The organism is Stappia indica (assembly GCF_020177335.1).
Taxonomy (GTDB): domain Bacteria; phylum Pseudomonadota; class Alphaproteobacteria; order Rhizobiales; family Stappiaceae; genus Stappia; species Stappia indica_B.
In genome coordinates this window covers 1-55,322 of the sequence record NZ_JAIVMG010000013.1, presented here as the reverse complement: position 1 = coordinate 55,322, position 55,322 = coordinate 1, and the positions used below count along the sequence as shown (strand labels likewise).

At 65.8% G+C, this 55,322-nt stretch carries 58 protein-coding genes (1 of these 58 running past the window's edge); 34 read left to right on the top strand and 24 right to left on the bottom strand.

All coding sequences use genetic code 11. The features are described 5' to 3' along the window. Positions 1–3,458 carry the 5' portion of an indolepyruvate ferredoxin oxidoreductase family protein gene (locus LC062_RS16760; protein ID WP_224912176.1) on the bottom strand. The gene continues 40 nt to the left of window position 1, outside the view, so 3,458 of the gene's 3,498 nt are visible here — the first part of the coding sequence; its start codon is at positions 3,456–3,458; the stop codon falls past the left edge of the window. Positions 3,459–3,614: 156 nt separating this feature from the next. Here LC062_RS16760 and LC062_RS16755 point away from each other — a divergent pair, with 156 nt between their 5' ends. Continuing rightward, positions 3,615–4,094, top strand: a complete 480-nt coding sequence (locus LC062_RS16755; RefSeq protein ID WP_181758716.1) for an Lrp/AsnC family transcriptional regulator — start codon at positions 3,615–3,617, stop codon at positions 4,092–4,094. Here LC062_RS16755 and LC062_RS16750 read toward each other — a convergent pair. Continuing rightward, positions 4,080–5,348: an NAD(P)/FAD-dependent oxidoreductase gene (locus tag LC062_RS16750; protein ID WP_224912175.1), complete on the bottom strand. Its 1,269-nt coding sequence runs from the start codon at positions 5,346–5,348 to the stop codon at positions 4,080–4,082. The genes LC062_RS16755 and LC062_RS16750 overlap by 15 nt on opposite strands. A gap of 136 nt (positions 5,349–5,484) precedes the next feature. Between LC062_RS16750 and LC062_RS16745 the strand changes: the two genes are divergently transcribed. The 6 genes from LC062_RS16745 to LC062_RS16720 all read left to right on the top strand — a co-directional run bounded on the left by LC062_RS16745 (position 5,485) and on the right by LC062_RS16720 (position 10,604). Continuing rightward, positions 5,485–6,441: a sodium:proton symporter gene (locus LC062_RS16745; RefSeq protein ID WP_224912174.1), complete on the top strand. Its 957-nt coding sequence runs from the start codon at positions 5,485–5,487 to the stop codon at positions 6,439–6,441. Positions 6,442–6,520: 79 nt separating this feature from the next. Further along, positions 6,521–7,264, top strand: coding sequence for a DUF2259 domain-containing protein (locus LC062_RS16740; protein WP_224912173.1), 744 nt, complete (start codon positions 6,521–6,523; stop codon positions 7,262–7,264). A 116-nt stretch (positions 7,265–7,380) separates the two neighbouring features. Next, positions 7,381–8,055 carry a ribulose-phosphate 3-epimerase gene (gene rpe / locus LC062_RS16735; protein WP_224912172.1) on the top strand — a complete coding sequence of 225 codons (675 nt, stop codon included), beginning with the start codon at positions 7,381–7,383 and terminating at the stop codon, positions 8,053–8,055. Between the two features lie 128 nt (positions 8,056–8,183). Then, positions 8,184–8,678 carry a hypothetical protein gene (locus LC062_RS16730; RefSeq protein WP_224912171.1) on the top strand — a complete coding sequence of 165 codons (495 nt, stop codon included), beginning with the start codon at positions 8,184–8,186 and terminating at the stop codon, positions 8,676–8,678. A gap of 38 nt (positions 8,679–8,716) precedes the next feature. After that, positions 8,717–10,045, top strand: a complete 1,329-nt coding sequence (purB, locus tag LC062_RS16725) for an adenylosuccinate lyase (RefSeq protein ID WP_224912170.1) — start codon at positions 8,717–8,719, stop codon at positions 10,043–10,045. Positions 10,046–10,049: 4 nt separating this feature from the next. After that, the gene (locus LC062_RS16720; protein ID WP_224912169.1) at positions 10,050–10,604 is read left to right on the top strand and encodes an RBBP9/YdeN family alpha/beta hydrolase; all 555 of its coding nucleotides are present in this window, start codon (positions 10,050–10,052) and stop codon (positions 10,602–10,604) included. Positions 10,605–10,692: 88 nt separating this feature from the next. Here the strand turns inward: LC062_RS16720 and LC062_RS16715 are convergent, their stop codons facing one another. From LC062_RS16715 to LC062_RS16705, 3 genes are all read right to left on the bottom strand, one after another. After that, entirely contained in the window at positions 10,693–10,908 is a 216-nt protein-coding gene (locus LC062_RS16715) for a hypothetical protein (RefSeq protein WP_224912168.1), read from the bottom strand. 170 nt (positions 10,909–11,078) lie between these two features. Further along, the gene (locus tag LC062_RS16710) at positions 11,079–11,855 is read right to left on the bottom strand and encodes an HpcH/HpaI aldolase family protein (RefSeq protein WP_224912167.1); all 777 of its coding nucleotides are present in this window, start codon (positions 11,853–11,855) and stop codon (positions 11,079–11,081) included. 208 nt (positions 11,856–12,063) lie between these two features. Next, positions 12,064–12,387 carry a DUF1476 domain-containing protein gene (locus LC062_RS16705; protein ID WP_224912166.1) on the bottom strand — a complete coding sequence of 108 codons (324 nt, stop codon included), beginning with the start codon at positions 12,385–12,387 and terminating at the stop codon, positions 12,064–12,066. Positions 12,388–12,716: 329 nt separating this feature from the next. Here LC062_RS16705 and purC point away from each other — a divergent pair, with 329 nt between their 5' ends. From purC to LC062_RS16670, 7 genes are all read left to right on the top strand, one after another. Next, complete coding sequence (purC, locus tag LC062_RS16700; RefSeq protein WP_224912165.1) at positions 12,717–13,514, top strand: phosphoribosylaminoimidazolesuccinocarboxamide synthase; 798 nt, start codon at positions 12,717–12,719, stop codon at positions 13,512–13,514. Positions 13,515–13,766: 252 nt separating this feature from the next. Further along, the gene (locus tag LC062_RS16695; protein ID WP_224912164.1) at positions 13,767–14,174 is read left to right on the top strand and encodes a GFA family protein; all 408 of its coding nucleotides are present in this window, start codon (positions 13,767–13,769) and stop codon (positions 14,172–14,174) included. A 163-nt stretch (positions 14,175–14,337) separates the two neighbouring features. Then, positions 14,338–14,907, top strand: coding sequence for a hypothetical protein (locus tag LC062_RS16690; protein ID WP_224912163.1), 570 nt, complete (start codon positions 14,338–14,340; stop codon positions 14,905–14,907). A gap of 163 nt (positions 14,908–15,070) precedes the next feature. Further along, positions 15,071–15,310 (top strand): phosphoribosylformylglycinamidine synthase subunit PurS, encoded by a 240-nt coding sequence (gene purS, locus LC062_RS16685; protein ID WP_224912162.1) that lies wholly within the window; start codon positions 15,071–15,073, stop codon positions 15,308–15,310. Positions 15,311–15,329: 19 nt separating this feature from the next. Beyond that, positions 15,330–15,437 (top strand): phosphoribosylformylglycinamidine synthase-associated small membrane protein, encoded by a 108-nt coding sequence (locus LC062_RS16680; protein WP_188478585.1) that lies wholly within the window; start codon positions 15,330–15,332, stop codon positions 15,435–15,437. 18 nt (positions 15,438–15,455) lie between these two features. Next, on the top strand, positions 15,456–16,130 hold the full coding sequence (purQ, locus tag LC062_RS16675; RefSeq protein WP_224912161.1) for a phosphoribosylformylglycinamidine synthase subunit PurQ: 675 nt from the start codon (positions 15,456–15,458) through the stop codon (positions 16,128–16,130). A 46-nt stretch (positions 16,131–16,176) separates the two neighbouring features. Next, positions 16,177–16,437, top strand: a complete 261-nt coding sequence (locus LC062_RS16670) for a DUF2164 domain-containing protein (RefSeq protein WP_224912160.1) — start codon at positions 16,177–16,179, stop codon at positions 16,435–16,437. An 18-nt stretch (positions 16,438–16,455) separates the two neighbouring features. Here LC062_RS16670 and yegS read toward each other — a convergent pair whose 3' ends face one another. Then, positions 16,456–17,379 carry a lipid kinase YegS gene (gene yegS / locus LC062_RS16665; protein ID WP_224912159.1) on the bottom strand — a complete coding sequence of 308 codons (924 nt, stop codon included), beginning with the start codon at positions 17,377–17,379 and terminating at the stop codon, positions 16,456–16,458. A gap of 123 nt (positions 17,380–17,502) precedes the next feature. Between yegS and purL the strand changes: the two genes are divergently transcribed. The 4 genes from purL (at position 17,503) to LC062_RS16645 (ending at position 20,859) form a co-directional block, all read left to right on the top strand. Then, complete coding sequence (purL, locus tag LC062_RS16660; protein ID WP_224912158.1) at positions 17,503–19,701, top strand: phosphoribosylformylglycinamidine synthase subunit PurL; 2,199 nt, start codon at positions 17,503–17,505, stop codon at positions 19,699–19,701. A gap of 56 nt (positions 19,702–19,757) precedes the next feature. Beyond that, positions 19,758–19,991, top strand: coding sequence for a BolA family protein (locus LC062_RS16655; RefSeq protein WP_181758698.1), 234 nt, complete (start codon positions 19,758–19,760; stop codon positions 19,989–19,991). Between the two features lie 56 nt (positions 19,992–20,047). Further along, positions 20,048–20,380: a Grx4 family monothiol glutaredoxin gene (gene grxD, locus LC062_RS16650; protein ID WP_224912157.1), complete on the top strand. Its 333-nt coding sequence runs from the start codon at positions 20,048–20,050 to the stop codon at positions 20,378–20,380. A 200-nt stretch (positions 20,381–20,580) separates the two neighbouring features. Continuing rightward, positions 20,581–20,859, top strand: coding sequence for an antitermination protein (locus LC062_RS16645; RefSeq protein WP_224912156.1), 279 nt, complete (start codon positions 20,581–20,583; stop codon positions 20,857–20,859). Between the two features lie 5 nt (positions 20,860–20,864). Here LC062_RS16645 and LC062_RS16640 read toward each other — a convergent pair whose 3' ends face one another. Beyond that, positions 20,865–22,133 carry an Hsp70 family protein gene (locus LC062_RS16640; RefSeq protein ID WP_224912155.1) on the bottom strand — a complete coding sequence of 423 codons (1,269 nt, stop codon included), beginning with the start codon at positions 22,131–22,133 and terminating at the stop codon, positions 20,865–20,867. A 111-nt stretch (positions 22,134–22,244) separates the two neighbouring features. Beyond that, a complete protein-coding gene (gene ttcA / locus LC062_RS16635) occupies positions 22,245–23,201 on the bottom strand; it encodes a tRNA 2-thiocytidine(32) synthetase TtcA (protein ID WP_224912154.1) in 957 nt (318 codons plus the stop codon). 239 nt (positions 23,202–23,440) lie between these two features. On the opposite strand from ttcA, the gene LC062_RS16630 reads away from it, so the two are divergent. Further along, positions 23,441–23,644 (top strand): hypothetical protein, encoded by a 204-nt coding sequence (locus LC062_RS16630; protein ID WP_224912153.1) that lies wholly within the window; start codon positions 23,441–23,443, stop codon positions 23,642–23,644. Between the two features lie 26 nt (positions 23,645–23,670). Here LC062_RS16630 and LC062_RS16625 read toward each other — a convergent pair whose 3' ends face one another. The 4 genes from LC062_RS16625 to LC062_RS16610 all read right to left on the bottom strand — a co-directional run bounded on the left by LC062_RS16625 (position 23,671) and on the right by LC062_RS16610 (position 27,313). Further along, on the bottom strand, positions 23,671–24,639 hold the full coding sequence (locus LC062_RS16625) for an MBL fold metallo-hydrolase (RefSeq protein ID WP_224912152.1): 969 nt from the start codon (positions 24,637–24,639) through the stop codon (positions 23,671–23,673). Positions 24,640–24,834: 195 nt separating this feature from the next. Then, positions 24,835–25,452 (bottom strand): 30S ribosomal protein S4, encoded by a 618-nt coding sequence (gene rpsD / locus LC062_RS16620; protein ID WP_224912151.1) that lies wholly within the window; start codon positions 25,450–25,452, stop codon positions 24,835–24,837. Between the two features lie 233 nt (positions 25,453–25,685). After that, on the bottom strand, positions 25,686–26,471 hold the full coding sequence (gene murI, locus LC062_RS16615; RefSeq protein WP_224912150.1) for a glutamate racemase: 786 nt from the start codon (positions 26,469–26,471) through the stop codon (positions 25,686–25,688). 8 nt (positions 26,472–26,479) lie between these two features. Beyond that, positions 26,480–27,313, bottom strand: a complete 834-nt coding sequence (locus LC062_RS16610) for an RNA methyltransferase (RefSeq protein ID WP_224912149.1) — start codon at positions 27,311–27,313, stop codon at positions 26,480–26,482. Positions 27,314–27,519: 206 nt separating this feature from the next. On the opposite strand from LC062_RS16610, the gene LC062_RS16605 reads away from it, so the two are divergent. After that, entirely contained in the window at positions 27,520–28,089 is a 570-nt protein-coding gene (locus LC062_RS16605) for an HdeD family acid-resistance protein (protein ID WP_224912148.1), read from the top strand. A 3-nt stretch (positions 28,090–28,092) separates the two neighbouring features. Here the strand turns inward: LC062_RS16605 and LC062_RS21505 are convergent, their stop codons facing one another. Both LC062_RS21505 and LC062_RS16595 read right to left on the bottom strand, forming a co-directional pair. Then, a complete protein-coding gene (locus LC062_RS21505) occupies positions 28,093–29,535 on the bottom strand; it encodes a sensor histidine kinase (RefSeq protein WP_224912147.1) in 1,443 nt (480 codons plus the stop codon). A gap of 184 nt (positions 29,536–29,719) precedes the next feature. Next, on the bottom strand, positions 29,720–30,211 hold the full coding sequence (locus tag LC062_RS16595) for a molybdopterin-dependent oxidoreductase (protein WP_224912146.1): 492 nt from the start codon (positions 30,209–30,211) through the stop codon (positions 29,720–29,722). Between the two features lie 384 nt (positions 30,212–30,595). Here LC062_RS16595 and LC062_RS16590 point away from each other — a divergent pair, with 384 nt between their 5' ends. Together LC062_RS16590 and LC062_RS16585 are read left to right on the top strand one after the other, a co-directional pair. Next, positions 30,596–31,810 carry an NADP-dependent isocitrate dehydrogenase gene (locus LC062_RS16590; protein WP_224912145.1) on the top strand — a complete coding sequence of 405 codons (1,215 nt, stop codon included), beginning with the start codon at positions 30,596–30,598 and terminating at the stop codon, positions 31,808–31,810. Positions 31,811–32,038: 228 nt separating this feature from the next. Further along, positions 32,039–32,491, top strand: coding sequence for a hypothetical protein (locus LC062_RS16585; RefSeq protein ID WP_224912144.1), 453 nt, complete (start codon positions 32,039–32,041; stop codon positions 32,489–32,491). 33 nt (positions 32,492–32,524) lie between these two features. Here LC062_RS16585 and LC062_RS16580 read toward each other — a convergent pair whose 3' ends face one another. The 3 genes from LC062_RS16580 to recA all read right to left on the bottom strand — a co-directional run bounded on the left by LC062_RS16580 (position 32,525) and on the right by recA (position 37,989). Beyond that, positions 32,525–34,003: a cyclic nucleotide-gated ion channel gene (locus tag LC062_RS16580; protein WP_224912143.1), complete on the bottom strand. Its 1,479-nt coding sequence runs from the start codon at positions 34,001–34,003 to the stop codon at positions 32,525–32,527. Positions 34,004–34,007: 4 nt separating this feature from the next. Continuing rightward, positions 34,008–36,662 (bottom strand): alanine--tRNA ligase, encoded by a 2,655-nt coding sequence (gene alaS, locus LC062_RS16575; RefSeq protein ID WP_224912142.1) that lies wholly within the window; start codon positions 36,660–36,662, stop codon positions 34,008–34,010. A 259-nt stretch (positions 36,663–36,921) separates the two neighbouring features. Next, on the bottom strand, positions 36,922–37,989 hold the full coding sequence (gene recA, locus LC062_RS16570) for a recombinase RecA (RefSeq protein ID WP_224912141.1): 1,068 nt from the start codon (positions 37,987–37,989) through the stop codon (positions 36,922–36,924). A gap of 326 nt (positions 37,990–38,315) precedes the next feature. Here recA and LC062_RS16565 point away from each other — a divergent pair, with 326 nt between their 5' ends. The 11 genes from LC062_RS16565 (at position 38,316) to LC062_RS16515 (ending at position 48,238) form a co-directional block, all read left to right on the top strand. Next, complete coding sequence (locus LC062_RS16565) at positions 38,316–39,254, top strand: PfkB family carbohydrate kinase (protein ID WP_224912140.1); 939 nt, start codon at positions 38,316–38,318, stop codon at positions 39,252–39,254. 81 nt (positions 39,255–39,335) lie between these two features. Continuing rightward, a complete protein-coding gene (locus tag LC062_RS16560; protein WP_224912139.1) occupies positions 39,336–40,280 on the top strand; it encodes a pseudouridine-5'-phosphate glycosidase in 945 nt (314 codons plus the stop codon). Positions 40,281–40,530: 250 nt separating this feature from the next. Then, complete coding sequence (locus LC062_RS16555) at positions 40,531–41,700, top strand: cell surface protein (protein WP_224912138.1); 1,170 nt, start codon at positions 40,531–40,533, stop codon at positions 41,698–41,700. Between the two features lie 72 nt (positions 41,701–41,772). After that, positions 41,773–42,711 carry a DUF6384 family protein gene (locus LC062_RS16550; protein WP_224912137.1) on the top strand — a complete coding sequence of 313 codons (939 nt, stop codon included), beginning with the start codon at positions 41,773–41,775 and terminating at the stop codon, positions 42,709–42,711. A 22-nt stretch (positions 42,712–42,733) separates the two neighbouring features. Further along, positions 42,734–44,191 carry a coiled-coil domain-containing protein gene (locus LC062_RS16545; RefSeq protein WP_224912136.1) on the top strand — a complete coding sequence of 486 codons (1,458 nt, stop codon included), beginning with the start codon at positions 42,734–42,736 and terminating at the stop codon, positions 44,189–44,191. A gap of 16 nt (positions 44,192–44,207) precedes the next feature. Next, positions 44,208–44,735: a DinB family protein gene (locus LC062_RS16540; RefSeq protein ID WP_224912135.1), complete on the top strand. Its 528-nt coding sequence runs from the start codon at positions 44,208–44,210 to the stop codon at positions 44,733–44,735. Between the two features lie 161 nt (positions 44,736–44,896). Then, a complete protein-coding gene (locus LC062_RS16535) occupies positions 44,897–45,385 on the top strand; it encodes a hypothetical protein (RefSeq protein ID WP_224912134.1) in 489 nt (162 codons plus the stop codon). Positions 45,386–45,493: 108 nt separating this feature from the next. Then, a complete protein-coding gene (locus tag LC062_RS16530) occupies positions 45,494–46,105 on the top strand; it encodes a CDP-alcohol phosphatidyltransferase family protein (protein WP_224912133.1) in 612 nt (203 codons plus the stop codon). Then, the gene (locus LC062_RS16525) at positions 46,102–47,052 is read left to right on the top strand and encodes a phosphatidate cytidylyltransferase (RefSeq protein WP_224912132.1); all 951 of its coding nucleotides are present in this window, start codon (positions 46,102–46,104) and stop codon (positions 47,050–47,052) included. Before LC062_RS16530 ends, LC062_RS16525 begins: the two co-directional genes overlap by 4 nt. A 12-nt stretch (positions 47,053–47,064) precedes the next feature. Then, on the top strand, positions 47,065–47,703 hold the full coding sequence (locus LC062_RS16520) for a lysophospholipid acyltransferase family protein (RefSeq protein ID WP_224912131.1): 639 nt from the start codon (positions 47,065–47,067) through the stop codon (positions 47,701–47,703). After that, complete coding sequence (locus LC062_RS16515; RefSeq protein WP_224912130.1) at positions 47,675–48,238, top strand: hypothetical protein; 564 nt, start codon at positions 47,675–47,677, stop codon at positions 48,236–48,238. Before LC062_RS16520 ends, LC062_RS16515 begins: the two co-directional genes overlap by 29 nt. An 18-nt stretch (positions 48,239–48,256) precedes the next feature. On the opposite strand, the gene cckA is transcribed toward LC062_RS16515, so the two are convergent. From cckA to flgB, 7 genes are all read right to left on the bottom strand, one after another. Next, a complete protein-coding gene (cckA, locus tag LC062_RS16510; RefSeq protein WP_224912129.1) occupies positions 48,257–50,824 on the bottom strand; it encodes a cell cycle histidine kinase CckA in 2,568 nt (855 codons plus the stop codon). 131 nt (positions 50,825–50,955) lie between these two features. Continuing rightward, the gene (gene flhB, locus LC062_RS16505) at positions 50,956–52,032 is read right to left on the bottom strand and encodes a flagellar biosynthesis protein FlhB (RefSeq protein WP_224912128.1); all 1,077 of its coding nucleotides are present in this window, start codon (positions 52,030–52,032) and stop codon (positions 50,956–50,958) included. Positions 52,033–52,038: 6 nt separating this feature from the next. Next, positions 52,039–52,815, bottom strand: coding sequence for a flagellar biosynthetic protein FliR (gene fliR, locus LC062_RS16500; RefSeq protein WP_224912127.1), 777 nt, complete (start codon positions 52,813–52,815; stop codon positions 52,039–52,041). 1 nt (position 52,816) lies between these two features. Next, complete coding sequence (gene fliQ, locus LC062_RS16495; RefSeq protein WP_181758669.1) at positions 52,817–53,083, bottom strand: flagellar biosynthesis protein FliQ; 267 nt, start codon at positions 53,081–53,083, stop codon at positions 52,817–52,819. Positions 53,084–53,129: 46 nt separating this feature from the next. After that, positions 53,130–53,444, bottom strand: a complete 315-nt coding sequence (gene fliE / locus LC062_RS16490) for a flagellar hook-basal body complex protein FliE (protein WP_224912126.1) — start codon at positions 53,442–53,444, stop codon at positions 53,130–53,132. 58 nt (positions 53,445–53,502) lie between these two features. Then, a complete protein-coding gene (flgC, locus tag LC062_RS16485) occupies positions 53,503–53,913 on the bottom strand; it encodes a flagellar basal body rod protein FlgC (protein WP_181758667.1) in 411 nt (136 codons plus the stop codon). Positions 53,914–53,944: 31 nt separating this feature from the next. Next, positions 53,945–54,352 (bottom strand): flagellar basal body rod protein FlgB, encoded by a 408-nt coding sequence (flgB, locus tag LC062_RS16480; RefSeq protein ID WP_224912125.1) that lies wholly within the window; start codon positions 54,350–54,352, stop codon positions 53,945–53,947. 446 nt (positions 54,353–54,798) lie between these two features. Between flgB and LC062_RS16475 the strand changes: the two genes are divergently transcribed. Next, a partial coding sequence (locus LC062_RS16475) for a flagellar biosynthetic protein FliO (RefSeq protein WP_224912124.1) occupies positions 54,799–55,322 on the top strand: 524 nt, incomplete at its 3' end.

Genomic DNA, 55,322 nt, shown 5'->3' with positions numbered 1-55,322 from the left:
TTTTCCAGCCGATCGAACAGCTGGGCGCGCCGCGCCTCAGCCCGTGCCAGATTGCCCTCCTTGACCGGACCGAAGCCGCGCACCAGATCCGGCACCCGGGCAATTTCCACCAGAAGCCCGTAATTGGCGGTGCCGACGAGCCCGGTGACGGTCTCCAGATCCGCCAGATAGGCCTCGATCAGCGCCCGTTCGGCCTTGCGCTCCTCGGTACGACCGAAGGGATCGGCCCAGCTTCCGCGCAAACCCTTCATCTTCGTCAGCAGGCGGAAGGCGGTGAAGATCCAGGGACCGAAGGCCAGCTTGCGCGGCCGACCGGTCTTCGGATCGAGGCCACGCGAGATCAGCGGCGGCGCCAGCATCACCCGCACCTTGCGCGGGTCGGTGAACTGCGCGGCCAGCCCTTCCCGGAACGCCGGATCGGAGTAAAGCCGCGCCACCTCGTACTCGTCCTTGTAGGCCATCACCTTGTGCAGCATGTCGGCGGCGATGCGGGTCAGGCGCATGGTGCCGGGGCCGAGCTCCGCATCCCGCGCCCGCAAGCGCTCGATCGCCGCGTCGAACCGGCGCGCATAGGCCGCGTCCTGATAGGCGGCAAGCTCTCGCGACAGGAAGGCGATGCGGGTCTCGAGATCCATCTCGGCCTCCGCCTCCTTCTGGCTCCCGCCCTGCGGCAGCAGCGACAGCAGCGTGTCCGGGGCCGCCGCCAGCACCCGGCCGGCGCGGAACGCCCGCAAATTGGCTTCCACCGCCGCCCCGTTCAACCGGATCGCCGCCTCAAGACCGGCGGTGGAAAGCGGAAGCCGCCCGGCCTGACAGGCCATGCCGATCAACAGCATGTTGGCGAAGATCGCATCGCCCAACAGCGCCTCGGCAAGCCCGGCCGCGTCAAGGCCATGGAACAGCGGACAGGCCTCCTCCAGCGTCTTGCGCATCCTGAGCTCATCGAAGGAGAGGGTCTGCTTCATGACAAATTCGGCCGTCGGCGCAACCCGGGTGTTGGCGAAACCGGCGGTGCGGGACCGGTCGATCAGCGCCAGTTGCTCCGCATTGGTGGCGACCACCATGTCGGAAGCGATCAACACATCAAGGCTTGCGGTGGGAACGCGCGGCCCCTCAATCGCCCGGTCGAGGGTGGAAAAGCGCACATGCGAGGTCACCGGCCCGCCTTTTTGCGCCAGCCCGGTCATGTCCAGCGTCGAGGCCTGAAGCCCGTCCACATGAGCGGCCATGGCCAGCACCGCCGCCGTGGTCGTCACCCCGGCCCCGCCGATGCCGGCGATCAGAAGGTTCAGCGTCGTCTCCAGCGGGGCGCGCTCCGCCTCGCCGATCCCGGCCAGCAGCGCATCCACATCCACCGTGGCGCTGTCGGCCTTGCGCAGCTCCGCCCCCTCGATCCAGGCGAAGGAGGGACAGAAGCCCTTCACGCAGGAGTAATCCTTGTTGCAGGAGGATTGGTTGATCCGCCGCTTCTCGCCGAACTCGGTCGCCACCGGTTCTACCGACAGGCAGTTGGACTGCACCGAACAATCGCCGCAGCCTTCACACACGCGCTCGTTGATGTAGAGCCGGCGGTCCGGATCGGGATAGGTGCCGCGCTTGCGCCGGCGCCGCTTTTCCGCCGCGCAGGTCTGGTCATGAATGATGACCGACACACCCTTGAAGTCCTGCAGTTCCTTCTGCACCGCCATCAATTCGTCGCGGTGCACCACCGGTGTGCCCGGCGCCAGATCGTGCCGGCCGAGATAGGCATCCGGATCCTCGGCGGTGACGACGATCCGCTCCACACCCTCCGCCTCGAGTTGCCGAGTGAGCTGCGGCACGGTCAGGGTGCCGTCGATCGGCTGGCCGCCCGTCATCGCCACCGCATCGTTGTAAAGGATCTTGTAGGTGATCGGCACCTTCGCCGCGACCGCCTGGCGGATGGCGAGAATGGCGGAATGGAAATAGGTGCCATCGCCCACATTGGCGAACACATGGGTATCCCTGGAGAAGGGCACCTGCCCGACCCACAGAACGCCCTCGCCGCCCATGGCGATCTGGCCATCGGTGGTCCGCCCCGCCACTTCGGTCATGGCATGGCAGCCGATGCCCGGCAGCGCCCGCGCGCCTTCCGGGATCACCGTGGAGGTGCTGTGCGGACAGCCGGAGCAGAAATACGGCACCCGCGCGGCCCGCTCCGCATGGCCTTGCGACCACATCACCTGGCGGTTCATCCGCTCCACCACCGCGCGCATCTCGGCGGAGATGAAGTCCTGCGGCAGAAAGGCGATCAGCGCCGGGATGATCTCCGCCACCGCCAGTTCCAGCACATCCGACAGGAAGGGCGCTCCCTCCGGCGTCTTCTTGCCCCAGATGCGCGGCCGGGCATGGTCCGGCCAGTCATAGGCCAGTTCCTTGATCTGCGGCTCCAGAAAGGCGCGCTTGTGCTCCACCACCAGAAGTCGCTCGATCCCGCGCGCGAAATTCGACAGGCCGATGGGCTCCAGCGGCCAGGGCATCGCCACCTTGTAGATGGCAAGGCCGATGTCCCGCGCCCGCGTCTCATCGACGCCGATCAGGTCCAGCGCCTGCCGCAGGTCGCGGTAGGCCTTGCCGGTGGCGACGATGCCAAGACGCGGCTTGCGGGCGCCGAAGGCCACGTGGTCGAGACCGTTGGCGCGCACATAGGCGCGGGCCGCCGGCACCCGGATATCGCGCAGGAGCCGTTCGGTCTCCAGCCGGTTGCCCAACAAGAGCACCCGGTTGAGGTCGTCATGCAGCCTTGGATCGCGATCTTCCGGCCGAATGAAGCTCAGCCGGCGCGGATCGACGGAAATCGTCGCCGAGGCATCCATGGTGTCGGCAAGGCAGATCATGCCGCTCCACAGGCCAGAAAAGCGCGACAAGGCGATGCCATGCAGGCCGAAATCAAGCACTTCCTGAATGTCGGAGGGATTGAGCACGGGCATTTCCACATGCTCGAAGAAGAACTCCGACTGCGCCGGCAGGATCGAGGATTTGGCCAGATGATCGTCGCCAGCAAGCGCCAGCACCCCGCCATGCGGCGCCGTGCCGCTGGCATTGGCCTGACGCAAGACGTCGCCGGCCCGGTCCACGCCGGGCGCCTTGCCGTACCAGATGCCGAACACGCCGTCGTAATCGGTGCCCTTCCCCTGCTGGCCGAGCTTCTGCGAGCCCCAGACCGCCGTTGCGCCCAGTTCCTCGTTGACCCCTGGCGTGAAATGGATATGCGAAGCGGCCAGATGCCGACGGGCGCGGGTCAGTTCCGTGTCGTAGCCGGCGAGCGGCGAGCCGCGATAACCGGACACGAACCCGCCCGTCCGCAATCCGGTTTCCGCGTCGAGCCGCGCCTGATCGAGCGGCAGCCGCACCAGCGCCTGAATGCCGCTGAGGTAGACACGCCCACGGGTGGCAACATACTTGTCGTCAAGCGCAATGGTCTTGGTGATGGCGTTCATACGACGGCCTCCTCCTCCGTCGCGGGCGCAAGCTTTGGAGGCCGGGCGCCCGGCGTAAATTTCTTTGGTCTAATATGGTTCTTCTTTCAGGTGATTTCTGTGCTAACCTGATCGCCAATCCCGCAAAAAGCGAACAATCCTTCCAGATAGACAAAGATGAGCGAAAAAAACCTACTCGACCCATCGGACATTCGTGTCCTGCGGATTCTTCAGCGCGACGCCTCCCTGTCCATCGCCGACATCGCCCGCGAGGCCGGCATGAGCCAGACGCCCTGCTGGCGCCGCATCAAGAAGCTGAAGGAAAGCGGCGTGATCCGGCAGATCGTCGCCGTTGTCGACCGGGAAGCGGTGGGCCTTGGCTTCGTCGCCTATGCCTTCGTCAAGCTGACCGTGCCGAGCCGCGACAACATGGAAACCTTCGACAAGCTGGTGCAACGCTGGCAGGAGGTGGTGATCTGCGAACGCATCACCGGCGCGGTCGACTACCTGATCAAGGTGGTTGCCGACGACATCAAGGGATACGACGATTTCCTGCGGCTGAAGCTGCTGGACAACACGCTGGTGTCCGACGTCCAGTCAAGGATCGTCGTCCACACCGTGAAGCACACGGTCGCCCTGCCCTTACGCGAAACGTAGCATTTCCCAGCCGGCTGCAAAGCGGCGGGCGGAGAACGCTTCCGGATCGGTGAACGGCGTTTCCCCGGCAATCATTTCGGCAAGCAGACGGCCGGTGGCCGGACCGAGGGCAAAACCTGTGTCCGCGTGGCCGAAACAGAACCACAATCCGGGGTGGGCCGGCGCCGGGCCGATCACCGGCAAGCTATCAGGCAGACAGGGACGCGTGCCGAGCCAGGGCGTCGCATCAACAGGGCTGCCCAGCGGGAAGATCTGCCGCGCGGCAGCCAGCGCCTGCGCCATCTGGCGCGGCCGCGCCGGTGCATCGCGCGGCGCCAGCTCCACCCCGGTGGTCAGGCGAATGCCGCGCTCCATCGGCGACAGCACGAAGCCTCGCGCCATATCCGCAACCGGCCGCGACAGGCCCGCGCCAGAGGCTGGGCGTAAATGCAGGTGATAGCCACGCAGCGCCGCCAGCGGAAATGCGTAGCCGAGCGGCGCCAAAAGGTCGGCGGACCAACTGCCCAGCGCCACGACCACCGTTCCCGCCTCGACCACGCCCCGGCTGGCGCGCACGCTCCAGGTCCCTTGCGCCCCGGCCAGCGACTGCGCGTCGCCGGTGTCGATGATGCCGCCTCGTTCGCGCAAGAGCCGCGCATAGGCCTTGGTCACCCCGCCCGGCGAGGAAACCGACTGCCCGTCCGGCCAATAGACCGCCCGCAGACCGCGCGCCACCAGATGCGGCTCCAGCCGGGCCAGATCCACCGATGACAGCTCGCTGTAATCGGTACCGTAGATCCGCGCGAAATGCGCCTCCAGCTCCGCCGCCTCCGCATCGCGCGCATCATGCAGCTTGACCAGCCCGGTCGGCCGGAAAAACCGCAGCGCATTTGCCGCCCGCGCCAGGGCCAGATGCTCGCCCACCGCCGCCGCCTGCACCGGTGCAAGCGCGCGCACATAGCGGCTCACGCCCACCGATGCAGAAGCATCGCGGAACGCCCGCAGCCACGGCAGTTGATGACGCAGTCCCCGCCAGGAGACATGAGCTTCGGGACGCAGACCCAGCGCCTGGGCGCCCAGCGCCAACGGGCTGGCGCTGAGCCGATGCGGGATACAGCCATCGCGTGGGATTACCCCGGCATTGCCGCGCGAGGCTTCCTCGCCCGCCGGCCCCCGGTCGAGCAGCAGCACCTGACGGCCACGCGCCTGCAGATGCAGGGCGGCGGAGATCCCGGCGATGCCGGCGCCAAGCACGATGACATCGACGCTACGCATGCGCCACGTCCACAGGTAGCAGAAGCGCCTTGCAACCGATCACCAGGCGCGCCGATACTGGCCGTCTCACCAGCGCGCGTGCCGGGCGGGTCCAGCCCAGCTCAACTTCGCCCGCGCCCCAGCCACAGGAGCCGCCATGCGGGCCGTCACCCTTCCCGCGCAGGCGCTTGCATGGCTCGGCCGCCAGGGAACCCGGGCCGTGGCCATCAGCGCCCTGCTCGGCCTGATGCTGCCGCAGCTTTCGGCGCTGTTCCGCCCCTTCGTCGAAGAGGCCATCTTCGTGCTGCTGGTGCTTGCCTTCCTGAGGGTCGAGCCATCCGCCGTGCTGGCGCATATTCGCAGGCCCTGGCTCTTGCTGTCGGCAAGCCTGTGGATGTTGGTGATCCTGCCGGTCGGCCTCGGGCTTGTCTTGCGCGAAAGCGGCGTTCTTGCCGGATATCCCGATCTGGCGCTCGCCGCCTTCATCGTCACCGCCGCCCCGCCGATCATGTCCGCGCCCGCGTTCATCGCCCTGATCGGCCTTGATGCGGCACTGGCGCTGGCGCTGATCTGCATCACCATGCTGCTGACACCGCTGACGGCTCCGCTGATCGGCACATTCATTCTCGGCGACGTCCTGCCGATCGACGCACCCGCACTGGCCCTGCGGCTCGGCCTGCTGCTCGCCGCCTCGGCCGGATTGGCCTACGCCCTCCGCCGTCTGACCGGCGGGCGCAGGATCGCCGCTGCCCAGGCGCATATCGACGGCCTGAATGTCCTGATTCTCTTCGTCTTCGCCGTCGCGGTGATGGATGGCGTCAGCGCCCGGTTTCAGGCCGCGCCGCTGTTGACCGTCGGCATCGCCGCGCTGACCTTCGCCGTCGCCCTGTTTCAGATGGGCGTGACCATGCTCGCGTTCTCCGCCAGCCGGCGCGACCAGGCCTTCGTCGTCGCCCATGCGGCCGGCAATCGCAACATGGGCCTGATTGTCGCCGCCCTCGGTGGCAGCCTGCCGGATCTTGCCTGGCTGTATTTCGGTCTGGCGCAACTGCCTATCTATCTCCTGCCGTGGCTGCTCGGACCGCTGGCGGCGCGGCTGCGCGCTTCGCAGTAACACGACCGTGATCGTCATCACGGCGCCTGTGTTGTGCCGCTGTTATACTCCCGGTGCAAGTCGTCAATGGAGATTGATCATGTCCGCTCGCATTTTATCCGTGCTCACCCTTGCCGCGACGCTCCTCCTGCCAGCCACACAGGCAAGTGCCGGGGATTTCGCGAAGGTCGATGTTCTCGGCTTTTCCGCGAGCGGCGACCACTTCGCGTTCGAGGAATACGGCATTCAGGATGGCTCCGGCTTTCCCTACTCCAACATCTATGTGATCGACACCGCCCGCGACAGTTGGGTGCGCGGCAGTCCGTTCCGGCGCCTGGACGAGATCGACGACAGTGTCCCGGTCGATTTCGACGCCGAGCTTGCCCGCACCCGCGCCGCCAACGCCCGCACCGCCCGCCAGACCCTTGCCGCCAGCGACATCGCCGGCCACGGGCGCACCGTCGGCCACAATCCCCCCACCGAGCTCTCCGCCAATCCCCATGAAATGCTGGTCCTGCCGCGCATGATCGCCCCGACCAGCGACACACCGCTCCGCCTCATCCTTGAGGAAATCGCCGTGCCGGCACAGAGCGAGTGCCCGAGCGGCTTCGGCGAGGTCCGGGGCTTTCGCCTGCTCCTCACCGATCAGGCCGGCACCCGGGTGCTCAATGAGGACAGGCGCGTGCCGACAAGTCGCGGTTGCCCGCTGCGCTATCGCATTGAACGGGTCATCACCCACCATCCGCAAGCGGGCTCGCCGCGCTTTGCCGTGCTGATCCAGATGGAAACCATCGGCTTCGAAGGCCCGAACGGCCGCTTCCTGGCGATCACCGGCGCGCTCTGACCATCCGAGACCGGCCAAGCTGGCCAGCATCGGGCCGCAAAACACTTGTGAGCGGGCGGGCAACATGATAGCCGCGCCTCATCCCTTGACCCGCCGCTTCCCGGAGCCTTTCTGACATGACACGCCCGCTCGCCATCGCCCCCTCCATGCTCGCTTCCGACTTCTCCGCCTTCGGACAGGAAGTACGCGACGTCGTGGAAGCGGGCGCGGACTGGATCCATCTCGATGTGATGGACGGCCATTTCGTCCCCAACATCAGCTTCGGCCCGGATGTCATCGCCGCCATGCGTCGCCACACCGACAAGGTGTTCGACACCCATCTGATGATCGCCCCGTGCGATGCTTATCTGGAAGCTTTCGCCAAGGCCGGCTCGGACATCATCACCGTGCATGCCGAGGCCGGCCCGCATCTCGACCGTTCGCTGCAGGCAATCCGGGCACTGGGCAAGAAGGCCGGCGTGTCACTCAACCCGGCAACGCCGGAAAGCGTCATCGAATACGTGCTCGACCGGCTCGATCTGGTGCTGGTGATGAGCGTCAATCCCGGTTTCGGCGGCCAGTCCTTCATCCCCGCCATGGTCGACAAGGTCGCCCGCATCAAGGCGATGATCGGCGACCGGCCGATCGACATCGAGGTGGACGGCGGGGTCACCCCGGAGACCGCCCCGCTGGTGGCCGCCGCCGGCGCCAATGCGCTTGTTGCCGGCTCCGCCGTGTTCAAGGGCAAGGGCATCGAGGGCTACCGCGCCAATATCGACGCCATCCGCGCTGCCGCCGAAGCGGCACGCTAGGGCCCAGACGCCGCGTGCGTGCGCGTCGCGAAAGATGGCGCGCGCCGCGTGGCGGGCTTCCCGCTTGACCGGACGGGCGCGGCGGGGTCAGCTAGCTTCGCGCCAGCCCTCCTGGCCGGAAGCCTATCTTGGCAACAAGGATCGACCGCACCGTGCGCCCCTTTCTGTTCGCGCTTGTCTGGACGCTGATCATCGCCGGCCTCGCCGCCGCCCTGACCCTTGGCCGGGAGGAGGCGCTGTCCGGCCGCTCGCTTGCCGTGATCGCCGTCTATGCCACCGGCAGCTTCACCGGCGGGTTGATCAGTTGGGGTTTGGCACGGCTTGCGACCCTGCGCCGGCCGCGTCGTTCGGCCCGCTTCGCCGCCATGCTGATCTGTCTGACGGTGACCACAGCAGGGTTCTCAGCCTTTCTGTTCTACCTCCAACTGCGCACCTATTATGCGGCCTGGCACACGCATGAATTCTCATATCGCATGATCTGGGAGCAGCTCTTCACCGGCGCCACCACCGCCTATATCTTCGGCGTCAAGGGCGCGCGTCTTCTGTTGCCCTTCGCCATCGTGCCGCTGCTCGCCGCCTCCTGGTATTTCGCGCGCATTGAGCCAAGGCGCCGCGTCTGCTAAGTGACCCGCAGCATTCCCCCCGCTGACGAGGACACCGCATGATTCCGCGCTACTCGCGACCCGAGATGGTCGCCATCTGGTCGCCCGAGACGAAGTTCCGCATCTGGTTCGAGATCGAGGCCCATGCCTGCGACGCGCTGGCCGAACTCGGCGTGATCCCCAAGGACGCGGCCAAGACGATCTGGGACAAGGGCGGCGCGGCGACCTTCGACGTGGAGCGGATCGACGCGATCGAGCGCGAGACCAAGCATGACGTCATCGCCTTCCTGACCCATCTGGCCGAGATCGTCGGCCCGGACGCCCGCTTCGTGCATCAGGGCATGACCTCCTCCGACGTGCTCGACACCTGCCTCAACGTGCAGCTCACCCGCGCCGCCGACCTGCTGCTGGCCGATCTCGATGCCCTGCTGGCCGCGTTGAAGCGCCGGGCGCTGGAGCACAAGGACACGGTCTGCATCGGCCGCTCGCACGGCATTCATGCCGAGCCGGTGACCTTCGGCCTGAAAATGGCCGAAGCCTATGCGGAGTTCTCCCGCTGCCGCGACCGGCTGATCGCCGCCCGCGCGGAAGTGGCGACCTGCGCGATTTCCGGCGCCGTCGGCACCTTCGCCAACATCGACCCGCGCGTGGAAGAGCATGTGGCCAAGGCCATGGGCCTTGCCGCCGAGCCGGTCTCCACCCAGGTGATCCCGCGCGACCGCCATGCCATGTTCTTCGCCACGCTCGGCGTGATCGCCTCCTCCGTGGAGCGGGTGGCAACGGAAATCCGCCATCTGCAGCGCACCGAGGTGCTGGAAGCGGAGGAGTATTTCTCCCCCGGCCAGAAGGGTTCCTCGGCGATGCCGCACAAGCGCAACCCGGTGCTGACCGAAAACCTCACCGGCCTTGCGCGCATGGTCCGCTCGTATGCCATGCCGGCGATGGAAAACGTCGCCCTGTGGCACGAGCGCGACATCTCCCACTCCTCCGTGGAGCGGATGATCGGCCCGGACGCGACCGTCACCCTCGACTTCGCCCTTGCCCGCCTCACCGGCGTCATCGACAAGCTGCTGGTCTACCCGGAGCGGATGATCGGCAACATGGACCGGCTCGGCGGCCTGGTGCATTCCCAGCGCATCCTGCTGGCCCTCACCCAGGCCGGCTGCTCGCGCGAGGACGCCTATCGCCTTGTGCAGCGCAACGCCATGAAGGTCTGGGACAGCTACCAGGTCTCCGGCAGCGCCGGGGTCGACTTCCTCACCGAGCTTCTGAACGACGCCGATGTGCGCTCGCATCTGTCGGAAGAAGAAATTCGCAGCCGCTTCGACCTCGCCTATCACACCAAGGCGGTCGACACGATCTTTGCCCGCGTGTTCGGGAGCGCCTGACGCGATGAAGATCGCCGACGCCGACATTCTGCTGGTTCCCGGCCTGGGCGACATCCCGGCCGGGCACTGGCTGAACCGCTGGCGAGAGAAAATGGCCAATGCCCGGTTCGTCGAGCTGCCGGGCCGGCATGCGCCGGTGTTCAAGGCCTGGATGGACGGGCTGGTCGAGGCGGTCGCGGAGGCACAGCGTCCGGTGGTGCTGGTCGCCCACTCCCTCGGCGTTCTCACCGTCGCCCACGCGGCGCGTCATTTCGAGCATGGCAAGGTGCGCGGCGCGTTTCTCGTCGCCCCGCCGGATCTGGGGCAGACCGATCCGGCCCCACATTGCGACATCACCGGCTTCCACCCCCGGCCGACCGGACCGCTGCCGTTCACCGCAAGGGTGGTCGCCAGCCGCACGGACCCGTCCTGCGCCTTCGACACCGCCCACAAGATGGCGAGCGATTGGGGCGCCCATTTCCAGGACGCGGGCGAATCCGGTCACATCGACCTTGCCAGCGGCCACGGCCCCTGGCCGGATGGGCTGATTTCCTTCGCCTATCTGATGAAAACGCTCTGACAACGAAAACGGGCGAGGCACATGGCCTCGCCCGTTTTGCATTCAAGGGACCCGCGCCGCATTCCCCGGGGCGTCAAGGGGGGAGGCGTCACGCCGCGCCGCGCCCACCGCCGGTCAAACGGTAGACATGGCGGGCAACGAAATAGCTGACCGGCAGGCCAAGCAGCGCGCCCACCCCGGCAAAGGCGGCCAGCAGCCACGGGGCATAATCGTTGATCCCGTAGAAGGTCATGGGCATGAGCGCGAAAACGCCGGCCATCGCCGGCGTGATGACAATGGCCAGAAGGGCAGCGACTTTCCACATGGCGGACAAACCTCAGGCAAACCTCCGGCGTGCCGGATCGCCTCTCAAGGCCCCACCCCCGGCCACGCCGCTCGATGGCGCTATCATAGATAGCGAAATCGGGAATTTTGCTGTGGCACGCCGTCACAGCGTGTTTGTCCGATAGGGGCAAACACGCAAAACCCGTCCCGTCAGTCGAGAACGGCGCTGGCCGCGCCGGCCGCCTCCATCAACAGGCTCATGTCGACCCCATGGGCCATGAAGCGGAAGCCCATCTTCTGCGCGCCTCGGGCGTCTTTGGCGGCATTGCAGAAGATACCGGCAATCTTTCCGGCCGCCCGCGTCCTTGCGGCGATATCCGCCGCAACCGTCTGCACCTGGTCGCTGCCGGGCACCACCTCGGCGCCGCCGGACAGGGTCAGCGACAGATCGCCCGGGCCGACGAACACCCCATCCAGCCCATCGACCGCCAGGATCTCGTCAAGCGCTTCCAGCGCTGCCGGCGTTTCGATCATCGCCAACGTCAGGGTCTCGCGATTGGCGCCGGCAAGATACGCCGCCGGGCTTTCCCCCTTCAGCATGGCGGCCCGATGCGGCCCCCAGCTTCTGGCGCCCATCGGCGGGTATTTCGCCGCCCCGACCAGAGCCAGCGCGTCATCCACCGAATTGACCATCGGCATGATCACCGCTTCGGCGCCGAAATCCAGCACCCGGCTGACACTGGCGAAATCATCGACCGGTGTGCGCACCACGCTGTGCGCGCCCGACAGGCGGGTTGCGGCAATGCCCTCGCGTACCGAGGCGATGTCATGCTGGCCGTGCTGCATGTCGAGCGTCACCGCCCCGTAGCCGGACCGCCCGAGGGCCTCCGCCAGCAGTGGCACCGCAAGGCTCGACCAGGCGGTGACGATGGTCTCATCGCGGCGCAGCCGTTCGGCAAGGGATGGGGAAGCGGAAGAAGCCGTCATGACGGGAACCTTTCGGGAACCGGCGAGGGTCCGAAAGGCCTGCCGGAGGGCTGCGGGAAGACGCGGGCCTTACGGAGAGACGGGAGGCCTGCCCGGAGTCCCGGGCGCCTTGGCGGCGATTCTCGCGCCGCGCCGCGCATGGTCCGGCCGGATGACCGGCCCATGCGCAGTCCTCAAGCCGGGCAGGCAGGCGGCCCGGCGACGCGGATCAGCCTTCGGTGCGGATCTGTTCAGTGGCCGTGTGCATCAGCTCGTCCATGGTCCGGCGGATCTGATGATCGGACTGCTCGACGCCAGCGTCGTCGAAATCCTTGCGGATCTTGCGGAACACGTCTTCGTCGCCCGGCTCCTCGAAGTCCGAACGGACCACTTCCTTGGCGTATTCCTCGGCCTTCGCGGCATCGTATCCGAGCTTTTCGGCGGCCCACAGTCCGAGCAGCTTGTTGCGCCGGGCCGTGGCCTTGAACCGAAGTTCCTCGTCATGGGCGAATTTGTTGGCAAACGCCTCTTCGCGATTGTCGAACGTGGTCATACTTGTTTCTCCTGCCTCGTGACGGGGTCCTGGAAGAATCTATCCCGATAGTCCCCATATAGGGATGAAAGAGCGCCTTTGCATATCCTCGCACACCGGCCAAATCAACGCGAGATCGGCATCGGAACACGCATTGCGCCCCGCTTGCCCGACCTGGCGGCAAGGGCGGCGAATTTCTCTGCCCCGCTTCGATTGTACTTTGCCGGGCGATCGTGTAGGTTCCGCGCCATCTAGCGGGGGGCCGATGATGCAGCAGCCGCGCTCAGACCCTTCAGGAACCGATACCTTGGGGATGAGACGGCGAACCGACCGGAGCAACCTCCGCCAGCATGGATTTTCTTTCACCAACACGGTACGTGCCCATGAACCGCCGCCGGCGCATTTACGAAGGCAAGGGCAAGATCCTCTATGAAGGCCCCGAACCGGGGACGCTGATCCAGCACTTCAAAGATGATGCCACCGCCTTCAACAACAAGAAGCATGAGATCATCGATGGCAAGGGGGTCCTCAACAACAGGATCTCCGAGTACATCTTCAACCACCTGAACGCGATCGGGATCCCGACTCACTTCCTGCGCCGCATGAACATGCGCGAGCAGTTGATCCGGGAAGTGGAGATGATTCCGCTGGAGGTCGTCGTGCGCAACGTCGCCGCCGGCTCCCTGTCCAAGCGTCTCGGCCTCGAAGAGGGCACGCAGCTTCCGCGCTCGATCATCGAGTTCTACTACAAGAACGACGAACTCGACGATCCGATGGTCTCCGAAGAGCATATCACCGCCTTCGGCTGGTGCGCCCCGCAGGAGATGGACGACATCATGGCGCTGGCGATCCGCGTCAACGACTTCCTGTCGGGCCTGTTCCTCGGCGTCGGCATCCGTCTCGTCGATTTCAAGATCGAATGCGGCCGGATGTGGGAAGGCGACATGATGCGTATTGTCGTCGCCGACGAGATCTCGCCCGACAGCTGCCGTCTCTGGGACATCCAGTCGAACGAGAAGATGGACAAGGATCGCTTCCGCCGCGACCTCGGCGGAATGCTGGAAGCCTACCAGGAGGTGGCCCGCCGCCTCGGCATCCTCAACGACAACGACCGCCCCGCCGGCTCCGGCCCGGTGCTGGTCAAGTAACGCGGGCGCGATCCGGGAGCCAGCGCACCACCGCACGGCCATCCCGCGAAACACGCATAAAAAACCCGGCAGGCCGCGCGCCCGCCGGGTTTTTTCTTGCCCCGCGCGCATCGCCCACACATTTGGGCCCGCATGCCATTGCACGTCAAAGACGTCGTCTCTAGTTTTACCCGCATTCATCCACCCGCCATCGCCGCCATGCCGGCCGCATGCAGGCAGAGCGCGGCCATGCCTAGAGACATGAGGATCTCGATGCCCCACACCCATCATGGCGCGTGCCAGTGCGGCACCGTCCGCTTCGAGATTTCCGGCGCGTTCGACTGTTTCTTCCTGTGCCATTGCGCACGTTGCCGGAAGGACACCGGGTCCGCCCACGCGGCCAATCTGTTCTCCACAACAGCGACGATCACCTGGGCCGCCGGGCAGGACAACATCACCACCTACCAGGTTCCGGGCACACGGCATGAAAAGAGCTTCTGCCGCACCTGCGGCTCAGCGGTTCCAGGTGTCCAGATGGAGGGCGGACTGCTGGTCGTCCCGGCGGGCAGCCTCGACAGCGCCATCGACATCCGCCCGAACGCGCACATCTGCTGCGCGGACCGCGCCGGCTGGGATTCGGACCTGCAGGATGTCCCGGCAATGGACGGGCTGCCCGGCTGATCGGCGAGTCTGCCGGCAACGGCGCCGGCGTTGGCGGCCAGACCGCCGCTACCTTTTTCCCATACCTTTCTCAGTGGCAAACCGAACGCAGCCCACTAAAATCGCCCCTGAGTTTCAGACCTCGATTTTGCAACGCAATTTTCTGAAAAGGCCTTTCAACGTCATGCCTCACACATTCCGTTTAGCTGCCCCTGCCCTGCAAGCATTCGCACGGATCCGGGTCACACTGATCATCCTAGCCGGCCTTTCCCTGGCCGCGTGCCAGACCACCGGCCTGAAACCCGGCGCGATCACCTCTTCCTTTGCGCAGCCCGGCTGGATCGCCACCAAGATTGACGGCAAGACGACCTACGTTTGCTCGCCATCGAGATGCCGTTCACCGCAGGTCATCGTTCTCGTCAACAAGAGATTCAGAGGCGATCTGGAAACCGCGATCCGCAGGGATTTCGTGTCTGCGGAGCTGTTTCGCGCAATGAGCGGTGTCATCTCGGTCGCCTCGAAAAAGGCGATCAACATCACATCAATCCGTAAGGTCGGGACACGTGACTACGTTGGTTTCGACTACCTCGTCACCTTGCGCAACCGCCGCGGAGAGCGGCTCTACCTCGCCGCCCGCGAGATCGTTCAGCAGGATCGCGGGGTCATGATCATATCGATGGCGACCTCGTCCAAGCTCGCCAGAGCGAACCTGAGAAGCTACCTGGCGCAAACGCGCATACGCCGCGTGAAGTAGCCCCCGCCCGAGGGTGCACAGGGGGGGCCGCGGCCGCCCGAACGCGGCGGATCGCCCCCCTTGTGCAAAAGAGGCTTTCATCCGCGGTGCCGGCGCGGTAGAAGCGGCGCGAGACGGACGGGCGACCGTCCGCAAGCGACCGCGCTCTGGAGAGTTGAAACCGATGAAAGCTCGTGTAACCGTGACCCTGAAGACCGGCGTCCTCGACCCTCAGGGCAAGGCGATCGAAGGCGGCCTCGCCGCGCTCGGCTTCGCCGGTGTCGACAGTGTGCGCCAGGGCAAGGTCTTCGATGTCGAGTTGAACGCGACAGATGCCGGCGCGGCCCGCGCCAGCCTTGAAGACATGTGCGAGAAGCTGCTCGCCAACACGGTGATCGAAAACTACGCTATCGAGATCCTTTGAAGGACAAGGCGAGACGCCGATGGATGACGACAGTGCCCGCGCCCTGCGCTTTCTGTTGATCAAGGCCGCGGTGTTCATCGCCCTGCCCGCCACGCTGGCCCTTCTTGCCGCGTTTTTTCTGGTCTGAACGAACGGAACGCACGCCATGAAATCCGCCGTCATCGTCTTTCCCGGTTCCAACCGCGACCACGACATCGCCCACGCGCTGAAGACGGTCACCGGCCAGGATCCCGTTTCCGTCTGGCACGCCGACACCGCCCTGCCCGATGTGGATCTGGTGGTGCTGCCCGGCGGCTTTTCCTATGGCGACTACCTGCGCTCCGGCGCCATCGCCGCCCGCGCGCCGATCATGCGCGCGGTGGCCGAGTTCGCCGCCTCCGGCCGGCTGGTGCTCGGTGTGTGCAACGGCTTCCAGATGCTGACCGAAGCCGGCCTGCTGCCCGGCGCGCTGATGCGCAACAAGGGGCTGACCTTCGTCTGCCGTGAGGTGCTGCTCGAAACCGTCTCCACCGACAGCCCGTTCACGCGCAACTTCGCCAAGGGCGATGTCTGGCGCTGCCCGATCGCCCATCACGACGGCAACTACTTTGCCAATGCGGACACGCTTGCCCGCCTGGAAGACACCGGCCGGGTCGCCTTCCGCTATGCGCGCGACACCAACCCGAACGGCTCGATCAATGACATCGCCGGCATCCTCAACGAGGGCGGCAATGTGCTGGGCATGATGCCGCATCCGGAGAATCTGGTGGAGCGGCTGCAGGGCGGCACCGACGGACGCCGGCTGTTCGAAAGCATCGCCGGCGCCTTCGCCGCCGCCTGACCGGGCGCAGCAACCCGGCGGGTCCCGGCGGAAGAGGAGCCCGCCCGTGGCAAAGATCGAGTTCAGCAAGGAAGAGAGCGCCGCGCTTGCGCGGCGTATCCGCGACCACCTGCGCGATGAATTCGATCTTGAGATCGGGACGCTCGATGCGGATATCTTCCTCCGCTTCCTGTCGGAGGAAATCGGCGCCGCCTTCTACAATCGCGGCCTTCTGGACGCACAGGCCGCCATTTCCGCCCGCTTCGACGAAATCGCCGAAGTGGTCTACGCGCTGGAACAGCCCTCCACGCTCGGCAGCGGACGCTGATCGGGCTCCCCCGCCTTCTCAGCCCGCCCCATCGCCGGTGACGAACCGCACCGCGCCCGGATGCACCTTGATCTCCAGCCGGTCGGCGGACATCGGTTCGCCATCGAGATTGACCGACAGGGGCACCGCGCTTTCCACGACCAGCTCACGGAAGCGGACGGTCTCGGTGAACTCCGGCAGGTGATTGCGCCCATCGCGCAGCAGCCCACCGACCAGATTGCGGATCCCGGTCGCATCGGGCAGCGGCACGATGGTCAGATCCAGCTCGCCATCATCGATTCGCGCGTGCGGACACAAGACGATGCCGCCGCCGGCCTGACGACCGTTGCCGGCGGCCATGGCGACGAATTCCCCCTCCCAGCAAAAGCCCTCACTGGTAAAGCGCGCATGAGAGAGCGTGAGGTCGCCGATCCGGCTGACCCCGGCGATCAGATAGGCGGCGCCGCCGAGCAGCCGCTTGGCCGCCGGATCGGTTTCGGTGGTGATCCGGGTGGCGGTGCCGCCGCTGGCCAGGTTGATGAAATAGCGGCCATTGACACTGCCCGCGTCGATCGCCCGCACCTTGCCTTCCGCGCAAAGCCGCAAGCCCGCCAGCGGATCGGCGACCGGCAGTCCCAGCCCTTGCGCGAAATCATTGGCAGTGCCCAGCGGCCAGAGCGCGAAGGTGGCGCTCTCTTTCCCGCCCTCCTGGGCCGAGAGCCCGGCGGCGACCACCTCGTTGAGCGTGCCGTCGCCGCCGGCAGCAACGATCACGTCGGTCTCGCCGGCCCACGCCCGCGCCATGCCCTCACGGGCGAACCGGGCCGCGTCCCCGGCCTCGAAGGTGACGGACACATCGACCCCGTGCCCCTGCTCGCGCAGGGTACGAATGGCCGCGCGCACATCCTCCCGGATCGCAGATTTTCCGTGCAGGATCAGGTGAAGGCGTCGGGTAACGGTCAAGAAAACTCTCCGGCAAGCGTCTATTGACGCATTAGACCGGGCTGCGGCGATGTCTGCAATTCCCTTTGCCGATCCGTTTTGCTAAACGGGCATCACAATTCGCCGCCAAGCTCCGGACCGAACATGATCCCCAACGATATCGAGATCACCACCGACCTGATCGAGGCCCATGGCCTGAAGCCCGACGAGTATGAGCGCATCCTCGCGCTGATCGGGCGCACGCCAAGCTTCACCGAGCTCGGTATCTTCTCCGCCATGTGGAACGAGCACTGTTCCTACAAATCGTCGAAGAAGTGGCTGAAGACCCTGCCGACCGAAGGCCCGCGCGTGTTGCAGGGGCCGGGCGAGAACGCCGGCGTCGTCGATATCGGCGATGGCGAGACCGTGGTCTTCAAGATGGAGAGCCACAACCACCCCTCCTACATCGAGCCCTATCAGGGCGCGGCCACCGGGGTCGGCGGCATCCTGCGCGACGTGTTCACCATGGGCGCGCGCCCGGTGGCGGCGATGAATGCCCTGCGCTTCGGCTCGCCCGAGCATTCGCGCACCCGCCATCTGGTCTCCGGTGTCGTCGCCGGCGTCGGCGGCTACGGCAACTCCTTCGGCGTGCCGACGGTTGGCGGCGAGGTGGAATTCCACGCCCGCTACAACGGCAACTGCCTGGTCAACGCCTTCGCCGCCGGCATCGCCCCGGCCGATGGCATCTTCCTGTCGAAGGCCGAAGGCGTCGGCCTGCCGGTGGTCTATCTGGGCGCCAAGACCGGGCGCGACGGCGTCGGCGGCGCCACCATGGCCAGCGCCGAGTTCGATGACGCCATCGACGAGAAGCGCCCGACCGTGCAGGTCGGCGACCCCTTCACCGAAAAATGCCTGCTCGAAGCCTGCCTGGAGCTGATGGGCTCCGGCGCGGTGGTGGCGATCCAGGACATGGGCGCCGCCGGCCTCACCTGTTCGGCGGTCGAGATGGGCGCCAAGGGCAACCTCGGCATCGACCTCGACCTCGACAAGGTACCGGTGCGCGAAACCGGCATGTCCGCCTATGAGATGATGCTGTCGGAGAGCCAGGAGCGGATGCTCATGGTGCTGCGGCCGGAAAAGGAAGCCGAAGCGGAAGCGATCTTCCGCAAATGGGGCCTCGACTTCGCCATCGTCGGCGTCACCACCGACACCCTGCGCTTCATTGTCCGGCACCAGGGCGACACGGTCGCCGACCTGCCGATCAAGGAGCTGGGCGACGAGGCGCCGGAATACGACCGCCCCTGGATCGAGAGCCCGAAGCGCGCGGTGCTCGCCGCCGAGGATGTGGCCGAGCCGGCCGACTATGCCGAAGCCCTTTTGACACTCGTCGGCAATGCCAACGGCGCCTCGCGCCGCTGGGTCTACGAGCAGTATGACACGTTGGTGCAGGGCAACAGCGTCGCCACCCCCGGCGGCGACGCCGGCATCATCCGCGTTGGCGACAAGGGCAAGGCACTGGCCTTCAGTGTCGATGTTTGCCCGCGCTATGTGGAGGCCGATCCGTTCGAGGGCGGCAAGCAGGCGGTCGCCGAGTGCTGGCGCAACCTGACCGCCGTCGGCGCCGAGCCGCTGGCCGCCACCGACAACCTCAATTTCGGCAATCCGGAAAAGCCGGAAATCATGGGTCAGCTCGTCGGCGCCATCAAGGGCATCGGCGCCGCCTGTTCCGCGCTCGACATGCCGATCGTCTCGGGCAACGTCTCGCTCTACAACGAGACCAATGGCGAGGCGATCCTGCCGACCCCGGCGATGGGCGGCGTTGGCCTGCTCGACGATGTCGACACCCGCGCCAGCCTTGCCTTCGCCAATGACGGCGACATCCTGCTGGTGATCGGCGGTCATGGCACCCATCTGGGTCAGAGCACCTATCTGCGCGACATCGTCGGCTCCGAGACCGGCGCTCCGCCGCCGGTCGATCTGGCCGCCGAACGCCGTCGCGGCGATTTCGTGCGCGCGCTGATCCGCGCCCGCCGGGTGACCAGCGTTCACGACATCTCCTCCGGCGGCCTCGCCGTCGCCCTGGCGGAAATGGCCATGGCCGGCGACCGCGGCTGCCGCGTCAAGGTGCCGGCACCGGCCCATGCGGCGCTGTTCGGCGAGGATCAGGGCCGCTACGTTCTCGCGGTCTCCCCCGCCGAGGTCGCGGCCGTGACGGAAGATGCGCTCGACGCCGGCATCGAGCTGGTGGAGATCGGCACCGTCACCGGGTCCGATTTGACGGCTGAGGACATTCTCACCATATCCGTTGCAAAGCTCCGCGAGAGCCACGAGACTTGGTTCCCGGACTACATGAGCGGCGCCTGACGGCGCAGACGTGGCACTGGAGCGCATCAGGGCGCCCCGGCACAAAGGATATGAACATGGCAATGCAGGCACGTGAGATCGAGGCGCTGATCAAGGCATCCCTTCCCGACGCCCGGGTCGAGATCCGCGATCTCGCCGGCGACGGCGATCACTACGCCGCCGTCGTTGTCTCGGATGCCTTTCGCGGCAAGACCCGGGTGCAGCAGCACCAGATGGTCTACCAGGCGCTGAAGGGCAACATGGGCGGCGAGTTGCACGCCCTGGCGCTTCAGACCAGCGCTCCGGACTGAGAACACCCATCCCCCGCTCGCCGGCTCTTGACCCCGGCGGAACGAAAGGACGACCCATGAGCATCGAAAACTGGATCAAGAACGAAGTCGACACCAATGACGTCGTTCTCTTCATGAAGGGCACGCCCGCCTTCCCGCAGTGCGGGTTCTCCGGCCAGGTCGTGCAGATCCTCGATTACATCGGTGTGCCCTACAAGGGCATCAACGTGCTGGAAGACGATGACCTTCGCCAGGGCATCAAGAGCTTCTCCGACTGGCCGACCATTCCCCAGCTCTACGTCAAGGGCGAGTTCGTCGGCGGCTGCGACATCATCCGCGAAATGTTCCAGAACCAGGAACTTCAGGCACATTTCGCCGAGAAGGGAATAAAGACGGGCCAGTCGGCCTGAAAAATCCGTTAACAAATGGTTAACACATGGCGGATCAAAGTCGATCCGCCATTTTTTTTGCAAAACTTAAAGACTAGGCATTCTTTTCCGAATCACCGAAGCTGAACATCGGATGAATGCTTCCTTCAGGCAAGACACACCTGAGGTAGGGCATTGTTCAGTCCACATCTGGGACGACCGCCACCGAAAGGACCGGACCCATGCGGATTGTCAAACTCGCAAGCATCGGCTTCGCACTGAGCCTGGGGCTCGGCCTTGTCACCATGGCCGCCGACAATGACAGCCGCCTTCGACGCATCGCCTGTGTCGACCTGATGGTCTTCACCCCGCAAAGCAGCGTCAGCGACGCCGACACCTGCCGCGCCTACGGCGGACTGGCAAGCGAAGGCGCCGAGGAAGCCAAGTCCGGCCTTGTCATCCTCGTACGCAACCGCCCCGTCGGCGCCGCCAACGGGCTCAGCGCGAGCAAGGGGTCCTAGGGCGCTTACCCCGTTCCGTATTTGCGTGCCGCATCGAGCGCCAGCCCGGCGCCGACGCTGCCGAACACATCGCCCTGCACCACGTCGGCCTGCGGGAACAGGCGTGTCAGCCGCTCGCGCACGAAGGGCACGGACGCGGAGCCGCCGGTCAGGAACACCGACGAGATTGCCTCCGCGCCGACGCCGGCCTGTTGCAGGCAGCCGGCAAGTGCCGTCTCGATGCCGCCAACAGCGCGCTCGATCGCCGCCACGAAATCCGTGCGCAGCACTTCGATATCCAGATCCTCCTCCGGCAGCGGGAAGGCGAACCGGTGCTCCGCCTCGTCGGACAGGGCGATCTTCACCTCCTCCACCGCGCCGGCCAGCGCATGTCCCTGACGCTCGGAAACCACCGCCATCAGCCGGTCCACCAGCTCAGGCCGGGCCGCATCCTGCCTCAGACCACGCAGGCGCGTGTCGACCTGCGGCGCATAGAGGAAATTGATACGGTGCCAGGTGGCCAGCTCGAAATAGGCCCAGTTCGGCAAGTCCCGGTCCCCGTTGCGGGTCGGCGTGCCATAGCCGAGCGCCGGCATGATCTTCTTCAGGCTGAGCAACCGGTCGAAATCGGTACCGCCGATATGCACGCCAGTGTTGGCGAGAATGTCCTCGCGCCGGTCCGGACTGCGGCGGCGCTCCGGCGACACCCGCACGATGGCGAAATCGGAGGTGCCGCCGCCCAGGTCGATGATCACGGCCAGTTCCTCGCGCCGCACTGATCGCTCATATTCCAGAGCGGCGGCAATGGGCTCGAACTGAAAGGCCACGGTGTCGAACCCGGAGGCGCGGGCAATCGCCTCAAGCTCCCCTTCCGCGCGCCGGTCCGCGTCTTCGTTGTCATCGACGAAATGCACCGGGCGGCCCAGCACCACCTTGTCGAACGGCTGGCCGGCCGCTTCTTCCGCGCGGCGTTTCACCTGGCCCAGATAGAGGCCAATGATCTCGGAAAAGCTCCAGCGCTTCGCCTTGATCGTGGTTTTCTCCGCCATGGTGCTGGAGCCAAGCACGCTTTTCAGCGACCGCATCAACCGCCCCTCGACACCCTCGACATAGGCGCCGACTGCGGCCCGGCCGAAACGCACGGAAGGGTCTTCGAAGGAGAAGAACAGCGTGCTGGGCAGCACCGCGCTTGCCCCTTCCAGGGGCAGCAGGCGGCTCTCCCCATCCGCGCCCAGAACCGAGGCGGTGGAATTGGACGTGCCGAAGTCGATGCCGCAAGGCATGGGGGTGGTCATCTTGGTGGGCTCCGAGAAAAAACAGGCGCCGGCAACTGCGGGCGACAGGAAAGGCAAAGCCGGGAAAGGTCCCCTTCCCGGCTTCTGAAACAAAATCGGGGATGGGTCGGGTCAGTCGGCGGCGAACATCCGCGCATTCATGGCGGCCGCCGCCCCGCAAGGGTCCGCCTCTTCATGGGCTCCCGCCGGCGCCGCGCCATCAATGGCAAGCTCGGTGAAGGGGAACAGCGCCGGATCATGCAGATGCGAGGGCCGCACGTGAGACAGCGCCCGCGCCATGATGCCGAGCCGGCCCGGGTTGTCCCGCTCCCAGCCTTCCAGCATCTTCTTGATCTCCGCCCGCTGCAGCCCGTCCTGACTACCGCACAGGTCACACGGGATGATCGGAAACGCCATCGCCCGGGCAAACCGCCCGATGTCGGCTTCCGCCGAGCCCATCAGCGGCCGCAGCACGAACAGGTCGCCCTCGTCGTTGAGCAGCTTCGGCGGCATCGCCGCCAGACGACCGCCATGAAACAGGTTCATCAGCATCGTTTCCAGCGCATCTTCGCGGTGATGTCCGAGCACGATCGCCTCGCACCCCTCCTCCCGCGCCGTGCGGTAGAGCAGACCGCGCCGCAGCCGGGAACACAGCGAGCAATAGGTCTTGCTGGCCGGCACCTTGTCGGTGACGATCGAATAGGTGTCCTCGCGTATGATCCGATGCGGAATGTCATGGGCGGCGAAGAACGCCGGCAGCACATCGGCGGGAAAGCCCGGCTGCGCCTGATCCAGATTGCAGGCCAAGAGATCGACCGGCAGCAGCCCACGCCATTTCAGATCGAGCAGCACGGCCAGAAGCGTATAGCTGTCCTTGCCGCCAGACAGGCAGACCAGCCAGCGCGGCGGCCGCGCGCGCGGTTCCGTCGGCAACATGCCATAGCGGTCGATGGTCTCGCGCACCTCGCGCAAAAGCCGCTTGCGCAGCTTCTTGAAGGCGACGGAGGACGGCGCGTTGCGGAAAAGCGGCGGGCAGTCGCTTTCCTGCGACGGCAAGGGGCGGTCGGCAGTGGCCGAGGCGTCGGTCATGACGGGCTGTTCAAGGCTCTGTTGGGGATCCATGGCGCGGCACAATGCCCGCGTTTCCCGCGCAAGGCAAGGCGGCGCGAGGCCGGTCTTGCCCCGAGATCACGGTTCGGTCATGTTCGCCGGCCAATCTTCTCCCGCTGTTTTCGCCCGCGACCCGCGCACAGCCTGCCCGCCCACCGCCATAACGTGAGGAGTTGCCAGCCTTGCCGAACCGTCCCTTTGCCGCCAAAGCCCGCGCCATGCGGCCTGTTGTCCTGTTGCTGCTGGCGCCCCTTGCCCTTGCCCTTGCCCTTGGCGGCTGCGTCTCCGCATCGGTCGGTGGCGCGGTGCTGAGCCCGGCGCCACAGGGCGGCACGGAGATTTCCGCCGGCGCCGTTGGGGTCAGCGCCAGCCCGGCCGGAGCCGGCGTTGATACGGCCAGCGGATCGGCAATAATCCGCTGACCTTCAGCGCGATCTGACGCCCCTGATCAGGCAGCAACGTAGCGCCAGGCCGTATCCTTGACCTCGACCCGACCCACACCCGGCCAGGGCAGATGGTAGCCCACCAGCATCAGCCCGTCGGTCGCCACGCGGTCGAGCAGCGCACGCCGCGTTTTCGCCGCCTGTTCGGGGATCTGATCGGTGCTCGGCTGCCAGTCCGGCCGCTCGAATGAGATCGTCGGATGGGTGAGCGCATCGCCGGTCACCAGCAGTTGCGCACCGCCATCTTCGACCACCACGGACATGTGCCCCGGCGTGTGCCCGGGCGTTGCGATCATGGTGACGCCCGGCACCACCGCATGATCCGCGCCGACCCGGGTGACCTTTTCGGCGACCGCACCAAGATTGCGCTGCGCCCCGAGGCCAAAGGAATGGATTTCCTCCGGCGTCGACGTCAGGAAATCCGGGTTCATCCAGAAATCCCACTCCGCCGCGCCCATCAGGTACTCGGCATTGGGAAAACGCTCGCTTTCGTCGAAATCGTCGATGATGCCCCAGACGTGATCGGGATGGGCGTGGGTGAGCAGCACATGGGTCACAGCCTCCCGGTCGATCCCGGCACTGTCGAAACTGTCGGCGAGCAACCCGGCATCCTCGAAGAAATTCATGCCCGCGCCGGTGTCCACCAGAATCAGCGCGTCCCCCCGCTGCAACAGGGTGATGTTCAGCGCGCTCGCCCGGGTGACCGGATCCTGGCCATGGCCAGTGAGGAACGCGGTCCGCTCGGCTTCCGGCACATTCGCCGCCAACGTCGAGGCGGGCAGCGTCAAGCCGCCATCGGTCAGCACCGTGACCTTGGTCTCGCCAAGAGCAAACCTATGCGCCGCTTCTGCTCGGGCGACATGGGGGCGCAGCATCGCACCGGCGCCGACGCCAGCGGCCCCGCTCAACGCCATACGGGCGCCGCCCGTGGCCACGGCGCCACCTTGCAGAAATTGTCGTCTGGAAATCGTCATGATCGGAGCTCCTCCCTTAGGAGGTGATCATATTCTAATTGCGGAATGTGAAAAGCGCCGAGTGGGCAATCGGATACAAGCTCTCAAGGCTCGCCGCTTGCGCAGCCGGGGCCGAACAACAAGCAAAACAAAAAGGGCGCGCCGCAATGGCGCGCCCCGTGTTCTTCTGTCCTTGCGCCTGGGCGCAGGAAATAATCAGCGCGAGTAGAACTCGACGATCAGGTTCGGCTCCATCTGCACCGGGTACGGCACATCGGCGAGCTGCGGAACCTGCGAGAAGGTCGCGGTCATCTTGCTGTGGTCGGCAACCACATAGTCCGGCACATCACGCTCGGCGAGCTGGACGGATTCCAGAACGATGGCGAGCTGCTTGGACTTCTCGCGAACCTCGATCACGTCGCCCGGCTTGCAACGGTAGCTGGCGATGTTCACCCGGCGGCCGTTGACCTTGACGTGGCCGTGGTTGATGAACTGACGCGCGGCGAAGACGGTCGGCACGAACTTGGCACGGTACACGACCGCATCAAGGCGCCGCTCCAGAAGACCGATCAGGTTCTCGGAGGTATCGCCCTTGAGGCGCGCGGCTTCCACGTAGATCTTGTGGAACTGCTTCTCGGAGATGTTGCCGTAGTAGCCCTTGAGCTTCTGCTTGGCGCGCAGCTGGATGCCGAAGTCGGACAGCTTGCCCTTGCGGCGCTGGCCATGTTGGCCCGGGCCATATTCGCGGCGGTTGGCCGGAGATTTCGGACGACCCCAGATGTTTTCGCCCATCCGGCGGTCGATTTTGTACTTTACTCCGTGGCGCTTGGACATACGCGGTTCCTTTGGTGTGTCTTGTTTATCAAGGAAACACGCCCTCCTCTCTTCCGAATCTGACCCACGGCCATCCCGGAAGCGACAGAACCTTCGGCCAAACAGCGCCGGCAAAAGGTTCGCGGGGGTGTGCAAATACGCTGAAGCGGGCCAAAGCGGCCCGCCAAGCGAGCGCATCCCTAGCCGAAACCCCGGGCCATGTCAAACCCGGCGCGCTGGAAACACCCCGCCTGTCAACGGCCCGAAAACCGCGCCGTCAGCCAGGTGAGATCCCGGCCCGAGCTCGCCAGCGCCAGATCCACCGGCGTCCCATCCGCCGGCGCGGGTCCGCAGGCGCCTTTTTCGCCCAGCACCTCGGCGAGCCGACGGGCGATCGCCGGGGCGGGATCCAGCCAGGTCACCGGCCAGGGCGCGATCCGCCGCAGCGCGTCCTCAAGAAGCGGAAAATGGGTACAGGCGAGCACCACCACATCCGTTCTCGCACCGTTCTTCTCCACGAAACAGGGAGCGATTTCCCGGCGGAGCGCAGCCTCATCAAGCGGCGCACCCGCAAGCGCATCCTCCGCCAGCCCGGCCAGACGCCGCGCCCCGACCAGCGTGATTGCCGTATCGGGCGCAAAGCGGTGAATGAGATCGAAGGTGTAGTCGCGCTTCACCGTCCCCGGGGTCGCCAATACCGAAACAAGCCCGGTCCGCGTCAGCTGCGCCGCCGGCTTGATCGCCGGAACGGTGCCGACGACCGGAATGGTCAGCGCCGCCCGAAGCGGTGGCAACACCAAAGTGGAGGCGGTGTTGCAGGCGACCACCACCGCGCGTGGGCCATGCACGGCCACCAGATCGCCAATGAGCGACCGGCAGCGCTCCACCAGCACCGGTTCCGCCAGATCGCCATAGGGAAAGGCCGCATCATCGGCCGCGTAGACAATCGGCAGCCTGGGCAGCAACGCCCGGATCCGCCGGGCAACGCTCAAGCCGCCGACGCCGCTATCGAACACCAGAACAGGCGCGGCGCCGGTCATGTCGCCGATCAGTCCGTCGCCGTGTCGCCAGTGTCGCCGGCCTCTGCCGCCTCGGCCCCATCATGCGGCCGGGTCGGGCGCCGTTCCAGGGCGGCGATCACCCCGCGCAGGGTCTTCACTTCCTGATCGGTCAGCGATGCCTTCTGAAAGATATTGCGCAAGTTGCGCACCATCGAGGGGCGCCGCTCCGGCGGACGGAAGAAATTGACCCCGTCCAGAGCACCTTCCAGATGCTCGAACAGGCGAATCACGTCGTCCTTGCTGGCCGGGGGATTGACCGTCTCGTCCAACCGGAAGGGCAAGGCACCGGCGTTGGCCTTCGTCCGCCATTCATAGGCACAGACAAGCACCGCCTGGGCGATGTTGAGCGAGGCGAAATCCGGATCCACCGGCAGAGTGACGATTTCGTTGGCGAGCGCCACCTCGTCATTGTTGAGGCCCCAGCGTTCCCGGCCGAACAGATAGCCGGTCGCTGCCCCCCGCGCGCCGTGGGCCACCAGCGTTTCCGCCGCCTCATCCGGACCGCGCACCGGCTTTGCCACCTCGCGCATCCGCGCGGTCGTGGCGAAGACGAAGGAAAGATCAGCCACCGCCTCTTCGACCGTGTCAAACACCTTGACCGCATCGATGACATGGTCGGCACGGCTCGCCGCCGCGCGCGCCTTTTCGCTCGGCCAGCCGTCGCGCGGGCGCACGATACGCAGGTCCCTCAGGCCGAAGTTGGCCATGGCACGGGCCGCCGTGCCGATGTTCTCGCCCAGTTGCGGCTCACACAGGATGACGCAAGGGGGCAGGATGTCGGTGCTGCGGGCAGCCGGATCGATGTTGGCATTGCGTGTCATGGCGCGCAGATAGCCCATTGCCGGCGGAAATGCCAGAGGCCCGATACCGCCAGGATCGCGCCTTTCGGCAAAAAAGCAGACGATGACAAAAGAGAAATAAGTTGGCCTTATATATTTTCCGTTGAAACATCGGATCGGCTCGCGCGAGGGGCGATCCCCCAGCCGGAACTCCGGAACTCTCACGGTCTCAAGACGAGGATCCCGCCATGACTGACACACCCACTCTTTCGGTCACCCAAACCGTTCGCGAAAAATGGGGCTGGTTCCTGGCCCTGGGCATCATGCTGGTGATCGGCGGCATGCTGATGATCACCCTGCCGCTGGCCAGCTCCATTGCCGTGACGCTGGTCATCGCCGCCGTTTTTGTCGTCGGCGGCATCCTGCAGATCTGGCACGCCTTCTCCGTCTCTGGCTGGGGCGGCTTCATCTGGGACATCGCCACCGGTGCGATTGCGCTCGTCGGCGGCATCGCCGTCTACTTCAATCCGGTGGTGGGTGCCGCCGCGCTGACCCTCGTGGTTGCCGCCGTGCTGCTGGCCCAGGGCATCGCCCAGGTGCTGCTTTCCCTGAAGATCCGGCCGCATGATGGGTGGGGCTGGGTGCTGGCCGCCGGCATCATCTCCGCCATCGCCGGCCTGTGCATCTGGTTCGAATTTCCGACCTCGGCGGTCTGGGCCCTCGGCGTGCTGGCCGGCGCCTCGGTGCTGTTCAACGGCTGGAGCTTCATTGCCATTGCCCTTGCCGCGCGCGCGGCCGGCAAACGCACCTCGGCCTGAGGCCTATCCGGTAGCAGTGGCGGTGGCGGCGACGGTCGATGACGTTTCCGCCACCTCCGGTTCCGGTGGAGTGCTTCCAGCCAGATCGATGAAGAAGTCCGAGCCCTCCCCCGGTTGGCTCGATACGCCGATGCGCCAGCCGTGGCGGTGGGCGATGGCGGCGCAGATCGCCAGCCCCATTCCGGTTCCGGAGAACTGATCGCGCGCATGAAGCCGGCGAAACGGCTCGAACACATGGGTCTGATGACGCATGTCGAAGCCGATGCCATTGTCGCGCACATGCACCTGGCGGGCGTGCCCCGCCTCGTCCTGCACGATCTCCACCGTCACACGGGGCGTTTCCTCCGGACGGCAGAACTTCACCGCATTGCCAATGAGGTTCTGGAACAGCTGCTCGATGAACAGCGGATCGCCTTCGACCACCGCCTCGCCGCCGGTCACCGTCACCTGCGCGCCGCGCTCGCGAATCAGCTCCGACAGGTTCTCGCAAGCCCGCTCCACCGCCAGCCCCAGCGATACCCGCTCCCGGTCCATGGTCCGGTCCGAGGCCGCCGAATAGTCGAGCAAGTTGGAAATCAGCGCCTTTGCCCGACCGGCGGAGGCCCGCATCACATTGGCCGCGTAGCCGATGGTCTCCTCGTCCTTGTCCGCCACCCCTTGCAGCAACAGATCGCTGAACACGGTGATCTTGCGCACCGGCTCCTTGAGGTCATGCGAGGCGAGATTGTTGAACTGGCTGAGACGCTCGTTCGCCGCGCGCAACTCGGCATTGGCCCGGGCCAACTCCCCGGTACGGGCAATCACGCGGCGTTCCAGCATCTCATGCAGGCGCATCAACCGGTTCTGATCGCGCAAGAGCAACCCCGCGACCGAGGCGCCAGCCACCAGCAGGCCGATGATCAGGAAGGTCACCGTGTCGACGGTGCCGTTCAGCACATCCCGCTGATGCGCCGCCGCATCCAGTTGCAGCTTGTAGACCGCCGAGCGATAGCGCTCCAGTGCCGGCGACAGCTCGGTGAGAATGTCTCGCAACTCATGCGCGCGCTCCACATCACCGGTACGAACCGCAGGAATCAATCGTTCGGCGCGAGTCACCATATCGCTCATCTGCGTTGTCAGGGTTTCGAACCCTGACGCCACGGTGAGCTTCTCGCCGACAGGCCCCTCATTCAGCCGGGACGCGCGGCTCCAGAGGATATCGAAGCGGGAGGCGACCTCCTGGCCATAGCTGGCCCCGCCGTCATGGACGATCAGCGTATCGACCGAATGGAGAAGCCGCTGATATTCCACAACCAGTTGCGCGCTGTGCCAAATGAGGCTTTGGCGGAGTTCGGCGGAATTGACATCGTACTGCTTGTTGAGCGTCGACACCACGACGAACAGCGAACCTGTGATGATCGCAAGACCGACAAGCAGAAAGAAATAAAGGGTCCGAACCCATTTCACCCCGGTTTCCATCTCGCCCCCGTCCACCAGATAGAGATCCCGAGCCTGCTTGCCCTCCGCTTGCCACCGACGAAGAGGCCGCCAGCAAGGAGCCTATCGGCACGGACGGCAAACATCCCCGCCGTCATCCTCAGGCACAACCGAACATACAGGCGAACAACGCCAGGCGGAAGCATGGGACGCCTCACTGTCGCGGCCCCGCCAGCACCGAGATCGACCGCAGTTGCCAGATCGCCCGGGCATAGTAGAGTTCGGCCTGCAACTCCTCCTGCTCCGACCAGGGATAGATCACCCTGACCGGTCCGCGCTCGCGTACGCCGATGGCCTTGCCATCCGCGCGGGTCGCCAGGATGACGTCGAAGGCGGCGACATCGGAAACTGGGATCATCACCTGATAGTCGTTGAGTGCCACGGCCTTCAGGCTCTCCCCTTGCATCCCGGCCTTGGCCAGCACATCGCGCAACAGCGGCCCCTCGAACACCACCGAACCATTGCTCCAGGGGGTTTCGGTCTCGATTCGCCTCAGCCCCAGCGCTTCAAGCTGCGGCGCCGTGAAGGTGACCCGCACGCCCTCGCCTGCGGCCGTTTCCTCCAGGACCGTCAGCACCACCGGCTCGGAGGAGGCCGCGGCAACCGGCACGCTGCCGGCCAGCACGCCCAGAACCATGAAACCCATCGCAAAAAACCGACGCCACGCGCCTCCCGTCACGGTCTTCAGCATCTTCCAAACCTCCACGCTGGTCGGCCGCTCATCCGCTGCAAAGTCCCGACATCCTACCTGCGGAGTGTGTTCAATCCGTTTCGACCGGGACCAAAGTTCAACACAGTCGCCGCCCGCGCACCAGACGGAAGACAGTCACCGCCCCCCTTCCCCCGCCGCAGCGTCGAAGAGGCGGCGTCCGGGTCTCTTCCCCCAATGCCTGACTTCCCGTTTCCTCGCCCCTTTGCTATAGGGGCCGCGCGGCTATGACGGTCGGCCCGGTTTTTACGGCCGACCCGGCCCGACGGTTTCGAGCGCATGAGGCGCGGGAGTTACCCAAAACGCGAGGTCATCTGCACTATGGCGAAAATCAAGGTTATCAATCCGGTTGTTGAGCTCGATGGCGACGAGATGACCCGGATCATCTGGAAGTTCATCAAGGACAAGCTGATTCACCCCTACCTCGATATTGATCTGAAATATTTCGACCTCGGCATCGAGAAGCGCGACGAAACCGACGATCAGATCACCGTCGATGCGGCCAATGCGATCAAGCAGTATGGCGTTGGCGTCAAATGCGCCACCATCACGCCGGACGAGGCGCGCGTTGAGGAATTCGGCCTCAAGCGCATGTACCGCTCGCCGAACGGCACGATTCGCAACATCCTCGGCGGCGTGATCTTCCGCGAGCCGATCATCATGCAGAACGTCCCGCGTCTGGTGCCGGGCTGGACCCAGCCGATCATCGTCGGCCGTCATGCCTATGGCGACCAGTACCGCGCCACCGACTTCCGCTTCCCCGGCAAGGGCAAGCTGACGGTCAAGTTCGTTGGCGAGGACGGCACCGAGATCGAGCATGACGTGTTCGACGCCCCCTCCTCGGGCGTTGCCATGGCCATGTACAACCTCGACGATTCGATTCGCGACTTCGCCCGCGCCTCGATGAACTATGCGCTGATCCGCAAGGTTCCCTGCTACCTCTCGACCAAGAACACCATCCTCAAGGCCTATGACGGCCGCTTCAAGGATATCTTCCAGGAGATCTACGAAGCCGAGTTCAAGGAAAAGTTCGAAGCCGAGAAGATCTGGTACGAGCACCGCCTGATCGACGACATGGTCGCCTCCGCACTGAAGTGGGCCGGCGGTTATGTCTGGGCCTGCAAGAACTACGATGGCGACGTGCAGTCCGACACCGTTGCCCAGGGCTTCGGCTCGCTCGGCCTGATGACCTCGGTCCTGATGTCGCCGGACGGCAAGACCGTCGAGGCGGAAGCTGCGCACGGCACCGTCACCCGGCACTACCGGATGCACCAGAAGGGCGAGGAGACCTCGACCAACCCGATCGCGTCGATCTTCGCCTGGACCCGCGGTCTTGCCCACCGCGCCAAGCTGGACGACACGCCGGAGTTGGCCAAGTTCGCCGATACGCTGGAAAAGGTCTGCATCGACACTGTCGAAAGCGGTTTCATGACCAAGGACCTCGCCCTGCTCGTCGGCCCGGACCAGAAGTGGCTGACCACCAACGGCTTCCTCGACAAGATCGACGAGAACCTGCAGAAGGCCATGGCCGGCTAAGGCCAGGCTTGCCAACTTCGGACCAACCGTCCGCCAAATCCGCGAAAGGCGCCCCTGGGGCGCCTTTCGTCGTTTTCGAGCGCAATTTTCTCCGGCTCCGGCTGCTTTTTTGACATAGCTTCTCGCCACGCCCGCACGATCTTCTAAACTGCAACGCGCCGCACCATGCCGCGCAACCGGACCGCGACGGGAGGCGGCCCTGGCGCGCCACACCGACCGGAGGATCGAATGACCGCTGTTTCCGCTTCACCACTTGCCCGGCTTTTCCTGATCGTGGCCGCAGCGCTCCTGCTTCTCGGAACGGCGACCTTCGCGCACGCCGCCTATGAGCCGCCGCGTGGTTCCAAGGAACGCAAGGATCTGATGAACGCGATCCGCCCGCTGATCGAGACCCGGGTCGGCGCGCCGGTGGAATTCGTCGTCAATCGCCTGCGCGTCTCCGGCCCCTGGGCCTTTGCGATTGTTTCGCCGCAGCGGCCCGGTGGTCGCCCGATCGATCTGTCCCGCACCCTCATGCGTGATCGAGCGGAATATATGGATGGAGGCTTGCGCACCTACGTTCTGCTGACAAAGGCCTACAATCGCTGGAACATCGTCGACTACGCGATCGGGCCCACCGATGTCTTCTGGTACGGCGATCCGCTCTATTCCCAGCTTCCCGCCGGGCTGGTGCCGCAATAACCGAGCGCGCAGACTCGCCGAACCGGCCTGGGGCTAAGTCTTGTCCTGGGGATCCAGCGGGGGCTCCGGCTTGGCATCCGATGCGGCGGCGTCCACCTCATCGGGTGCCTCACTTTCGCGCGCGTCCTCACCGCCTTCTTCTTCGCCGTCTGTCTCCACGTCGAAAAGCTCCGGCTCGGTCAAGTCCGCACCAACGCCCACGCCCTCTTCCTTCAGGGTCTCCACCACCTGTTTGGCGCGGCTGACCTCCTCCTCGATGATGTCGTCGGGCAGCGAGCCCATGCGGGCGCGCTCCTGCACCTCATCGAGGATCTTGCGCGCCACCTCCGGCTGATTGCGCATCAGCCGGTGCAGATCGTGCGCCTCGAGCACCATCAACTGGGTCGCCTCCAGCGCGAAGACCGACGCCACCCGGCGGCGGCCGCCAAGGATCGCCATCTCGCCGAAGAAGTCGCCTTCCTCCAGCCGCACCCGACTGTTGTCGAGCGCAACCTCCACCGCCCCCCGGGCAATGAAATACATACTGTCCGCTTCGGCGCCCTTGCGGGTGATGACCTGGCCGGTGTCCACCGACAGGGCCCGCAGCAGCTTGGCGATCTCGGCAATTTCCGCGGCCTTCAGGTCTTCGAACAGCGGCACCCCCGCCACCATCCCCCAGGTCACGACAAAGTCACGGGAGTGGATCTCGCGGGCGAAGGCGGTGGCGACGATGCCGATCGGCAGGGCGAACAGGCCGTAGCCCATCAGCATCACCAGGCCGCCCAGGATCTTACCTGGCGCCGTCACCGGCACCACGTCGCCATAGCCGACGGTCGTCAGCGTCGCCAGCGCCCACCACATGGCTCCGGGAATGGTGCCGAGCTTTTCCGGCTGGACATTGCGTTCCACCAGATAAAGCCCGGTCGCCGCCACCAGGATCACGCCGAAGATGATGACCAGACTGGCAATCAGCGCATGCCGCTCACCCGCCACCGCGTTGGCGAGAGACCGCAGCGCCGGCGAATACCGCGCCAGCTTGAAGAACCGCGTCAGCCGCAGGACGATCAGGATCTTCAGCTCGATCGTCGGCAAGACCAGCGCCAGAAGAAACGGCAGGATCGCCATCAGATCGATGATGGCGGAAATCTGGGAGCAATAGCGCAGCCGGGCGCCGAGCGGCTTGAACCGCCGAAACGGCGGGTGCAGATCCGCCACCCATACCCGGGCGAGATACTCGGCGAGGAACAGGACACCGGCAACGATCTCCAGGAGATCGAACAAGCCGCCCCATTCCTCATCCACCTCCGGCACCGTCTCCAGCACCGCCATCACCACCGTACCGATGATGAAGAGCGCAAGGACACGGTTGACCCAGCGCCCTTGCGTATCGCCCGCCGCCCCCAGCTCCAGCAAGCGGTAGGTGTGCCGCTTGATCGCCGGCGCCCCATCGGGGGAAATGCTGCGCCGGCGCTTGTTGGGAGCGCTCTCGTCGGCCGGGTCCATCCGATCCTGGTCTGGACGGTCCGCGGCCATCAGCTCAGCCCTCGCCGAGGCCGGCCGCGATCGCCTCGATGGCGGCCTCCGCCTGGGAGGCATCAGAACCGCCGGCCTGGGCCATGTCGGCACGTCCGCCGCCGCCACGCCCGCCGAGCGCCGCCGAGCCAAGCCGCACCAGATCGACCGCGCTGAAGCGCTCGGTCAGATCCGCGGTCACCGCCACGACGATCGCCGCCTTGTTCTCCTCGCCCTTGCTGATCAGGACAACAACACCGGAGCCGAGCTGGGCCTTGGCCTCATCGGCCAGCCCCTTCAGGTCCTTCGGGTTGAGCCCCTCCACGACCCGCGCCAGGAGCTTCACCGACCCGACCTCGCGAATGCCGGCATCGCCGCCGCCCGTCCCGCCCATGGCGAGCTTCTTCCGGGTTTCGGCCAGTTCCCGCTCCAGCCGGCGCTTGTCCTCGACAAGCCCCGAGACCCGTTCGGTCACATCGCCCGGTGCCACCTTCAGAACGCCGGCGATATCGCGCAGCCGCATGTCCTGCTCGGCAAGATACTGGCGGGCGGCTCGCCCGGTCAGCGCCTCGATCCGGCGGACACCCGCCGCGACCGCGCCTTCCGTCACCAGGGTCACCAGACCGATGTCTCCGGTGCGGCCCACATGGGTGCCGCCGCACAGCTCCAGCGAATAGGTCTTGCCGGCCTTGGCGCCTTGCGTTGCCCGGCCCATCGACACGACCCGCACTTCCTCACCGTATTTCTCGCCGAAAAGGGCCATGGCGCCCTGCTCGATCGCGTCGTCGACCCCCATCAACCGGGTTTCGACCGGCGCATTCTGCAGCACGATGTCGTTGGAAATGTCCTCGACCTTGCGCAAATCCTCCGCCGAGACCGGCATCGGGTGAGAAAAGTCGAACCGCAAACGGTCGGGCGTGACCAGCGAGCCCTTCTGCGCCACGTGATCGCCCAGCACCTCGCGCAGGGCCTCGTGCACCAGATGGGTCGCGGAATGGTTGGCGCGGATCGCACTGCGGCGGGCGCCATCGACGGTGAGCTCCAACGCCTGACCGATGGTCACCGCGCCCTCATCAACCGTCACCTCATGGATGAACAACCCGTCGGCCCGCTTCTGGGTGTCGGTCACCCGCACCCGCACGCCATCGGCGGTCATGGTGCCCGTGTCTCCGACCTGACCGCCGGATTCGCCATAAAACGGCGTCTGGTTGAGGATGACGAAGCCCGTGTCGCCGGCCTTCAGCTCCATCACTTCCGCACCATCGCGCACCAGCGCGCCGACGACGCCTTCCAGCGCCTCGCTGTCATAGCCCAGGAAGTCGGTGGCGCCGAGCCGGTCCTTCAGCGTGAACCAGAGTGTGTCGGTCGCCGCCTCGCCGGAGCCGCTCCAGGCGGCACGCGCCTCGGCCCGCTGGCGTTCCATCGCCGCCTTGAACCCCTCGGTGTCCACGCCGATACCCCGGGCCCGGAGCGCGTCCTGGGTCAGATCCAGCGGGAAGCCGTAGGTGTCATAAAGCTTGAAGGCGGTCTCGCCGCTGAACTCCGCGCCGCTGTCGAGCCCCGCGCTCGCCTCGTCGAGCAGGCTGAGGCCGCGTTCCAGCGTGCGCCGGAACCGGGTTTCCTCCAGCTTCAGCGTCTCGCTGATCAGGCTCTCCGCCCGGGCAAGCTCCGGATAGGCCCGGCCCATTTCCCGCACCAAGGTCGGCACCAGCCGATACATCAAGGGCTCCTCTGCCCCCAGAAGATGCGCATGGCGCATCGCCCGGCGCATGATCCGCCGCAGCACATAGCCGCGCCCTTCATTGGAGGGCAGCACGCCATCGGCGATCAGGAAGCTGGTGGAGCGCAGATGGTCGGCGATAATGCGGTGGCTCGATCCCGCGCCGTTCGCACCGGTGCCCACCACGTTTTCCGAAGCCGAAATCAGCGCCCGGAACAGGTCGATGTCGTAGTTGTCATGCACGCCCTGGAGCACGGCGGCGATCCGCTCCAGCCCCATGCCCGTGTCGATCGACGGGCGCGGCAGGTCGACCCGCTCGTCGGCGAGTTGCTCGTACTGCATGAACACGAGATTCCAGATCTCGATGAACCGGTCCCCATCCTCGTCGGGCGAGCCCGGAGGGCCGCCGGGAATGTGCTCGCCGTGGTCGTAGAAGATCTCCGAGCACGGGCCGCAGGGACCGGTATCGCCCATGGCCCAGAAATTGTCGGAGGTGGCGATGCGGATGATCCGGTCTTCCGGCAGTCCGGCGATCTTCTTCCACAAGGAGAAGGCTTCGTCGTCGTCCGCATAGACGGTGACCAGCAACCGGTCGGCGGGAATGCCGTATTCCTTGGTGATCAGGTCCCAGGCCAGCTCGATCGCCCGGTCCTTGAAATAGTCGCCGAACGAGAAATTGCCGAGCATCTCGAAGAAGGTGTGATGCCGGGCAGTATAGCCCACATTGTCGAGATCATTGTGCTTGCCACCGGCCCGCACGCATTTCTGAGCCGAAACCGCCCGCGAATAGTCGCGCTTTTCAAGGCCGGTGAAGACGTTCTTGAAGGGCACCATGCCCGCGTTGGTGAACATCAGGGTCGGATCGTTGCGCGGCACAAGCGGACCGGAGGCCACAGGTTCGTGCCCGTTCCTGGCGAAATAGTCGAGGAACGCCGACCGGATTTCGTTTACACCGCTCATCAAGTAGCCACCCATCATGTTGCGCGCGTCCGATTGACATATATGGGCGAAAGCGCCAGTCGCCGCGCGCGATATTGCATCGTGCGCCGCTTTTATCTTCGCCCCGGGAAACTGTCCAGCATAGCGGCAGCCCTGCCTCCTTTCGGGGACAAGCGCGCGGCACCGCGCTTTGACCGCCGCTCTTCATACGTGAATGGCCCGGAACGCGGGCAGCGCTCCGGGCCATTCTACATGCAAATCGGTTCCTTGTCGGACAGGGTTAGCTGTCGTCGTCGGAACCGCCAGCCGGATCGGTGATCCGCTCGGCGATCAGCCCGGCATTCTGCCGCACCGCCAGTTCGATTTCCTCGGCAAGCGCCGGATTGTCGCGCAGGAACTGCTTGGCGTTCTCTCGCCCCTGACCGAGCCGCTGGCTGTTGTAGGAGAACCAGGCGCCGGACTTCTCGACAATGCCGCCCTTGACGCCAAGGTCGATCAGCTCGCCCATCTTCGACACACCTTCGCCGTAAATGATGTCGAACTCGACCTGCTTGAACGGCGGCGCCAGCTTGTTCTTGACCACCTTCACCCGGGTCTGGTTGCCGACCACCTCGTCCCGATCCTTGATCGCGCCGATGCGGCGGATGTCGAGACGCACCGAGGCGTAGAACTTCAGCGCATTGCCGCCGGTGGTCGTCTCCGGCGAGCCGAACATCACACCGATCTTCATGCGGATCTGGTTGATGAAGATCACCATGCATTTCGACCGGGAGATCGAGGCGGTCAGCTTGCGCAGCGCCTGGCTCATCAGCCGCGCCTGCAGGCCGGGCAGCGAATCGCCCATCTCGCCATCCAGTTCGGCCTTGGGCGTCAGCGCCGCCACCGAATCGACTACCAGCACGTCGATGGCCCCGGACCGCACCAGCGTATCGGCGATTTCCAGCGCCTGCTCGCCCGCGTCCGGCTGGGAGATCAAAAGATCGTCGATGCTGACGCCGAGCTTGCGCGCATAGATCGGATCGAGCGCGTGCTCCGCATCGATGAAGGCGCAGATGCCGCCCTGCTTCTGGGCCTCGGCGACCGTATGCAGAGCCAGCGTCGTCTTGCCGGAGGATTCCGGCCCGTAGATCTCGACAATCCGGCCACGCGGCAACCCGCCGATGCCCAGCGCGATATCGAGCCCCAGAGATCCGGTCGGTACGGTCTGCACCTCGACCACCTGACCTTGCCCCATTTTCATGATCGAGCCTTTGCCAAAGGCCCGTTCGATCTGGGAAAGGGCGGCGTCCAGCGCCTTTGTTTTGTCCATTTGAATGCCTTCGACCAAGCGGAGAGAATTTTGCGCCATCGCACGTGCCTTTCTTATTCCACGCCGCAGCCGGCGATTCAAACTGCGCTTTTGTACCTCATTTGTTCCTCATCGACAAGCCGCGCCACTCCCTTGAACACGTTGACCTTTCTCAACCTCGTTCAAAGAATGTTCCGGGTCGGCCCGAAAAATCTTACGCAACGGCATTTTTCATCCATTGATCATCCCAACGGGAATCGCCGCCCCGGGACCGCCCCGCTGCCTGCACCCGATGCCTTTCCATTTCCCCCTCCCCCATTCCATGCAACAAGGAAGACTCCGCGTTGCGGTGCGCTCTTGCCCGCTTCCTTTCGGACCTTTCCGCCATGCCCGTTCCGTCCTCCGCCCCCCGCGCCCCGGCTCCCTCCATCGCCCTCATCGGTGCGATTCATCTCGACACCATCGCCCATGCCGCCGTGCCGATCCGGCGCGAGACCTCCACGCCGGCCCGGTTCGTCAGCCGCCCCGGCGGGGTTGCCACCAATGTCGCCCGGGCGCTGGCGAAGCTGGACATCGCTTGCGCCCTTGCCGGTGTGGTCGGCGACGATGCGGCGGGGGCACAGCTCTGCGCGGAGTTGAGCGCGCAAGGACTGGATATGAGCGCGGTGCGCCGGCTGCAAGGCCGGGCGACCGGCCGTTACCTGGCGCTGCATGACCCGGACGGCGCGCTGGCCGCCGCCGTGGTGGATGGCGAAATCACCGAAGCCCTGCCGGCGAAGGCCTTCACGCCGCTGCCCACTGTCCTCATCGAGGCGGCGGTCTGGTTCCTGGACACCAACCTGCCGCCGGCGACCCTGGCCCGGCTGGCAAAGGATGCCGGACCCCGCCGGCGCCTGGCGGCGGATGCCGTCTCCTGTGCCAAGGCGCCCCGGCTGGCCGCGATCCTGCCCCGGCTCGACCTTCTGTTCTGCAACCGGGCGGAAGCCGCGGCGCTGCTGGCAATCGAGACCCTGCCGCCCGCGGACGACCTTGCCGCCGCGCTTGTGGAAAGGGGCGTATCCGCCTGCTGTGTCAGCGATGGCAACGCGCCGCTGACCCTTGCCGACAACACCGGCATTCGCCGGCTGGATGTGCCCCACGTGGCGGTGCGCGATGTCACCGGCGCAGGCGACGCGCTGATTGCCGGCACCCTTGCCGGATTGCACCATGGCCGGACGCTCGACGCGGCCGCCCGAGCGGGCCTTGCCGCTGCCGCGTTGACCCTGTCGGCGGAAGGCGCGGCTCCCGACAGCTTGAACTGGCGGGCGATCTCGGGCGAGGACTGATGGCTCGACGGGGACCGGCGCCCCACCTATAAGCGCCAAACGGGCCGGACGGTGCCGGCCAGAAAACGGAGACGGGATCGGATGAGCGAGACACACAGCGCGGGCGCCGCGCCGCTGGCAATCACCGAGGAAGTCCGCGATGCCCTAGCCGAGAGCCGGCCGGTCGTCGCACTGGAATCGACCATCATCACCCATGGCATGCCCTGGCCGCGCAACGCCGAGACCGCCCGGGCGGTGGAAGCGGATATCCGCGCTGGCGGCGCGACCCCCGCGACCATTGCCGCGATGGATGGCCAGTTGCATATCGGCCTCTCCGACGGGGCGCTGGAGCGGCTGGCCCGCAGCACCGAAGCGATGAAATGCTCCCGCGCCGACCTCGCCGTCGCCTTGGCGAGCAAACGGATCGGCTCCACCACCGTGGCCGCCACCATGATGGCCGCCGAGGCCGCCGGCATCCGCGTTTTCGCCACCGGCGGCATTGGCGGGGTCCATCGCGGCGCCGAACTCAATTTCGACATTTCCGCCGATCTCGAAGAACTGGGTCGCACCCCGGTCTGCGTGGTCGCCGCCGGCGCCAAGGCACTGCTCGACCTGCCCAAGACCCTGGAGGTTCTGGAGACCCGGGGCGTGCCGGTGATCGGCTTCGGCACCGATGTGTTCCCCGCCTTCTGGTCACGCGACAGCGGCCTTGCCGCCCCCTTGCGCCTCGACAGCGCCGAAGAGGTCGCCCGTCTTTTGTCCATGCGCCGGCGCCTTGGCGGCCATGGCGGCATGCTGGTCGCCAATCCGGTGCCGCAGGAGGCGGAAATCCCGGCGCGGGAAATGGCCTCGGTGATCGAGACGGCCCTGCACCAGGCGGAACGGCGCGGCATCTCCGGCAAGGCGGTGACCCCCTTCGTGCTGTCGCTGATCTTCGACCTCACCAAGGGACGAAGCCTCGAAACCAATATCGCGCTCGTGCGCAACAACGCCCGACTGGCCGCCGCCATTGCGGTTGCCGACGCGGACTCGGACGCGATCGGTTGAACCTTGGGGGAGGCCCGACCATTCGGCGTGTCTCAACCGTGTAACTGTCAGCGAATATATGCTTAACTCGTGCCCTGTCAGGCTCGCTCGTCGGTCTCCGGGCACCGGCGCCGGCCGGCCGGTTCCATGCCCTTGCGGCTTGGAACCGGGAACGGCAATAACCACATCGGGGCAGCGGGGCGAAGCTTTTCCCGCATAGCACCGGGTGACACAGGGCCGCCCCGGCGGCGCAAACGACAGAGGACGGACAATGGCGGACACCGCGCTTTCACCGATGCAGTATCTGGACAGGGCCGTCGGTGCCCTGCGCGACATGGGCCTGATGCCGAACGGCACCGCCGAAGCGCCGATCAACGCGCTGCTGGAGCAGATTTCCGACCTGTCGCCGGACAAGATCGCCGTCATCACCCGCACGCTCGGCCAGGCGCAGACCTTCAACGAGGTCGTGCGCAACGAGATCCAGGCCATGTCCATCGGCGAGCGCTACGAGGCCATCACCGAGGCGTTCAATTCGATCCGCGACGATGCCAAGAGCATGGTCGACCAGCTTGCCGACGGCAAGATCTCCTTCATGGAGAACCTGTCGAACAAATGGCGCGACATGACCCGGGGCACCGTGTCCGACCGCTTCGGCAAGATTCGCGATACCTATCTGGATGTCGCCCGGGACACCAAGGACCAGATCGAACGCGAGATCCGCATTCTCGAAGCCTACCGCGATTTTCGCGGCGCGCTGAAACAGGCCGAAGTACTTGCGCTGGAGGTGCTGCGCACCGCGACAGACAAGCTCGACGGTACCAAGGCGGCGCTGGAGGCGGCCAATGGCGCGGTCGAGGCCTATGCCGGCAAGGAACCGGCGGAGAAGGCCCGGCTGGAGCTGCAGCGTGACGAGCGCATGCGCGCCATGCAGGATGAGGAAAAGCGCTTCCAGGTCGCCAAGGATCTCGCCGACAACCTGACCATCGGCTACAACACCTCCGAAGTGATCATGGCCCGCTTGATGCAGACGACCAACGCCAAGGAGCGGGTCTACTCCCAGGCGGTCAGCTTCTTCTCCACCAATGATTCGGTGCTGACCGCGCTCAATGCCTCCTTCACGGGGCTGCAGGGGCTGCACGAATCCACCGAGACGCTCAACGCCATGAAGGACGGGGTGTCCAAGTCGCTGGAAACCCTCGCAGAAATTGGCGACGCGGTGCAGGAAGCCGCGCTCAAGGCCGGCTACGGCCCGACCGTGCAGGCCGCCGCCGTCAAGAAGCTGGTGGATTCGGTCATCACCTTCCAGATGAACTCCCGCGAAATCATCGACGAGATGCGGGTGATGGCGACCAAGAACTCCGAGGAGATCCGCGACGCCGTCGAGGATGGCAAGCGGCGTCTGGCGAAGCTTGCCGCCGAAGGCAACGCGCTCGGCGCCTGAGGCATCTCAGGGCCCGGACCTTCCCGGTTCGGGCCGCCTCCTTTGCACCGGGATTGAACGGGAGCCCTGCCCATGTCTGCCGACGCCACCGCGTCCAAGCCGCCACTTGATGACCTGATGATGGCGATGGATGTCGTGGACACCCTGCGCCACGACGAACGCATCGCCGTCAAGGAGCTGGGCGACGATCTGCGCGACGAGCAGATGGTCGAGCGCCTGCGCCAGATCTACAAGAGCCAGGGCATAGAGGTGCCCGACCGGATGCTCCGGGAGGGCGTGCAGAACCTCAGGCAAAACCGCTTCGTCTACAGCCCGCCCGCCGTCGGGTTCCAGCGCACGCTCGCGCTGCTCTATGTCACCCGGGCCCGCTGGTCGAAATGGCTGGGCATCCTCCTGCTGCTGACGGTTGCCGCCGTCCTTGCCTGGCGGTTCCTCGTGATCCTGCCACGTGAACGGGCGGCGGAGGCCCTGCGGATCGAACTGACCGAGACCCTGCCGGCCGATTTCGCCGCGCTGCCGGCGCGCATCGCCGGGATTGCCATCGTTCCGGAGGCCACCGCCCGCGCCGAAACGCTCGCCGCGACTGGCCTTGCCGCGCTTGCAGCCAAGGACGCCGAGGCGGCGCGCAAGGCCCGCGCCGACCTCATGGCGCTGGAAGCACGACTTCTCCAGACCTTCGACGTGCGCATCGTCTCCCGCCCGGGCACGCCGACCGGCGTCACCCGCATTCCGCAGGCGAACCGCAATGCGCTGAACTACTATCTCATCGTCGAGGCCATCGGCCCAGACGGTACGGCGCTGCTGCAGGAGATCAACTCGGAGGAAGACGGCAGCACCGAACGGGTCGGGATCTGGGGGCAGCGGGTGCCCAAGGCCACCTTCGATGCCGTACGTGCCGACAAGCAGCGGGACGGCATCGTCCAGGACGCCGTGCTGGGCAGCAAGGCTCGCGGCAAGCTCGGCATCGACTGGCAGAAGCCGGTCGACGCGGGTGCGATCACCAAATGGTAACGGATAGGGCCGGACGAACAGCATGATCAGCGGACGCCAGACCCTGGGATCCATCGAACACTCGCTTGCCGAATTGCGGCAGGAGGAAGCGGAGCGCAAGGCCCGTGTCGAACAGGCCATGCGCGACATCAACGAGTTGCGCAGCGCCGAGCTGGACGCCTATCGCGAGTTGGCCCGGTTTCGCCTGCGCGGTAGCGGGGATGGGATGTTCGGGCGGCGGATCGACAGGGACGAGGCCCAGGCCAAGGCGCGGCTGGAGCAGCGCGAACTCGCCCTTTCCGCCCTGCGTTCCCAGCGCAACGCCCTGACCAGCGACATCGCCGCCCTGGTCGACAAACGCCGGCGGCTGGCGCGCGAGCGCGATGCGGCCGGCGACCGGCTCGACGCGATCCTCGATCAGGTGGACGACCGCCTCGCAAAGGATCCGGCCTACGCCCGCCAGCAAGAGAGGGTCGAAACCGCCCGGACCACCGCCGAGGCGGCGCGGGCGAAGGCCACCCAGGCCGCCGCCGACAGGCAGGAAAAGGGCGCGGCCTACGAGGCGGACCGCCTGTTCATGTATCTGTGGCAACGAGGCTTCGGCACGCCGGACTACCACGCAAGCGGCCTGATCCGGATGCTGGACAGATGGGTCGCCCGGCTGGTGCGCTTCGACGACGCCCGGCCGAACTACGCCATGTTGTGCGAGATCCCCGAACGGCTGGAGGCCTATGCCACCGACCGGGAGGCGGAGGCTGTGGCGGAAGAGACGAAGCTGGGCGCCATGTCCCGCGCCGCTGCCACGGAGCTTGCCGGCGAGGATCTCGCCGCCGCAGTCGAACGCGCTGAGCAGGAACTGACGGAAACGGCCGCCGCACTGGAGGCGCTCGAAGCGGAGCAAAGTGAACTGGCGACCCGCGAACAGCCCTTTCTCGCCGGTGAGGATGCGGATTTCCGGGCGGCGGAAGAAGCGCTCCTGCGCTCCCTGCGCTCGGATGAACTGAGCACTCTGTGGCAGGAGGCCTTGGCCACCCCTTCGCCCGAGGACGAGGCGATTGTCCGCCGCTTGCGCGATCTCGACGGGCGGATCAGTGCCATCACGCCGCAAATCGAAGCGGATCAGGCGGATTTGCGCGACATCGTCCGGCGACGCGAGGAACTGGCCAAGGTCGCCCAGCGCTTCCGCAAGAAGCACTATGACAACTGGGATTCCTCCTTCGATAACAATGATCTTGCCGGCGTGCTGATCGGTGAGCTGGCGAAAGGCGCACTCTCCGGCGCCGATTACTGGGCCCGGACGGAAAAATCTCACCGGCGGCGCAAGCGGCGCGGTGGCGCCATCGGCTTTCCCGGCGGCGTCGGCCTGCCCGGCTCCATGGGCGGCACCTTCCCTGGCGGTGGGTCCGATGGCGGTTTCGGCGGTGGCGGCTTTGGTGGTGGCGGCTTCGACAGCGGCGACAGTTTCGGCGGCGGCGGCTTTGAGACCGGCGACAAGTTCTGACGCTGCGAGGACAACAATGAAAGACGACATGATGACGGACCGGCACAGCATCCGGGCCATGGCGCTGTACAATCGCTGGATGAACGACCGGCTCTACGCCCTGTGCGCGGACCTCGACGACGACGCCCGCAAGGCCGACCGGGGCGCGTTCTTCGGCTCGATCCACGCAACGCTCGACCACATCCTGCTCGGCGACCGCGTGTGGATGGGCCGGTTTACCGGACGCAGCTATCAGGTGGTGCCGATCGGCACCGAGCTCTATGCCGATTTCGACGCATTGCGCGTAGCGCGAGCGGAGATGGACACCGATATTCTCGCCTTCGCGGAAGGGCTCACCAGCGACTGGCTTGCCGGGGACCTCACCTGGACCAGCGGACTTGATGGCATCTCCCGGACACGGCCCTGCTGGCTGCTGGTCACCCATCTGTTCAACCACCAGACCCACCACCGGGGACAGGTCACCACGCTGCTGTCACAGCTCGGGATCGACCCGGGACCAACGGACCTGCCGTGGATGGAGGGCTTCGATACAGCCGAAGTGTAACCTCCCGCCTTGCCGTCGGCGCGCTCCAAGGATACGGATGCGCCCGCCCGCAAGGTTTGTTAACCTCGCGCCCACAACATGACACGCCCCCTGGCGGACGGGACCGCAGCGCCTGGACGCCCTCCCCGATCTCCCGGCGTTTTCGGTTAAGGATTGACGATATGCTACGCTTGATGGTTCTGCTCGCCGCCGCGCTTGCCCTCGCCGCCTGCCAGTCCGGCCGCCGGGCCGCCGGCCCCGTCACGCCGCAGCCGGCAGTGCTGACGGTGCCCGCTGGCGCCCAGTCCATCACGGTTCGGGCCGATCCGGAGGTGGTGCGCCAGACCATCGTCGCCAATGCCACCCAGCGCGGCACGCCGATTGCCCAGAACCAGCCCAACATGGTGGTGCTGGAGCGCACGGTGAGCGATCCGATCCCGGCGCTCGACAATGAATTCGGCCCCTCGAACAACGGTGTGCGCAAGTTCCGCATCCGCGTGCGCTTCCAGGGCGAGGCCTGCAAGACCCTGGTGGTGCAGGACGTGTTCGTCATCAACAACGCCGGCACCGCGCTAGAGCAGGTCTTCAGCCTCACCCAGCCGCAGTACAACAACCGGGACAGCCTCGTGGGGCTGAAGGCCAAGGCCGAAAGCGCCGCGACCTGCCTCTGATCCCGTCACGAGGCGGGCCGGCAACACGCCACCACCTTCGATTGCCACAGACAAGCGGTTCGGCCACCATCGGCCGGACCGCTTCTTTTTCGGAAAAACCCATTTCACATGGCCTCGATCTATCAACTCAAGAGCCGCTTTCAGGATCTCCTGCGCCCGCTGGTCGGGTGGATGGCCGGGCGCGGCATCACCGCCAATCAGGTCACCGTGTCGGCCATTGTCCTCAGCGCGCTCGGCGGGGGAGCCCTCAGCCTCTGGCCCGAGGCCGGTTGGCCGTTCCTGCTGTTGCCGGTGATCCTGTTCCTGCGCATGGCGCTGAACGCCATCGACGGCATGCTGGCGCGCGAGCATGACATGCGCTCCGCCCTCGGCGCCGTGCTCAATGAGCTGGGCGACGTGGTCTCCGACCTCTGCCTCTACCTGCCCTTCGCCCTGCTGGCCGGCGCCTCGCCCGTTCTGGTGATCGGCATCTGCCTGCTGGCGGTGATCGGCGAAATGACCGGGGTGATCGGCGTTCAGATCGGTGCCAGCCGCCGCTACGACGGGCCGATGGGCAAGAGCGACCGTGCGGTGGTCTTCGGCACCCTCGGCGGTCTCGTCGGGTTGGGCCTTGCCGGCGCTACCGTGCTCAACGTCATCCTTGGGCTGACCCTGGTGCTGGCGGCCGTGACGGTGGTCAATCGGGCCCGGATGGCCCTGCGCGAGGTGGCCGCCTCATGAGCCAGATGATGACCGCCCTTCAGCCGCTGCATCTGGCGCTTCTTGGCATCTGGGGGCTGTTGATCGCCGCCAGCCTGCTTGTCTGGGCACTCGCCCGCAGCCGCCCGGACAAGGACTATTCGGAGCTGGTACAGCGCACCCAGAGCTGGTGGGGGATGATCGCCATCTTCACCGCCGCCTTTCTGCTCAGCCGCACCCTGTCGATCATCGTCTTCGCGCTGGTCAGTTTCCTGGCGCTGAAGGAGTATTTCTCGATGATCCCGACCCGGCGCGCCGACCGCCGGGTGCTGTTCTGGGCGTATCTGGCGATTCCCGTGCAATACTACTGGGTCGCCGATGGCTGGTACGGCATGTTCGCCGTGTTCATCCCGGTCTACATGTTCCTGTTCCTGCCCTTCGCCATGCTGCTGTCGCAGCAGACCGACGGCTTTCTCAAGGCGGTCGGCACCCTCAACTGGGGCCTGATGCTCTGCGTCTTCGCCATCAGCCACGCAGCCTTCCTGCTGGTGTTGCCACTACCCGGCGCGGCGGAAGACGGGGCCAGCGGCGCGGGGCTGCTGCTGTTCCTGGTGTTCCTCACCCAGTTCAACGACGTGGCGCAATACACCTGGGGCAAGCTGTTCGGCCGGCACAAGATCGTGCCGGTGGTCAGCCCGAAGAAGACCTGGGAGGGTTTTCTCGGCGGCCTGGCGACGACCACCCTGCTTGCCGTACTGGTGGCACCATTGGTCACCCCCTTCGGCCCCTTGCATGCGGCCATCGCCGGTGCGCTGATCGCCGCCGCCGGCTTCATCGGCGATGTCACCGTCTCGGCGGTCAAGCGCGATCTCGGCGTCAAGGACACCGGCGCGCTGATCCCCGGCCATGGCGGCATCATGGACCGGATCGACAGCCTGACCTTCACCGCCCCGCTGTTCTTCCATTTCACCCGCTATTTCTACACCTGACCAGGGCCACGGATGACCCGCTGTCTGCAGTACCTCTTCTTCCTGTCGGTGCGTATCGCCGTCACCCTGCTGCTCGGCCTCAACATTCGCCGGCGCGAGCTGTTGCCGAAGGAGGGGCCGGCGATCATCGTCGCCAACCACAACAGCCATCTCGATACGCTGGTGCTGATGTGCCTGATGCCCCTGTCGCGGATCGCCCGGGTGCGCCCGGTCGCCGCCGCCGACTATTTCCTGCGGACCCGCTGGCTCGCCTTTTTCTCCACCCGCATCCTCGGCATCATTCCCATCGACCGCAGCGGCACGGCCCGCAGCCGCGACCCGCTCGCCCCCTGCCATGAAGCGCTGGCGCGCGGCGAAATCCTGATCCTGTTTCCCGAAGGCACGCGCGGGCAGCCGGAGGAGATGGCCGCGCTGAAAAAGGGCGTTGCCCTGCTGTCGGCGAAAGCGCCCGAAGTCCCGGTGGTCCCGGTCTTCACCCATGGGCTGGGCAAGGCGCTGCCGAAGGGCTCCTTCCTGCTGGTGCCGTTCTTCTGCGATATCTTCGTCGGCGCCCCGATCCACTGGCCGGGCAGCCGGCCGGACTTCATGGCGCAGCTGAACGCCGCCTTCAGGACCCTCTCCCATGAAAAAACCTTCGCACCTTGGGAATAAGCTCGCCTTTCTCGCGGCCGCCCTGTGGGGCTTCGCCGAGGCGATCGTCTTCTTCACCGTCCCGGATGTGCTGCTGAGCTTCCTGGCCCAGACCTCGCTCCGCCGCGCGCTTATTGCAAGCCTGTGGACCGTGGTCGGCGCCTGCACCGGCGGCGCGCTCCTCTACGTGCTCGCGCTCTCCCATCCCGATGCGGCCGACGCACTTCTGCTCGCAGTCCCGGGGGTTTTTCCGGAGCTGATTGCCCGTGCAGGCACCCTCTTGGACGGCGGACTTCTCCCGGGTCTTGTCACGGGATCGCTCACCGGCGTGCCCTACAAGATCTTCGCGGTAGAGGCAGCGCGGTCGGAAACGCCGCTGGCGCTCTTTCTGCTCGCAAGCCTGCCCGCCCGCCTGCTGCGCTTCACACTCTCCTGCCTGGCAAGCTGGCTGATCTTCGCCAAACTGCTGGCGGGCGTTTCCCTGTGGACGCGGCGGTTGCTGCTCGCCGCGTTCTGGCTGGTGTTCTACGCGGCCTACTACGCCGGATTGGGGTGAAGAACGCCCGGCCGGCGGTCAGCTCGCCAGCACGTCCTTCACCACCGTTGCCAGTTGTTTGAGGGTGAAGGGCTTGGGCAGGAACGAGAATTTCTCGTTCTCCGGCAGGTTCTTCTCGAACGCATCCTCCGCGTAGCCCGACACGAAGATGATCTTCAGCTCCGGCTGGGTCTTGCGCAATTCGCGCAGGAGCGACGGGCCATCCATCTCCGGCATCACCACGTCCGAGACCACCAGATCGATCTGACCGCCGGTCTCTTCCATCACCTCCAGCGCTTCAGCGCCGCTGGCGGCCTCATGCACCGTGTAGCCACGCGAACTCAGCGCCCGGGCCGCAAACGCCCGCACCGCTTCCTCGTCCTCCACCAGAAGGATCGTCGCCGAGCCGGTGAGATCGGCAAGCTGCTGCTGTTCCGCCGGCTTGGCCTCGACCTGCTCGTTTTCCTCGCGCACATGCCGCGGCAGGAAAATCCGGAAGGTGGTGCCGACCTCAGGCTCGCTGGTGCAGAAGATGAAGCCTCCAGTCTGCTTGACGATGCCATAGACCGTGGACAGGCCAAGGCCGGTGCCCTTGCCCACTTCCTTGGTGGAGAAGAACGGCTCGAAGATCTTCTCCATCACCTCCGGCGCCATGCCATGGCCGGTGTCGACCACCTCCACCAGCACATATTCGCCCGCCGGCATGCCCCGGGCATTGTCGTAGCCGCGTGAATTCTCCTCCGAGACATTGGTCGTGCGGATGGTCAGCCGCCCGCCCTCGGGCATGGCATCGCGCGCGTTCACCGCCAGATTGACGATCACCTGTTCGAGCTGGTTGAGATCGGCCATCACCGGCCACAGATCCCGGCCATGCACCACGCTCAATTCCACCTTCTCGCCCAGGAGCCGGTCGAGCAGGATCGACAGGTCGGCGAGCACATCGTTCAGCGCCAGTTCCTTCGGTCGCAGGGTCTGCCGGCGCGAGAAGGCGAGCAACTGGCGCACCAGCCCTGCCGCCCGGTTGGCGTTCTGCTTGATGTTCATGATGTCCTGGAACGAGGGATCGCTCGGACGGTGGCTGGCCAGCAAGAGGTCGGAAAAGCCGATGATCGCCGTCAGCACGTTGTTGAAATCATGGGCGACACCGCCGGCAAGCTGGCCGATCGCCTGCATCTTCTGGCCTTGCGCGAACTGCGCCTCCAGCACCCGCTGCGCCGTCGTCTCCAGAACGTAGACGATGGCCGCATCGCCATCGTCCTCGCCGTCGCGCACCGCCGAGACATAGACGGTCGCTGAGCGCCCTTCTTCCCGATCATCGAGCCGGACATCGACCGGCGGGATCTCGCTCTGGCCATCGGCGGCGCTCGCAAGCGCCTCGGTCAGCGCCGGACGGGAGCCCTCGACCACGAAATCGATCAGCTTCGGCGTTGCACCGCTGCCATCACCGGCGCCGAACAGGCGCAGGAACGGCGCGTTGGTCTTGCTGATGCCGCCATCGCGATCGATCGAGGCAATGGCGATCGGCGTGTTGTTGAAGAACCGGGCGAAACGGACCTCGGAGGAACGCAGCGCCTCGGAGGCATCCTCGCCCCGGGACCGGTTGAGCACGATGGTCCGGCTTTCGCCGGCCTCGCCGTCGCCGCCGAACGGCACCCGGTGCAGGATCCGCACCGGAATGCTGCGCCCGTTGCGGGCCACCAGATCGAGATCGAAGGTCTCGCTCTTGACCTCGCCGGCGCGCCCCTGCAGCGAGCGCAAGAGTTCCGCCCCGTCGCCGCGGATGAAATCGGACAGGGCGACCGACCCGGCCTTGAACCGCACCAGGTCATAGCCGAGCCAGTCGGCCAGCGTCGCATTGAGATAGACGAGCCGCCCGGCCCCGTCGCAGGAGAAGAACCCGGCCGGCGCATGATCGAGAAAGTTGATGACCCGCTGCAATTCCTGGAACGAGGTTTCCTGCTCGGTCCGCTCGCCGCTGATGTCGGCGACCTGCCAGATGATGCAGTCGCGTGCCGCCCCGCGCCCGTCGCTGGTCGGCAGGCTCAGCGGCCGCACCCGCACCCGGTACCAGCACGGATCGCCGTCGTTCTGCCCCAGAGGATGCGACAGACGGATCTCCTCCTCGCCGGTGCGCTGGGTTTCCGCCGCGCGGGCCAGATGGAAAATCGCATCCGTGGCATTCGGGTCGGCGGAAAACACCCGCTCCACGCTGCGCACCTCGGTGTCTGCCTCCGCCCGCACCAGCGCCGAGTAGGCCGCGTTCGCATAAATGATGCGCCCGTCCTTCTCGGTGACCACGACGCCCTCGTCGAAGGTATCGAGAAACGCGGTCGGCACCGGGCTGACCGGCGCGCGCATGGAAAACCGCAAGAGGCCGATGGCGCTGGCGAACAGGGAGAACACGCCGATCACCGCCAGAACGCCCAGCAGCGCCAGTACATAGGGCTCGGCCTGGTCTCGGGTCATCATGGCAAAGGCTGCCGCGGCCGAGACGATGCCGACCGCAAGCAGGATCAACAAGCCGATATTGCCGCCGCGCTCGGGACGATCCACCACCGGGGACCGGGAACTTGAGTCCATCTCGTTCATCTGCAACCCTGCGGGCATGGAGCCGTCCGGCTCCCGTCCCCTCACCCTATCCGATTCGCCGTGACGGCGCGTTTCAAGCATTTCGCGCCGCCTTGCGCATTTCAACATGCGTGACCCTGCGGCGCTGGGAAAACAGACACAGTCTGTCCTTATCCGCGCCAGGATCCACGTTCCCGCATTCGATAAACGAAACCGATGACTTCCGCCACCGCGCGGTAGTGTTCCTCGGGAACTTCCTGATCGATATCGAGGGTCGCGTGCAGCGCGCGGGCCAGCGGCGGATTCTCCACCACCGGGATCGAGTGCCCGCGCGCGATCTCCCGGATCTTCAAGGCGATCTGGTCCGTTCCCTTGGCAAGACAGACCGGCGCTCCCATTCCCTGCTCGTATTTCAGCGCCACCGCATAGTGGGTCGGGTTGGTGATCACCACGGTGGCATCGGGCACCGCCGCCATCATCCGCTTGCGCGAGCGTTCCATCCGCAATTGCCGGATCTTGCCCTTGATCAGCGGGTCGCCCTCGGTCTGCTTGTACTCCTCGCGCACCTCGCGCTGGGTCATCTTCTGTTTTTCGTGCCAGCGCTGGCGCTGCCAGACATAATCGGCCGCGGCAACGATGGTCATCACCGCCAGGATCGCCGCGATCAGCTGCAGCACCAGAATGTGCACCTCCTCCAGCAGCACCCCGGTTTCGCGAAAGATCATCGTGTCGATGGTGTCGCGCTGCGGCCAGAGGACCGCCACCATCAGCCCGCTCACCACGGAGATCTTCACCAGCCCTTTCAGGAAGTTGACGAGGCTTTCGGCGGAGAACAGCCGCTTGAAGCCGGCCAGCGGCGAGATCTTGTTGAGCTTCGGCTTCATCCGCTCGGCCGACCAGACCAGATTGTGCTGGATCATGTTGCCGACCAGCGCCATCGCCAGCAGCAACAGAAGCGGCAGCGCCAGGATGGCGGCGACCTTCAGGCCGGTCGCCTGCCAGAGCCCGTGCAGCGCCGTGCCATCCATCGGGATCTGATGGGCATTGACCAGATAGCCGCGCAGGGCGGCACTGAGACTGTCGGCGGTCGAGGGCGCCAGCATCGCCACCACCATGCCGGTACCCAGCATGGCGAACCAGGTCGAGACCTCCTGGCTCTTGGCGACATCGCCCTTCTTCAGCGCGTCGTCGAGTTTCTTTTGTGTCGGGTCTTCTGTTTTCTCGGCGTCGTCGTTCTGTTCGGCCATCGCCCGCTACCCCGCGATGAACCGGCCGAGCGCCGTCTCGAAATGCCCCAGGTACCACATCATCATGGTCACCAGGAGCGCGAACAGCATGAGCCCGCCAATGGCGATGTTGAGCGGCATGGCGATGAAAAAGATCTGCATCTGCGGCATCAGCTTGTTGAGCAGGCCAAGACCGAAATAGAACACCAGACCGACGACGAGAAACGGTGCCGACATGCGGATGGCAATGGTGAACACCTCCCCCACCAGGCTCGTCGCCGTCTGCGCCAGGTCGCCCACGGGCAGCGGCCCGCCGGGCGGGAACAGCTCGAAGCTGTCATACATGGCGGCAATCACGAGAAAATGCAGGTCCGAGGCGAACACCAGCGTCACCCCAAGCAGGCTGAGGAACGAGCCGATCACCGCCCCTTGCTGACCGTCCATGGTCGGATCGGTGGCCATGGCGAAGGCAAGGCCCGACTGGCTGGCGATCACCATGCCGGCGATCGACAGGGTGTAGGTGATCAGCCGCGCACCGAGACCAATGAAAAAGCCGACGGCAAACTCGCCGGCCAGAAGAACGGCAATACCCGCCGGCGTCGCCCCCGCAACGTCGATCGCGTAGAGCGGCGTCACCAGCGGATAGAAGGCAAGGGTCAGCAGCAGGGCGAGAGCCAGGCGCACGCGCGGGGAGATCGAGCCTTCGCCGAGTGCCGGCATCAGCATCAGCATCGTTCCCACCCGGGCGAACAGCAGCATGAACAGAAGCGCCACCTGCGGCAGGAGGGAGATGTTGAAATTCATCTCAGCCGCCGCCGACGATCAGCTCGGCGAGCCGGTTGGTATAGGCATCAAGCACCTGCCCCATGAAGGGCAGGGTCACCAGCAGGGTGAGAAAGATGGCGAGGATCTTCGGAACGAAGACGAGGGTCATTTCCTGGATCTGGGTCAGCGCCTGAAACAGCGCGATCACCACACCCACCAGGAGGCCAACCACCATCGGCGGCGCGGCGATGAGGATCAGCGTCCAGATCCCCTGCCGGGCGATGTCGAGCACCTCTGGTCCGGTCATTCCTGGGTTCAGCCCCTCTTGCGGCCCACGGCCCGGCCGATCACCCTCAGATCGGCATCCGCATGATCTCCTGATAGGCGGAGATAACGCGATCACGCACCGAGACCAGCGTTTCCATCGCCACTTCGGTCTCCGCCACGGCGGTGACCACGTCGATCACATTCGCCTTGCCCTGGGCCATGGCCAGCGCCTGCTGGTCCGACTTCTGCCCCTGCTCGACCACCGTCTCGACCGCCGATTTGACCATGTTGGCGAAATCCGGGCTCGTCGTCGACGGCTTTTCAAGTTCCCTAGCCTGATTCGGGTTGGCAAGGGCAGAGGCCATCCGATAGGCACCAGCGGCGACCGAAGGGGTGGACATGGCGGTTCTCTCCGATTGATGTCAGCGCGGACAGCCGCGCGGGCCGGCCGAAGCCGGCTCAGGCGCGCAGGATATCGATGGTCTTTTGCAGCATCCGGCGGGTTGCCTGGATGAGATTGAGGTTGGCTTCGTAGGACCGCTGCGCCTCGCGCATGTCGACCATTTCCACCAGCGTGTTGACGTTCGGCAGCCGCACGTAGCCCTTTTCATCGGCGGCCGGATGGCCGGGCTCGTAGCGGGTCTTGAACTCGGTCCGGTCGATCTCCACCGGGCCGAGCTCCACCGTTTCGGCGTTGATTTCCCGATTCAGGGTCGCCTCGAAGGTGGGGATCTTGCGCCGGTAGGGATCCTCGTTGGGGGTGCGCCCCGTGGAATCCGCGTTGGCGATATTCTCCGCGATGATCCGCATGCGCCCGGTCTGGGCCTTCAGACCCGAGGCGGCGACGAAGATTGACTTGGTGAAATCCACGGTTCAGCTCCTTGCCGGCACGCGCGCGCCGTTATCCATTGCGCGACAGCGCCGTGCGGATCAGCCCCAGCCCCTTGCTGTAGAGCGAGGAGACGGTCTGGTAGTCCATCTGGTTTGCCGTGACCTTCATCATCTGCTCTTCGAGCGCCACGGTGTTGCCATCCGGCGTGATTTCGAAGCCGTGGTCCGGGTCGCGTTTCACCGCCCCGGTCTCGCGCAGCATGCTGCCATGCATGTGGCCGACGACGGTGCGGCTGGTTTCCAGCCCGGTGGTGCGGGCCTTGAGCGCATCCTCGAAGGAAAACGCCTTCAGATCCTGCCCCCGGTAGCCGGGCGTATCCGCATTGGCGACATTTTCGGCCAACACGCCCTGCCGGGTCTGATGCCACTGCATCTTCGACTTCAAAACCTGGAAAACGGGAAGGTCGGTGATCGCCATGACCGGCTCCTTGACTGCTAGGCAGATCCTGCCGATCATTTGGTTAACAGTAGGTTAACGGTTAACCATCCGGTAAGATTTGCCCGTGCGAAACTGCGGAGTTCCGCCAGGTCGAGTCTTGCAGTTTGCGTGAAACAAGGCGCGCGGCGGGCATTTTTTACCCACCCCTTTCAGCGTTCCGGCTTTGAGGGAATCAGACAACCGGCTATGGAGAGGCGGAGCACAACCGGCCGACAGACGATTGGCCGGTGATCACACCGAAAGCATGCGGGGGCGATTTCGGGATCGGCTATGGTCGATAAGGCAATATCGCATTATCATGTCGGCGTTTACACGATCCCCTTGCATGTGTGACAACCGCTGGAACAAACGCGCGGGCGCGAAGCAGCGCGAGACCAGCAAACCGTCGCAAGAGCGAGACAGTCGATGAGAAAAGGCCCAAAAGCATGAGGGATTGGCTGGTAGAGACCTTCAACATGGAGCCAGGCTGGGCGCAAGGCATTCAGTTCTTCATAGCCATCCTGATCGTCCTTGCCCTGATTTCCATGTTCGTATGGATTTTGCGCCGGGTGGCCGGCGGTCGGGTGGCCGGCGGACGCAGCCGGCAGCCACGCGTTGCCGTAATGGATGCCGCCTCGCTCGACACCCGCCGCCGCCTGGTGCTGATCCGCCGCGACAATGTCGAGCATCTGCTCCTGGTCGGCGGTCCCAGCGATGTGGTCGTCGAGCGCAACATCGTGCGCGGCGTCCCGGTCAGCCAGAGCTATCCGCGCCAGCAGGCAGCGTCTGTCGCTGCGCCGGTAGCCGCAGGCCTCGAAGCAGGCGCCGACCTTGTCGCGCCGCCCACGGTCGCCGAGCCGGCCCCGGCCCCACAGGAGCCGCAGGCGCCCGCACGGGAGCAGCCTCGCCCCCGGCCCGCGCCGCAGCGCCGCCCGGTGCAGCCCCAGACACCGGTCCAGCAGCGCCCGCA

What these genes read in the sequence shown, in the direction of transcription:
- LC062_RS16755 (WP_181758716.1), top strand. Translation starts at nt 3,615, where the DNA reads ATGAGCGAAAAAAACCTACTCGACCCATCGGACATTCGTGTCCTGCGG.
- LC062_RS16750 (WP_224912175.1), bottom strand. Translation starts at nt 5,348, where the DNA reads ATGCGTAGCGTCGATGTCATCGTGCTTGGCGCCGGCATCGCCGGGATC.
- LC062_RS16745 (WP_224912174.1), top strand. Translation starts at nt 5,485, where the DNA reads ATGCGGGCCGTCACCCTTCCCGCGCAGGCGCTTGCATGGCTCGGCCGC.
- LC062_RS16740 (WP_224912173.1), top strand. Translation starts at nt 6,521, where the DNA reads ATGTCCGCTCGCATTTTATCCGTGCTCACCCTTGCCGCGACGCTCCTC.
- rpe (WP_224912172.1), top strand. Translation starts at nt 7,381, where the DNA reads ATGACACGCCCGCTCGCCATCGCCCCCTCCATGCTCGCTTCCGACTTC.
- purB (WP_224912170.1), top strand. Translation starts at nt 8,717, where the DNA reads ATGATTCCGCGCTACTCGCGACCCGAGATGGTCGCCATCTGGTCGCCC.
- LC062_RS16720 (WP_224912169.1), top strand. Translation starts at nt 10,050, where the DNA reads ATGAAGATCGCCGACGCCGACATTCTGCTGGTTCCCGGCCTGGGCGAC.
- LC062_RS16715 (WP_224912168.1), bottom strand. Translation starts at nt 10,908, where the DNA reads ATGTGGAAAGTCGCTGCCCTTCTGGCCATTGTCATCACGCCGGCGATG.
- LC062_RS16710 (WP_224912167.1), bottom strand. Translation starts at nt 11,855, where the DNA reads ATGACGGCTTCTTCCGCTTCCCCATCCCTTGCCGAACGGCTGCGCCGC.
- LC062_RS16705 (WP_224912166.1), bottom strand. Translation starts at nt 12,387, where the DNA reads ATGACCACGTTCGACAATCGCGAAGAGGCGTTTGCCAACAAATTCGCC.
- purC (WP_224912165.1), top strand. Translation starts at nt 12,717, where the DNA reads ATGGATTTTCTTTCACCAACACGGTACGTGCCCATGAACCGCCGCCGG.
- LC062_RS16695 (WP_224912164.1), top strand. Translation starts at nt 13,767, where the DNA reads ATGCCCCACACCCATCATGGCGCGTGCCAGTGCGGCACCGTCCGCTTC.
- LC062_RS16690 (WP_224912163.1), top strand. Translation starts at nt 14,338, where the DNA reads ATGCCTCACACATTCCGTTTAGCTGCCCCTGCCCTGCAAGCATTCGCA.
- purS (WP_224912162.1), top strand. Translation starts at nt 15,071, where the DNA reads ATGAAAGCTCGTGTAACCGTGACCCTGAAGACCGGCGTCCTCGACCCT.
- LC062_RS16680 (WP_188478585.1), top strand. Translation starts at nt 15,330, where the DNA reads ATGGATGACGACAGTGCCCGCGCCCTGCGCTTTCTGTTGATCAAGGCC.
- purQ (WP_224912161.1), top strand. Translation starts at nt 15,456, where the DNA reads ATGAAATCCGCCGTCATCGTCTTTCCCGGTTCCAACCGCGACCACGAC.
- purL (WP_224912158.1), top strand. Translation starts at nt 17,503, where the DNA reads ATGATCCCCAACGATATCGAGATCACCACCGACCTGATCGAGGCCCAT.
- LC062_RS16655 (WP_181758698.1), top strand. Translation starts at nt 19,758, where the DNA reads ATGGCAATGCAGGCACGTGAGATCGAGGCGCTGATCAAGGCATCCCTT.
- grxD (WP_224912157.1), top strand. Translation starts at nt 20,048, where the DNA reads ATGAGCATCGAAAACTGGATCAAGAACGAAGTCGACACCAATGACGTC.
- LC062_RS16645 (WP_224912156.1), top strand. Translation starts at nt 20,581, where the DNA reads ATGCGGATTGTCAAACTCGCAAGCATCGGCTTCGCACTGAGCCTGGGG.
- LC062_RS16640 (WP_224912155.1), bottom strand. Translation starts at nt 22,133, where the DNA reads ATGACCACCCCCATGCCTTGCGGCATCGACTTCGGCACGTCCAATTCC.
- ttcA (WP_224912154.1), bottom strand. Translation starts at nt 23,201, where the DNA reads ATGACCGACGCCTCGGCCACTGCCGACCGCCCCTTGCCGTCGCAGGAA.
- LC062_RS16630 (WP_224912153.1), top strand. Translation starts at nt 23,441, where the DNA reads ATGCGGCCTGTTGTCCTGTTGCTGCTGGCGCCCCTTGCCCTTGCCCTT.
- LC062_RS16625 (WP_224912152.1), bottom strand. Translation starts at nt 24,639, where the DNA reads ATGACGATTTCCAGACGACAATTTCTGCAAGGTGGCGCCGTGGCCACG.
- rpsD (WP_224912151.1), bottom strand. Translation starts at nt 25,452, where the DNA reads ATGTCCAAGCGCCACGGAGTAAAGTACAAAATCGACCGCCGGATGGGC.
- murI (WP_224912150.1), bottom strand. Translation starts at nt 26,471, where the DNA reads ATGACCGGCGCCGCGCCTGTTCTGGTGTTCGATAGCGGCGTCGGCGGC.
- LC062_RS16610 (WP_224912149.1), bottom strand. Translation starts at nt 27,313, where the DNA reads ATGACACGCAATGCCAACATCGATCCGGCTGCCCGCAGCACCGACATC.
- LC062_RS16605 (WP_224912148.1), top strand. Translation starts at nt 27,520, where the DNA reads ATGACTGACACACCCACTCTTTCGGTCACCCAAACCGTTCGCGAAAAA.
- LC062_RS16595 (WP_224912146.1), bottom strand. Translation starts at nt 30,211, where the DNA reads ATGGGTTTCATGGTTCTGGGCGTGCTGGCCGGCAGCGTGCCGGTTGCC.
- LC062_RS16590 (WP_224912145.1), top strand. Translation starts at nt 30,596, where the DNA reads ATGGCGAAAATCAAGGTTATCAATCCGGTTGTTGAGCTCGATGGCGAC.
- LC062_RS16585 (WP_224912144.1), top strand. Translation starts at nt 32,039, where the DNA reads ATGACCGCTGTTTCCGCTTCACCACTTGCCCGGCTTTTCCTGATCGTG.
- LC062_RS16580 (WP_224912143.1), bottom strand. Translation starts at nt 34,003, where the DNA reads ATGGCCGCGGACCGTCCAGACCAGGATCGGATGGACCCGGCCGACGAG.
- alaS (WP_224912142.1), bottom strand. Translation starts at nt 36,662, where the DNA reads ATGAGCGGTGTAAACGAAATCCGGTCGGCGTTCCTCGACTATTTCGCC.
- recA (WP_224912141.1), bottom strand. Translation starts at nt 37,989, where the DNA reads ATGGCGCAAAATTCTCTCCGCTTGGTCGAAGGCATTCAAATGGACAAA.
- LC062_RS16565 (WP_224912140.1), top strand. Translation starts at nt 38,316, where the DNA reads ATGCCCGTTCCGTCCTCCGCCCCCCGCGCCCCGGCTCCCTCCATCGCC.
- LC062_RS16560 (WP_224912139.1), top strand. Translation starts at nt 39,336, where the DNA reads ATGAGCGAGACACACAGCGCGGGCGCCGCGCCGCTGGCAATCACCGAG.
- LC062_RS16555 (WP_224912138.1), top strand. Translation starts at nt 40,531, where the DNA reads ATGGCGGACACCGCGCTTTCACCGATGCAGTATCTGGACAGGGCCGTC.
- LC062_RS16550 (WP_224912137.1), top strand. Translation starts at nt 41,773, where the DNA reads ATGTCTGCCGACGCCACCGCGTCCAAGCCGCCACTTGATGACCTGATG.
- LC062_RS16545 (WP_224912136.1), top strand. Translation starts at nt 42,734, where the DNA reads ATGATCAGCGGACGCCAGACCCTGGGATCCATCGAACACTCGCTTGCC.
- LC062_RS16540 (WP_224912135.1), top strand. Translation starts at nt 44,208, where the DNA reads ATGAAAGACGACATGATGACGGACCGGCACAGCATCCGGGCCATGGCG.
- LC062_RS16535 (WP_224912134.1), top strand. Translation starts at nt 44,897, where the DNA reads ATGCTACGCTTGATGGTTCTGCTCGCCGCCGCGCTTGCCCTCGCCGCC.
- LC062_RS16530 (WP_224912133.1), top strand. Translation starts at nt 45,494, where the DNA reads ATGGCCTCGATCTATCAACTCAAGAGCCGCTTTCAGGATCTCCTGCGC.
- LC062_RS16525 (WP_224912132.1), top strand. Translation starts at nt 46,102, where the DNA reads ATGAGCCAGATGATGACCGCCCTTCAGCCGCTGCATCTGGCGCTTCTT.
- LC062_RS16520 (WP_224912131.1), top strand. Translation starts at nt 47,065, where the DNA reads ATGACCCGCTGTCTGCAGTACCTCTTCTTCCTGTCGGTGCGTATCGCC.
- LC062_RS16515 (WP_224912130.1), top strand. Translation starts at nt 47,675, where the DNA reads ATGAAAAAACCTTCGCACCTTGGGAATAAGCTCGCCTTTCTCGCGGCC.
- cckA (WP_224912129.1), bottom strand. Translation starts at nt 50,824, where the DNA reads ATGCCCGCAGGGTTGCAGATGAACGAGATGGACTCAAGTTCCCGGTCC.
- flhB (WP_224912128.1), bottom strand. Translation starts at nt 52,032, where the DNA reads ATGGCCGAACAGAACGACGACGCCGAGAAAACAGAAGACCCGACACAA.
- fliR (WP_224912127.1), bottom strand. Translation starts at nt 52,815, where the DNA reads ATGAATTTCAACATCTCCCTCCTGCCGCAGGTGGCGCTTCTGTTCATG.
- fliQ (WP_181758669.1), bottom strand. Translation starts at nt 53,083, where the DNA reads ATGACCGGACCAGAGGTGCTCGACATCGCCCGGCAGGGGATCTGGACG.
- fliE (WP_224912126.1), bottom strand. Translation starts at nt 53,444, where the DNA reads ATGTCCACCCCTTCGGTCGCCGCTGGTGCCTATCGGATGGCCTCTGCC.
- flgB (WP_224912125.1), bottom strand. Translation starts at nt 54,352, where the DNA reads ATGGCGATCACCGACCTTCCCGTTTTCCAGGTTTTGAAGTCGAAGATG.